This is a genomic window from Rhizobium sp. SEMIA4064 (assembly GCF_003025035.1).
Taxonomy (GTDB): Bacteria; Pseudomonadota; Alphaproteobacteria; order Rhizobiales; family Rhizobiaceae; genus Rhizobium; species Rhizobium paranaense.
The window spans coordinates 169,241-223,834 of the sequence record NZ_PYJN01000022.1; the positions used below are offsets into that span (position 1 = coordinate 169,241).

At 59.7% G+C, this 54,594-nt stretch carries 64 protein-coding genes and 1 tRNA gene (1 of these 65 running past the window's edge); 32 read left to right on the forward strand and 33 right to left on the reverse strand.

All coding sequences use genetic code 11. The features are described 5' to 3' along the window. The first annotated feature begins 160 nt into the window (after positions 1–160). The 6 genes from ffh to C9E91_RS18065 all read left to right on the forward strand — a co-directional run bounded on the left by ffh (position 161) and on the right by C9E91_RS18065 (position 4,770). A complete protein-coding gene (gene ffh / locus C9E91_RS18040; RefSeq protein WP_107109935.1) occupies positions 161–1,741 on the forward strand; it encodes a signal recognition particle protein in 1,581 nt (526 codons plus the stop codon). A gap of 17 nt (positions 1,742–1,758) precedes the next feature. Then, positions 1,759–2,061: a chorismate mutase gene (locus C9E91_RS18045; RefSeq protein ID WP_034481598.1), complete on the forward strand. Its 303-nt coding sequence runs from the start codon at positions 1,759–1,761 to the stop codon at positions 2,059–2,061. Between the two features lie 115 nt (positions 2,062–2,176). After that, a complete protein-coding gene (gene rpsP, locus C9E91_RS18050) occupies positions 2,177–2,536 on the forward strand; it encodes a 30S ribosomal protein S16 (protein ID WP_107109646.1) in 360 nt (119 codons plus the stop codon). A gap of 122 nt (positions 2,537–2,658) precedes the next feature. After that, on the forward strand, positions 2,659–3,231 hold the full coding sequence (gene rimM, locus C9E91_RS18055; protein ID WP_107109647.1) for a ribosome maturation factor RimM: 573 nt from the start codon (positions 2,659–2,661) through the stop codon (positions 3,229–3,231). A gap of 7 nt (positions 3,232–3,238) precedes the next feature. Next, a complete protein-coding gene (gene trmD / locus C9E91_RS18060) occupies positions 3,239–3,931 on the forward strand; it encodes a tRNA (guanosine(37)-N1)-methyltransferase TrmD (RefSeq protein ID WP_107109648.1) in 693 nt (230 codons plus the stop codon). 191 nt (positions 3,932–4,122) lie between these two features. Continuing rightward, positions 4,123–4,770: a VOC family protein gene (locus C9E91_RS18065; protein WP_107109649.1), complete on the forward strand. Its 648-nt coding sequence runs from the start codon at positions 4,123–4,125 to the stop codon at positions 4,768–4,770. Between the two features lie 95 nt (positions 4,771–4,865). Here C9E91_RS18065 and C9E91_RS18070 read toward each other — a convergent pair whose 3' ends face one another. Then, positions 4,866–6,320, reverse strand: a complete 1,455-nt coding sequence (locus C9E91_RS18070) for an NCS1 family nucleobase:cation symporter-1 (RefSeq protein WP_107109650.1) — start codon at positions 6,318–6,320, stop codon at positions 4,866–4,868. Between the two features lie 348 nt (positions 6,321–6,668). Between C9E91_RS18070 and rplS the strand changes: the two genes are divergently transcribed. The 5 genes from rplS to leuC all read left to right on the forward strand — a co-directional run bounded on the left by rplS (position 6,669) and on the right by leuC (position 10,760). After that, complete coding sequence (gene rplS, locus C9E91_RS18075) at positions 6,669–7,211, forward strand: 50S ribosomal protein L19 (RefSeq protein WP_107109651.1); 543 nt, start codon at positions 6,669–6,671, stop codon at positions 7,209–7,211. A gap of 200 nt (positions 7,212–7,411) precedes the next feature. Then, positions 7,412–8,209, forward strand: coding sequence for a basic amino acid ABC transporter substrate-binding protein (locus C9E91_RS18080; protein ID WP_107109652.1), 798 nt, complete (start codon positions 7,412–7,414; stop codon positions 8,207–8,209). A gap of 34 nt (positions 8,210–8,243) precedes the next feature. Further along, entirely contained in the window at positions 8,244–9,068 is an 825-nt protein-coding gene (locus tag C9E91_RS18085) for an amino acid ABC transporter permease (RefSeq protein ID WP_107109653.1), read from the forward strand. Positions 9,069–9,157: 89 nt separating this feature from the next. Beyond that, complete coding sequence (locus C9E91_RS20065; protein WP_280749438.1) at positions 9,158–9,280, forward strand: hypothetical protein; 123 nt, start codon at positions 9,158–9,160, stop codon at positions 9,278–9,280. 70 nt (positions 9,281–9,350) lie between these two features. Next, the gene (gene leuC / locus C9E91_RS18090; protein WP_107109654.1) at positions 9,351–10,760 is read left to right on the forward strand and encodes a 3-isopropylmalate dehydratase large subunit; all 1,410 of its coding nucleotides are present in this window, start codon (positions 9,351–9,353) and stop codon (positions 10,758–10,760) included. 96 nt (positions 10,761–10,856) lie between these two features. Here leuC and C9E91_RS18095 read toward each other — a convergent pair whose 3' ends face one another. Further along, on the reverse strand, positions 10,857–11,756 hold the full coding sequence (locus C9E91_RS18095; RefSeq protein ID WP_107109655.1) for an EamA family transporter: 900 nt from the start codon (positions 11,754–11,756) through the stop codon (positions 10,857–10,859). 81 nt (positions 11,757–11,837) lie between these two features. Between C9E91_RS18095 and C9E91_RS18100 the strand changes: the two genes are divergently transcribed. Next, a complete protein-coding gene (locus tag C9E91_RS18100) occupies positions 11,838–12,350 on the forward strand; it encodes a MarR family winged helix-turn-helix transcriptional regulator (protein ID WP_107109656.1) in 513 nt (170 codons plus the stop codon). A gap of 42 nt (positions 12,351–12,392) precedes the next feature. Here C9E91_RS18100 and C9E91_RS18105 read toward each other — a convergent pair whose 3' ends face one another. The 3 genes from C9E91_RS18105 to C9E91_RS18115 are packed head-to-tail and all read right to left on the reverse strand — an operon-like array spanning position 12,393 to position 14,555. Continuing rightward, positions 12,393–13,106, reverse strand: a complete 714-nt coding sequence (locus tag C9E91_RS18105; protein WP_245407523.1) for an SDR family oxidoreductase — start codon at positions 13,104–13,106, stop codon at positions 12,393–12,395. A gap of 50 nt (positions 13,107–13,156) precedes the next feature. Continuing rightward, positions 13,157–14,146 (reverse strand): aldo/keto reductase, encoded by a 990-nt coding sequence (locus tag C9E91_RS18110; RefSeq protein WP_107109658.1) that lies wholly within the window; start codon positions 14,144–14,146, stop codon positions 13,157–13,159. A gap of 13 nt (positions 14,147–14,159) precedes the next feature. Beyond that, positions 14,160–14,555: a (R)-mandelonitrile lyase gene (locus C9E91_RS18115; protein WP_107109659.1), complete on the reverse strand. Its 396-nt coding sequence runs from the start codon at positions 14,553–14,555 to the stop codon at positions 14,160–14,162. Between the two features lie 123 nt (positions 14,556–14,678). Between C9E91_RS18115 and C9E91_RS18120 the strand changes: the two genes are divergently transcribed. Next, positions 14,679–15,572 carry a LysR family transcriptional regulator gene (locus C9E91_RS18120; protein WP_107109660.1) on the forward strand — a complete coding sequence of 298 codons (894 nt, stop codon included), beginning with the start codon at positions 14,679–14,681 and terminating at the stop codon, positions 15,570–15,572. A 97-nt stretch (positions 15,573–15,669) separates the two neighbouring features. Here C9E91_RS18120 and C9E91_RS18125 read toward each other — a convergent pair whose 3' ends face one another. Then, on the reverse strand, positions 15,670–16,500 hold the full coding sequence (locus tag C9E91_RS18125) for an aldo/keto reductase (protein WP_107109661.1): 831 nt from the start codon (positions 16,498–16,500) through the stop codon (positions 15,670–15,672). A gap of 172 nt (positions 16,501–16,672) precedes the next feature. After that, complete coding sequence (locus C9E91_RS18130) at positions 16,673–17,221, reverse strand: L,D-transpeptidase family protein (RefSeq protein ID WP_107109662.1); 549 nt, start codon at positions 17,219–17,221, stop codon at positions 16,673–16,675. Between the two features lie 148 nt (positions 17,222–17,369). Between C9E91_RS18130 and C9E91_RS18135 the strand changes: the two genes are divergently transcribed. After that, positions 17,370–18,053 (forward strand): response regulator transcription factor, encoded by a 684-nt coding sequence (locus C9E91_RS18135; RefSeq protein WP_107109663.1) that lies wholly within the window; start codon positions 17,370–17,372, stop codon positions 18,051–18,053. A 9-nt stretch (positions 18,054–18,062) separates the two neighbouring features. Then, entirely contained in the window at positions 18,063–18,518 is a 456-nt protein-coding gene (locus tag C9E91_RS18140; RefSeq protein ID WP_107109664.1) for a cyclic nucleotide-binding domain-containing protein, read from the forward strand. 88 nt (positions 18,519–18,606) lie between these two features. Here the strand turns inward: C9E91_RS18140 and C9E91_RS18145 are convergent, their stop codons facing one another. The 6 genes from C9E91_RS18145 to tesB all read right to left on the reverse strand — a co-directional run bounded on the left by C9E91_RS18145 (position 18,607) and on the right by tesB (position 26,176). Continuing rightward, positions 18,607–19,410 carry an exodeoxyribonuclease III gene (locus C9E91_RS18145; protein ID WP_107109665.1) on the reverse strand — a complete coding sequence of 268 codons (804 nt, stop codon included), beginning with the start codon at positions 19,408–19,410 and terminating at the stop codon, positions 18,607–18,609. Between the two features lie 104 nt (positions 19,411–19,514). Further along, positions 19,515–20,174, reverse strand: coding sequence for an outer-membrane lipoprotein carrier protein LolA (locus C9E91_RS18150; protein WP_107109936.1), 660 nt, complete (start codon positions 20,172–20,174; stop codon positions 19,515–19,517). A 136-nt stretch (positions 20,175–20,310) separates the two neighbouring features. Beyond that, positions 20,311–22,977, reverse strand: coding sequence for an FtsK/SpoIIIE family DNA translocase (locus C9E91_RS18155; RefSeq protein ID WP_107109666.1), 2,667 nt, complete (start codon positions 22,975–22,977; stop codon positions 20,311–20,313). A 278-nt stretch (positions 22,978–23,255) separates the two neighbouring features. Beyond that, on the reverse strand, positions 23,256–24,698 hold the full coding sequence (locus C9E91_RS18160) for an ammonium transporter (protein WP_107109667.1): 1,443 nt from the start codon (positions 24,696–24,698) through the stop codon (positions 23,256–23,258). A 28-nt stretch (positions 24,699–24,726) separates the two neighbouring features. Beyond that, positions 24,727–25,077: a P-II family nitrogen regulator gene (locus tag C9E91_RS18165; protein ID WP_181316108.1), complete on the reverse strand. Its 351-nt coding sequence runs from the start codon at positions 25,075–25,077 to the stop codon at positions 24,727–24,729. A 214-nt stretch (positions 25,078–25,291) separates the two neighbouring features. Next, complete coding sequence (tesB, locus tag C9E91_RS18170; protein WP_107109668.1) at positions 25,292–26,176, reverse strand: acyl-CoA thioesterase II; 885 nt, start codon at positions 26,174–26,176, stop codon at positions 25,292–25,294. Between the two features lie 83 nt (positions 26,177–26,259). On the opposite strand from tesB, the gene C9E91_RS18175 reads away from it, so the two are divergent. Continuing rightward, positions 26,260–27,474 carry a ubiquinone biosynthesis hydroxylase gene (locus C9E91_RS18175; RefSeq protein WP_107109669.1) on the forward strand — a complete coding sequence of 405 codons (1,215 nt, stop codon included), beginning with the start codon at positions 26,260–26,262 and terminating at the stop codon, positions 27,472–27,474. Positions 27,475–27,504: 30 nt separating this feature from the next. Here the strand turns inward: C9E91_RS18175 and C9E91_RS18180 are convergent, their stop codons facing one another. The 4 genes from C9E91_RS18180 to C9E91_RS18195 all read right to left on the reverse strand — a co-directional run bounded on the left by C9E91_RS18180 (position 27,505) and on the right by C9E91_RS18195 (position 30,249). Beyond that, positions 27,505–27,693 carry a Trm112 family protein gene (locus C9E91_RS18180; RefSeq protein WP_107109670.1) on the reverse strand — a complete coding sequence of 63 codons (189 nt, stop codon included), beginning with the start codon at positions 27,691–27,693 and terminating at the stop codon, positions 27,505–27,507. 9 nt (positions 27,694–27,702) lie between these two features. Beyond that, positions 27,703–28,362: an LON peptidase substrate-binding domain-containing protein gene (locus C9E91_RS18185; protein ID WP_107109671.1), complete on the reverse strand. Its 660-nt coding sequence runs from the start codon at positions 28,360–28,362 to the stop codon at positions 27,703–27,705. 239 nt (positions 28,363–28,601) lie between these two features. Continuing rightward, positions 28,602–29,579 carry a thioredoxin gene (gene trxA / locus C9E91_RS18190; protein WP_107109672.1) on the reverse strand — a complete coding sequence of 326 codons (978 nt, stop codon included), beginning with the start codon at positions 29,577–29,579 and terminating at the stop codon, positions 28,602–28,604. Positions 29,580–29,739: 160 nt separating this feature from the next. Further along, complete coding sequence (locus C9E91_RS18195; protein WP_107109938.1) at positions 29,740–30,249, reverse strand: prolyl-tRNA synthetase associated domain-containing protein; 510 nt, start codon at positions 30,247–30,249, stop codon at positions 29,740–29,742. Between the two features lie 244 nt (positions 30,250–30,493). Between C9E91_RS18195 and C9E91_RS18200 the strand changes: the two genes are divergently transcribed. Further along, a tRNA-Gly gene (locus C9E91_RS18200) sits at positions 30,494–30,568 on the forward strand. Positions 30,569–30,673: 105 nt separating this feature from the next. Here the strand turns inward: C9E91_RS18200 and C9E91_RS18205 are convergent. From C9E91_RS18205 to C9E91_RS18215, 3 genes are all read right to left on the reverse strand, one after another. Beyond that, positions 30,674–30,958 (reverse strand): acylphosphatase, encoded by a 285-nt coding sequence (locus C9E91_RS18205; protein ID WP_107109939.1) that lies wholly within the window; start codon positions 30,956–30,958, stop codon positions 30,674–30,676. A 121-nt stretch (positions 30,959–31,079) separates the two neighbouring features. Beyond that, entirely contained in the window at positions 31,080–32,351 is a 1,272-nt protein-coding gene (locus C9E91_RS18210) for an MgtC/SapB family protein (protein WP_107109673.1), read from the reverse strand. Positions 32,352–32,535: 184 nt separating this feature from the next. Continuing rightward, positions 32,536–32,736, reverse strand: coding sequence for a hypothetical protein (locus C9E91_RS18215; protein WP_107109674.1), 201 nt, complete (start codon positions 32,734–32,736; stop codon positions 32,536–32,538). Between the two features lie 74 nt (positions 32,737–32,810). Here C9E91_RS18215 and C9E91_RS19895 point away from each other — a divergent pair, with 74 nt between their 5' ends. From C9E91_RS19895 to C9E91_RS18230, 3 genes are all read left to right on the forward strand, one after another. Then, positions 32,811–33,155 carry a hypothetical protein gene (locus C9E91_RS19895; RefSeq protein ID WP_146144006.1) on the forward strand — a complete coding sequence of 115 codons (345 nt, stop codon included), beginning with the start codon at positions 32,811–32,813 and terminating at the stop codon, positions 33,153–33,155. 222 nt (positions 33,156–33,377) lie between these two features. Further along, complete coding sequence (locus C9E91_RS18225; RefSeq protein ID WP_245407524.1) at positions 33,378–33,815, forward strand: hypothetical protein; 438 nt, start codon at positions 33,378–33,380, stop codon at positions 33,813–33,815. Positions 33,816–33,956: 141 nt separating this feature from the next. Beyond that, positions 33,957–34,598: a DUF1007 family protein gene (locus C9E91_RS18230; protein WP_107109676.1), complete on the forward strand. Its 642-nt coding sequence runs from the start codon at positions 33,957–33,959 to the stop codon at positions 34,596–34,598. A gap of 112 nt (positions 34,599–34,710) precedes the next feature. Here the strand turns inward: C9E91_RS18230 and C9E91_RS18235 are convergent, their stop codons facing one another. After that, a complete protein-coding gene (locus C9E91_RS18235; protein ID WP_107109677.1) occupies positions 34,711–34,968 on the reverse strand; it encodes a DUF1344 domain-containing protein in 258 nt (85 codons plus the stop codon). Positions 34,969–35,280: 312 nt separating this feature from the next. On the opposite strand from C9E91_RS18235, the gene C9E91_RS18240 reads away from it, so the two are divergent. The 5 genes from C9E91_RS18240 (at position 35,281) to C9E91_RS18260 (ending at position 39,553) form a co-directional block, all read left to right on the forward strand. Next, positions 35,281–35,541: a hypothetical protein gene (locus tag C9E91_RS18240; protein WP_107109678.1), complete on the forward strand. Its 261-nt coding sequence runs from the start codon at positions 35,281–35,283 to the stop codon at positions 35,539–35,541. A 24-nt stretch (positions 35,542–35,565) separates the two neighbouring features. Beyond that, positions 35,566–36,369 (forward strand): COG4705 family protein, encoded by an 804-nt coding sequence (locus tag C9E91_RS18245; protein ID WP_107109679.1) that lies wholly within the window; start codon positions 35,566–35,568, stop codon positions 36,367–36,369. Positions 36,370–36,508: 139 nt separating this feature from the next. After that, positions 36,509–37,186, forward strand: a complete 678-nt coding sequence (locus tag C9E91_RS18250; protein WP_107109680.1) for a winged helix-turn-helix domain-containing protein — start codon at positions 36,509–36,511, stop codon at positions 37,184–37,186. Continuing rightward, positions 37,173–38,534 (forward strand): sensor histidine kinase, encoded by a 1,362-nt coding sequence (locus tag C9E91_RS18255; protein WP_107109681.1) that lies wholly within the window; start codon positions 37,173–37,175, stop codon positions 38,532–38,534. Before C9E91_RS18250 ends, C9E91_RS18255 begins: the two co-directional genes overlap by 14 nt. A 227-nt stretch (positions 38,535–38,761) precedes the next feature. Next, positions 38,762–39,553, forward strand: a complete 792-nt coding sequence (locus C9E91_RS18260; RefSeq protein ID WP_107109682.1) for a MipA/OmpV family protein — start codon at positions 38,762–38,764, stop codon at positions 39,551–39,553. Here C9E91_RS18260 and C9E91_RS18265 read toward each other — a convergent pair. The 11 genes from C9E91_RS18265 to C9E91_RS18315 all read right to left on the reverse strand — a co-directional run bounded on the left by C9E91_RS18265 (position 39,494) and on the right by C9E91_RS18315 (position 49,702). Then, complete coding sequence (locus tag C9E91_RS18265; RefSeq protein ID WP_107109683.1) at positions 39,494–40,834, reverse strand: SAM-dependent methyltransferase; 1,341 nt, start codon at positions 40,832–40,834, stop codon at positions 39,494–39,496. The two genes, C9E91_RS18260 and C9E91_RS18265, sit on opposite strands and share 60 nt — an antisense overlap. Then, positions 40,834–41,259, reverse strand: a complete 426-nt coding sequence (locus tag C9E91_RS18270) for a DMT family transporter (RefSeq protein ID WP_181316109.1) — start codon at positions 41,257–41,259, stop codon at positions 40,834–40,836. Before C9E91_RS18270 ends, C9E91_RS18265 begins: the two co-directional genes overlap by 1 nt. Continuing rightward, complete coding sequence (locus C9E91_RS18275) at positions 41,260–42,408, reverse strand: GNAT family N-acetyltransferase (RefSeq protein WP_107109684.1); 1,149 nt, start codon at positions 42,406–42,408, stop codon at positions 41,260–41,262. Further along, positions 42,389–43,204: an alpha/beta hydrolase gene (locus C9E91_RS18280; protein WP_107109685.1), complete on the reverse strand. Its 816-nt coding sequence runs from the start codon at positions 43,202–43,204 to the stop codon at positions 42,389–42,391. The genes C9E91_RS18275 and C9E91_RS18280 overlap by 20 nt, the downstream gene beginning before the upstream one ends. Beyond that, entirely contained in the window at positions 43,194–44,069 is an 876-nt protein-coding gene (locus C9E91_RS18285; RefSeq protein ID WP_107109686.1) for a fatty acid desaturase family protein, read from the reverse strand. Before C9E91_RS18285 ends, C9E91_RS18280 begins: the two co-directional genes overlap by 11 nt. Further along, positions 44,066–44,419, reverse strand: coding sequence for a DMT family transporter (locus C9E91_RS18290; RefSeq protein WP_107109687.1), 354 nt, complete (start codon positions 44,417–44,419; stop codon positions 44,066–44,068). Before C9E91_RS18290 ends, C9E91_RS18285 begins: the two co-directional genes overlap by 4 nt. Next, the gene (locus C9E91_RS18295; RefSeq protein ID WP_107109688.1) at positions 44,416–45,369 is read right to left on the reverse strand and encodes an arginase family protein; all 954 of its coding nucleotides are present in this window, start codon (positions 45,367–45,369) and stop codon (positions 44,416–44,418) included. The genes C9E91_RS18290 and C9E91_RS18295 overlap by 4 nt, the downstream gene beginning before the upstream one ends. 4 nt (positions 45,370–45,373) lie before the next feature. Beyond that, on the reverse strand, positions 45,374–46,795 hold the full coding sequence (locus C9E91_RS18300; protein WP_028751404.1) for an aspartate aminotransferase family protein: 1,422 nt from the start codon (positions 46,793–46,795) through the stop codon (positions 45,374–45,376). Positions 46,796–46,815: 20 nt separating this feature from the next. Further along, positions 46,816–47,499 carry an MtnX-like HAD-IB family phosphatase gene (locus C9E91_RS18305; RefSeq protein ID WP_107109689.1) on the reverse strand — a complete coding sequence of 228 codons (684 nt, stop codon included), beginning with the start codon at positions 47,497–47,499 and terminating at the stop codon, positions 46,816–46,818. Positions 47,500–47,669: 170 nt separating this feature from the next. Further along, positions 47,670–49,049, reverse strand: a complete 1,380-nt coding sequence (locus C9E91_RS18310) for a sensor histidine kinase (RefSeq protein WP_107109690.1) — start codon at positions 49,047–49,049, stop codon at positions 47,670–47,672. Further along, positions 49,046–49,702, reverse strand: a complete 657-nt coding sequence (locus C9E91_RS18315; protein ID WP_107109942.1) for a response regulator transcription factor — start codon at positions 49,700–49,702, stop codon at positions 49,046–49,048. Before C9E91_RS18315 ends, C9E91_RS18310 begins: the two co-directional genes overlap by 4 nt. A gap of 239 nt (positions 49,703–49,941) precedes the next feature. Here C9E91_RS18315 and C9E91_RS18320 point away from each other — a divergent pair, with 239 nt between their 5' ends. Beyond that, positions 49,942–50,226, forward strand: a complete 285-nt coding sequence (locus C9E91_RS18320; RefSeq protein WP_107109691.1) for a hypothetical protein — start codon at positions 49,942–49,944, stop codon at positions 50,224–50,226. 63 nt (positions 50,227–50,289) lie between these two features. Here the strand turns inward: C9E91_RS18320 and C9E91_RS18325 are convergent, their stop codons facing one another. Next, positions 50,290–51,708, reverse strand: a complete 1,419-nt coding sequence (locus C9E91_RS18325; protein WP_107109692.1) for an aminotransferase-like domain-containing protein — start codon at positions 51,706–51,708, stop codon at positions 50,290–50,292. 106 nt (positions 51,709–51,814) lie between these two features. Between C9E91_RS18325 and C9E91_RS18330 the strand changes: the two genes are divergently transcribed. The 6 genes from C9E91_RS18330 to C9E91_RS18355 all read left to right on the forward strand — a co-directional run. Beyond that, a complete protein-coding gene (locus C9E91_RS18330) occupies positions 51,815–52,678 on the forward strand; it encodes a DMT family transporter (protein ID WP_107109693.1) in 864 nt (287 codons plus the stop codon). 82 nt (positions 52,679–52,760) lie between these two features. Further along, entirely contained in the window at positions 52,761–53,225 is a 465-nt protein-coding gene (locus tag C9E91_RS18335) for a nuclear transport factor 2 family protein (RefSeq protein WP_107109694.1), read from the forward strand. 10 nt (positions 53,226–53,235) lie between these two features. Next, positions 53,236–53,799, forward strand: a complete 564-nt coding sequence (locus tag C9E91_RS18340; protein ID WP_107109695.1) for a TetR/AcrR family transcriptional regulator — start codon at positions 53,236–53,238, stop codon at positions 53,797–53,799. Between the two features lie 131 nt (positions 53,800–53,930). Beyond that, positions 53,931–54,110: a type II toxin-antitoxin system HicA family toxin gene (locus tag C9E91_RS20015; protein WP_280951179.1), complete on the forward strand. Its 180-nt coding sequence runs from the start codon at positions 53,931–53,933 to the stop codon at positions 54,108–54,110. After that, positions 54,107–54,463: a type II toxin-antitoxin system HicB family antitoxin gene (locus C9E91_RS18350; protein ID WP_107109697.1), complete on the forward strand. Its 357-nt coding sequence runs from the start codon at positions 54,107–54,109 to the stop codon at positions 54,461–54,463. The genes C9E91_RS20015 and C9E91_RS18350 overlap by 4 nt, the downstream gene beginning before the upstream one ends. Positions 54,464–54,543: 80 nt before the next feature. Further along, on the forward strand, positions 54,544–54,594 hold the 5' end (the start) of the coding sequence (locus C9E91_RS18355; RefSeq protein ID WP_280951180.1) for a TetR-like C-terminal domain-containing protein. 261 nt of this gene lie beyond the right edge of the window; only the first 51 of its 312 coding nucleotides appear in the window; the start codon lies at positions 54,544–54,546; the stop codon falls past the right edge of the window.

The following is a 54,594-nucleotide window of genomic DNA, read 5'->3' on the forward strand; positions in this document are numbered from 1 at the left end:
TAAAGAGATCCCGGAGGTCAACACCCGACAGCGCGATGCGCCCTCGGGTGCTTTTTGGCTTTGCGTCTTGTTTTCGTCATGGAAAAGCACGACGTTTTCGGGCGAGGAACCGCGCAAGTTGCGCAAGTCCAAATCCCAAGCGATCGATAAGGAAGAACTGATGTTTGAAAACCTCCAGGACCGTCTTGGTTCCATTCTGAATGGACTGACTGGCCGCGGCGCGCTTTCGGAAGCCGATGTTTCCGCAGCACTTCGCGAGGTTCGCCGCGCGCTGTTGGAAGCCGACGTGGCGCTGGATGTCGTACGCTCCTTTACCGATCGCGTCCGTGAAAAGGCCGTAGGCGCCGAGATCCTGAAGTCGATCAAGCCCGGCCAGATGGTCGTCAAGATCGTCCATGACGAACTGATCGAAATGCTTGGCGGCGAAGGCGTCGGCATCGACCTCAACGCGCCGGCCCCGGTCGTCGTCATGATGGTCGGTCTGCAGGGCTCCGGTAAGACCACTACGACCGCCAAGATCGCCAGCCGCATGACGAGCCGCGACCGCAAGAAGGTCCTGATGGCCTCGCTCGACACGCGCCGTCCGGCCGCGCAGGAGCAGTTGCGCCAGCTCGGTGTTCAGACGCGCGTCGACACCCTGCCGATCATCGCCGGCCAGTCGCCGACCGATATCGCAGCGCGCGCCGTGCAGGCCGCCAAGCTCGGCGGTCATGACATCGTCATCCTCGACACCGCCGGCCGTACGCATATCGACGAGCCGCTCATGGTCGAGATGGCGGATATCAAGAAGAAGTCCAATCCGCACGAAATCCTCCTGGTCGCCGATAGCTTGACCGGTCAGGACGCTGTCAATCTCGCCCGCAATTTCGACGAGCGCGTCGGCATCACCGGCCTCGTGCTGACCCGTATGGACGGCGACGGCCGCGGCGGTGCCGCCCTTTCGATGCGCGCTGTCACCGGCAAACCGATCAAGCTGATCGGTGTCGGCGAAAAGATGGGCGAGCTGGAAGAATTCCATCCCCGCCGTATCGCCGACCGTATCCTCGGCATGGGCGACATCGTCTCGCTGGTCGAGAAGGCGGCGGAGAATATCGACGCCGAGAAGGCGGCCGCCATGGCCGCCAAGATGGCCAAGGGCAAGTTCGATCTGAACGACCTGGCCGACCAGCTCAGGCAGATGCAGAAGATGGGCGGCATGGGCGGCATTATGGGCATGATGCCCGGCATGGCCGGCATGAAGGACAAGATGGCCGCTGCAGGCCTCAACGACAAGCTCTTCGGCCGCCAGCTTGCCATCATCTCCTCGATGACCAAGGCCGAGCGCGCCAATCCGGACCTCTTGAAGCATTCCCGCAAGAAGCGCATCGCTAGCGGCTCCGGCACCGATGCCGCCGACATCAACAAGCTTCTGAAGATGCACCGCCAGATGGCGGACATGATGAAGATGATGGGCGGCAAGGGCAAAGGCGGCATGATGAAGCAGCTTATGGGCGGCCTTGCCGGCAAGATGGGCCTCGGCGGCGGCATGGGCGGCATGCCTGACCTGTCGAACATCGATCCCAAGCAGTTGGAAGCCCTGCAGAAGCAGGCGGAAGCCGCTGGTCTCGGACGTCCCGGCGGTATGCCGGGCGGATTGTCCGGTCTTGGCGGCGGTGGCGGTTTGCCGGGTCTCGGCGGCGCCAAGCTCCCCGGCCTCGGCGGTGGTTTGCCGGGACTGCCCGGTTTGCCGAAGAAGAAGTGAGAAGGATCGCAGACCCCATGATTGATCCAGACGTCAAAGCCCAACTGGGCAACTACCGCCAGTCGATCGACAATATCGATGCCGCACTGGTGCATATGCTGGCCGAACGCTTCCGCTGCACAAAGGAAGTCGGTGTGCTGAAGGCCAAATACAATCTGCCGCCGGCCGACCCGGCGCGCGAGGAATACCAGATCGAACGCCTGCGCCACCTGGCAAAGGACGCAAATCTGGACCCGGATTTCGCCGAGAAGTTCCTGAACTTCGTCATCAAGGAAGTCATCCGGCATCATGAACAGATCGCTGCTGATCTCAAAGCATGATCCCGAAAAGTGTGAAGCGGTTTTCGGAAGAGATCATGCGACACGCAAAACAGCAGCGCGAAGTAACCATACCGCCAAAACGAAGCGGTCAAGAAAAGCCTAAGGAGTAAAGAACATGGCACTGAAAATTCGTCTCGCCCGCGGTGGCTCCAAGAAGCGCCCGTATTACCACGTCGTCGTAGCCGACGCCCGTTCGCCCCGCGACGGCCGTTTCCTGGAGACCCTCGGCTCCTGGAACCCGATGCTTGCCAAGGACGACGCCAAGCGCGTTGAACTCAAGGCCGAGCGCATCAAGCATTGGCTCGACCACGGCGCCCAGCCGACCGACCGCGTTCTGCGCTTCCTCAACGAAGCCGGCATCGCAACGCGCGAAGCCAAGAACAACCCGGAAAAGGCAAAGCCGGGCAAGCGCGCTCAGGAACGCGCTGCTGAAAAGGCACAGAAGGCTGCCGACGCCGCCGCTGCTGCTGAATAATCAGCCGCAACGACCATTTGAAACGGGTGGCATGGCGACATGCCGCCCGTTTTTTGTTCCCATCGGCGAGCGTTCATCCTATGAGAGAACGCAATCGATCCTCTGGCAGTCGGCACAGGACCATGACGAAACTTGAAAATCCGGTATTGATGGCCACTATCGGCGCCGCACAGGGCCTGAGAGGCGAAGTGCGCGCCCGCGCATTTACCTCCGATCCCGCAGCACTGGGCGATTACGGCCATCTGCACAGCCTCGACGGCCGCAGCTTCGAGGTGTTGGAAATCCGCGAAGCCAAGAACGTGGTGATCGTCCGCTTTCGCGGCGTTAACGACCGCAATGCTGCCGAGGCGCTGAACGGGCTGGAACTCTATATCGAGCGCGACAACCTGCCCGACGACGAGCTGGAGGACGACGAATTCTTCTATGCCGATCTCGAAGGCCTGGAAGCGGTCGACGACAAGGGCACCGGCTACGGCACGGTCAGTGGCATCTATGATTTCGGCGCCGGCGATCTCCTGGAGCTGAAGGGGCCGGGTAAACGCCCGGTGCTCATCCCATTCTCTGAGGCTGCCGTGCTGGAAATCGACTTGGAAGGCGGCAAGATTCTCATCGATCCGATGGCTGCCGGCCTGATCGACAACCCCGATGATTTCACCGGCAAGCCACCGAAGCGGCCCGGTAAAGCAAAGAAGTGACCCGGCCATGAGTTTCCGGGCAACCATCCTGACCCTGTACCCCGAGATGTTTCCTGGCCATCTCGGCGCGTCCCTCGCCGGCAAGGCGATGGAGCGCGGGCAATGGTCGCTGGACACAGTGCAGATTCGCGATTTCGCCACCGACAAACACCGAACCGTCGATGACACGCCGGCTGGCGGTGGCGCCGGCATGGTGCTGAAGCCCGACGTTCTCGCCCGCGCCATCGACCATGCGAGCGAAAACGACGATCGCCCGCGCCTGCTGATGAGCCCCCGTGGAAAACCGCTGACGCAGAAGCGCGTTCGGGAACTTGCTGCCGGCGACGGCGTCATCATCGTCTGCGGCCGTTTCGAAGGCGTCGACCAGCGGGTGATCGACGGGCGCAATCTCGAAGAAGTCTCGATCGGCGATTACATCCTTTCCGGCGGCGAGCCGGCGGCGCTGATCCTGCTCGACGCCATCGTCCGCATTCTGCCCGGCGTCATGGGCAACGATCTTTCCGGCCTGCACGAAAGTTTTGAAGGCGGCCTGCTCGAACATCCGCAGTATACGCGGCCGCAGATCTGGGAAGGCCGCGAAATCCCCGCGGTACTCACATCAGGCAATCACGGCGCCATCGCCAAATGGCAGAGGCAAGAGGCGGAGAAGCTGACGAAAGAACGCCGGCCGGATTTGCTTGATCAAACGCCCAGGGAATAGCGGATCGAAGGCGATGGGGCGCTTGCCAAAACCTCATTGATCAATCGAAATTTTACACAATCCCGGGTAGCGCATTCTCCCGCTAATACCTCAGGGTAATTGATCTGGCTGCGTGCCATCCCTATTATCCGCCTGCTTGAATTTGAACATGTGTCATTCCTCTCAAGGCACCCAAACCTAAGGAGCTGAGCATGAGCAATTCCCTTGATATGAAATTCGAGATTGTCGTCATCCCAGTTTCGGATGTCGATCGCGCCAAGCGCTTTTACGATGGGCTGGGTTGGAGGCTCGACGCCGATTTCGCCTCTGACGATGGCGGCTACCGCGTCATCCAGTTTACGCCGCCGGGTTCCGGCTGCTCTGTTATCTTCGGCAAGAACGTCACTGGAGCAGCACCCGGCTCCGCAAAGGGCCTATACCTGATTGTCTCCGACATCGAAGCCGCCCGCAAGGAGCTGCGCAGCCGCGGCGCCGAGATCAGCGAGGTGTTCCACGACGCCAGCGGCGTTTACGCTGGCGCGGACGAACCCTACCTGTTCGGGCGTGTCCGGGTCAGCGGTCGAGATCCCGATCAACGCAGCTACCGCTCCTTCGCATCGTTCAACGATCCGGATGGCAACGGCTGGCTATTGCAGGAGATCACAGGAAGATTGCCCGGACGCGTGGACGCGAGCGCGACGACATTCACCTCGCCGACCGATCTCGCAAGCGCGCTCCGCCGTGCTGAGATGGCCCATGGCGAGCACGAGAAGCGGACCGGCCAGCGCGATGAGGAATGGCCGACGTGGTATGCCGAGTACATGGTCAGCGAGCAGGCGGGCAAACCGCTGCCGTTATAAACTGCACGGCTGGATTTGCTTGATCCGCCACTTCAGAAGTGGCGGATCAAAGCTTCTTGGCAGAAAGGCCCGACCGAAGAAGCCGGGCTCAGATGTTACTTCTGCAAAGCGGCAGCGGCCGGCGCGGCGCGCATCCTGAGCACGTAATAGACCCCGCCGCCGATGGCGACGCCGAAGAACCAGCCGTAGGTTCCCCACCAATCCGGCAGGATGCTGGTGAAGGTCGGCAGGATCGACGAGAACAGGCCGCCAATGACGAAGGCGATCAAAGCGTTGAGGTGCCAACCGCTCTGGAATTCGAACTCGCCGTTCTCATGATAAAGCCCCTCGACGTTTAGCTGACCTTTTCGGATCAGATAGTAGTCGACCATCATGATACCGAAGATCGGACCCATGGTGGAACCGATGAAGTTGACGAAATGCGCGGCACCCGTCTCCCATGGCGCAAAGGGATAAAGCACCAGCGCAATCAACGCCGCGATCAAGCCACCGCGCTTGAAGCTGATATGCTTCGGGAAGACATTGGCGAAGTCGAAGGCCGGCGAGACGAAATTCGCCACGACGTTGATACCGAGCGTCGCCACCGCGAAGGTGAGCGCCGCCAGCAAGGCCAGGAACCAACTGTCGAATTTTGCCGAGATCGCTTCCGGATGCAGCAGCACTTCGCCATAGACGGCATATGCCGCCGTCGTCGTCACGCCCGCAACGAGGCAGAACGCCAGAAGATTGATCGGCAGACCCCAGAGATTGCCCTTGCGCAGGGTTTTCGTGTCCGTGGCGTAGCGCGAGAAATCGCAGAAGTTCAGATAGAGCGCTGCGAAATAGGTGATCCAGGTGGCGGCGACTGCGGCAAGCGCGGCAAAGCTGCCGGGTTCACCCGGCACGCCGGCATCCTTGGTCTTTTCGAGCAGCACGTCCCGCGGAATTTCGGAACCGAAGGAGAAGGTGCCGGACTTCACAATCAGATAGACCGCGAGGAAAAGCATCATCACCCAGACCGCAGGACCGGCCAAATCCTGGAACTTGCGCACCGTCTCCATGCCATGCTGAATGATCAGCAACTGCAGGCCCCATACGACGACGTAGCAAATGACTTCCAGGGTGGAATGGCCGAGCAAATGGCTATTCTGATGGAAGGCAAGAAGACTGTCGTTGCGGATCAGCAGCGCGACGATCGCGCCCGAGGCGGCGGCCGTCTGCGCGCCATACCAGAAGCAGGCAACGACGGCGCGCACCAGCGCCGGCAGATTGGCGCCGAACGTGCCGAACGAAGCACGCGCCAGCACCGGGAAGGGCACGCCGGTCTTTACGCCGGCATTGCCCACGAGGCTCATGAAAAAGAAAATCACCAGCGAGCCGATGCCGATGGCGATGACGAAATTGATGAAACTGCCGCAGAGCAGAAAAAGGCTCGCGGCCAGATAATAGCCCCACAGGCTGTGGACGTCTGAGGTCCAGACGTTGAAAATGCTGAAAGCCCCCCACTTTCGTTCTTCGGCTGGCGCCAGATCCACGTTATAAAGCGAGGGCGATGGATTATTCACTGTCATAGCTGCCTCTTTTTTAGTTCCCCTGACGATTAAGTGTGCAGCACGACTTGAGTTTTGACAATTATTTAAACGCTTCCGATATCGGCTTATTTTTTAGCCAGTAAAAGGAGCGAGTCCTCGCAAAAGCGGACGTTTCGCGCATGAAATTGCCTCGCAAGGGGTGACAAAGCCGCGACAATAGGATATGTGCGCGCCCGGCATGGGAAATTTCCCATCAACCACCAAAGAAAAGCAGACGTATTCGCTCCTGCCTTTGCGGGCATATATCCAAGGCGAGACTTCAGGGTCCGACCAAAGATAGATTGTTCAGGGCGCTCTGGCTGTTGAACCAACAAAGAGGTTGATAACATGAACATCATTCAGCAGTTGGAAGCCGAACAGGCCGCCAAGATCGAAGCCAAGCGTACCCTTCCCGAGTTCTCGGCCGGCGACACCGTCCGCGTCAACGTGAAGGTCACGGAAGGCAACCGTACCCGCGTTCAGGCCTATGAAGGCGTCTGCATCGCTCGCTCCGGCGGCGGTCTGCAGGAAAACTTCACGGTCCGCAAGATCTCCTACGGCGAAGGCGTCGAGCGCGTATTCCCGGTTTACTCCCCGATGATCGAAAGCGTCGAAGTCGTTCGCCGCGGTAAGGTCCGTCGCGCCAAGCTCTACTACCTGCGCGATCTGCGCGGCAAGGCTGCCCGTATCGTTGAAAACACCGGCACGCGCGCCCGCAAGCTCAACGATTCCGAGCGCCAGGCCATTGCCGAGGAAAAGGCTCGCGTCGAGGCTGAAAAGGTTGCCGCAGCTCAGGCTCTCGCAGCCGAAAAGGCAGCAGCGGAAGCCGCCGAAGCAAAGGCAGCAGCAGAAGCCGCTGCAGCCGCCGCCGCGGAACCGGCAGCAGAATAAGCTTTCCCCTGGGATTGCAGAGATCAAGGCGGCCTTCGGGTCGCCTTTTTTGTTGCGAGGAAAAAGACGAAGGAAAATTCTCCACAGACCACAAGCTTTGGAGCGGCTTTTCTGTTTTTATCATCGCCATCATGGCAATAGCCTTGCCATCCGCTTTCTAAATATGACAATTTTCCATCACGCTATCCGGGGAGATTTCCATGGCATTCCGTCGTTCGTTCCTTGTGGGCCTCACCGCCCTCGTGCTTGCACCCTTTGCCTCCTTCGCCGCCGACCTGCCGAATCTGAACGGCAAGACTGTGGTCGTCGTCACCGAGAATGCCTATCCGCCCCTGCAATTCGTAGACCCCAAGTCCGGCAAGGCGATCGGTTGGGAATATGACGCGATGAACGAGATCGCCAAGCGGCTGAACTTCAAGGTCGAGTACCAGAACACGAGCTGGGACGCGATGATCCAGGCCGTCTCCGAAAACCAATACAACATCGGCATGACCGGCATCACGATCAAGGAAGATCGCAAGCAGAAGGTCGACTTCTCCGATCCATATATGCGCTCGCAGCAGTTCATGCTGGTGCGTAGCGATGAAAAGCGTTTTACCGACGCCAAGAGCTTCGCCTCCTTCAAGGAAGGCCTGGTCGGCGCGCAGCCGGGCACGACGCCCTTCTACACCGCCGTCTATGAAGTGCTCGACGGCAATGAGCAGAACCCGCGCATCAAGCTGTTCGAGACCTTCGGCGCGACCGTGCAGGCTCTGAAGACAGGCGATGTCGACGTGGTTCTGACCGACGGCACCGCCGGCAAGGGTTATGTCGACGCTTCGAACGGCGCACTGAAGCTGACCGGCGATCCGCTCGGCACCGAGGATTTCGGCTTCATCTTCCCGAAGGGCTCCGATCTCGTTGCTCCGGTCAACGCCGCCATCGCCAGCCTGAAGGCGGACGGCACCTTCGACGCCCTGAACAAGAAGTGGTTCCTCGATTACAAGATGGGCCAGTAAGCCGCATGCTGACTAAAGCTGGAAGCCCGCTCTGATGGTGCAGCAAGCAGGCCCGGGCGGGCACCATAGCAAGGACGACTTTCCCTGGTGGCTGGTCGTCCTTGTTCTTATCGGCATAGTCATTGCAATCGCCATCGTCACCAGCGATCTCTACGCGCAGGTCTTCACGACCGTCGTCCGAGGCATCGGTACGACGATCTTCGTCACGATCGTCGCCTTCACGTTGGCGATGGCGCTCGGCCTCGGCGTCGCGCTGCTCGGTCTTACGGACAGCCTGATCCTGCGCCAGACCTCCCGCTTCTATGTCGAAGTCATTCGCGGCATCCCGATCCTGGTGCTGCTGTCCTATATTGCCTTCGTCGGCGCGCCGGCCTTCGTCGCGCTCTACAATACGGTCACATCGCCGCTTGCCGCAGCCGGCTGGACCGAGCCGCTTCTGGTGCGCGACGTGCCGTTGATGTGGCGAGCGATCGTCGCCTTGATGATCGCCTATGCCGCCTTCATCGCCGAAGTCTTCCGTGCCGGCATCCAGGCCGTCGATAACGGTCAGATCGAGGCGGCGAAGGCACTTGGCCTGTCGCGCTACCGGCGTTTCCGCCATGTCGTCGCGCCGCAGGCCTTTCGCGTCATTTTCCCGCCGCTCTCCAACGATTTCATTGCGATGGTGAAGGACAGCTCGCTGGTTTCCGTACTCGGCGTCGCCGACATCACCCAGCTTGCCAAGATCTACTCCTCCGGTTCCTTTCGCTATTTTGAAAGCTACTCGATCCTCGCCTATATCTACCTGATCCTGACGGTCGGCCTGTCGCTGGTGCTGCGCAGGTTCGAGAAACGGATGCGCGAACGGCATAGACGGTGACGTTGGATCGACTTCGCGGTTTTGTGCGACAGAATGCTGTCACATCGCCACCATTGCCGAAGGTTTTGAAAATTGGTATGAGCATCGGCATGAATAAGATCATGAGCAAAGACGGACAAGTCGTCACGGCTTTCGTGCTGCAGGACCACAAGCGCCTGCCGGCCCGATTCTTTGCGATGATTTCGGGCGCGCTCAACAGCCGACTTCGCTGATCACTCCCGAGGCCGACGGTCCTGATCCGTCACCCCCCATTTTCGACAATGCCAATATGGATTTGTAGCCATGAGCGCTCCACGCACCCTTTACGACAAAATCTGGGATGACCATCTCGTTGACGCCCAAGACGATGGCACCTGTCTTCTCTACATCGACCGTCACCTCGTTCACGAAGTGACGTCGCCGCAAGCCTTCGAAGGCCTGCGCATGACTGGCCGCAAGGTCCGCGCGCCGGAAAAGACGCTCGCCGTCGTCGACCATAACGTCCCCACCTCGCCCGATCGCCATCTCGGCATCAAGAACGAGGAAAGCCGCATCCAGGTCGAGGCGCTCGCCAAGAACGCCGCCGAATTCGGTGTCGAATACTACTCCGAGAACGACAAGCGCCAGGGTATCGTCCACATCATCGGCCCCGAGCAGGGCTTCACCCTGCCCGGCATGACCATCGTCTGCGGCGACAGCCACACCTCGACCCACGGCGCCTTCGGCTCGCTGGCGCACGGCATCGGCACGTCCGAAGTGGAGCATGTTCTGGCGACCCAGACGCTGATCCAGAAGAAGGCGAAGAACATGCTGGTGCAGGTCGACGGTCAGCTTCCGCCCGGCGTCACCGCCAAGGACATCATCCTCGCCATCATCGGCGAGATCGGCACCGCCGGCGGTACCGGCTACGTCATCGAATATGCCGGCGAAGCCATTCGCGCGCTGTCGATGGAAGGCCGCATGACCATCTGCAACATGTCGATCGAAGGCGGCGCCCGCGCCGGCCTGATCGCGCCGGATGAGACCACCTTCGAATACATCAAGGGCAAGCCGCGCGCGCCGAAGGGCGAAGCACTGGAACAGGCAGTCGCCTACTGGAAGACGCTGAAGTCGGACGAAGGCGCGCATTACGACCGCGTCGTCAAGCTCGATGCCGCAAGCCTGCCGCCGATCGTCTCCTGGGGCTCTTCGCCGGAAGACGTCGTCTCCGTGCAGGGCATCGTTCCGAACCCAGACGAGATCCAGGACGAGACCAAACGTGCCTCCAAGTGGCGTGCGCTCGACTATATGGGCCTGAAGCCGGGCACGCCGATGACCGAGATCAATATCGACCGCGTCTTCATCGGCTCCTGCACCAACGGCCGCATCGAAGACCTGCGCGCTGTCGCCAAGGTCGTCGAAGGCAAGACGGTGGCCTCGACCGTCAACGCCATGATCGTTCCGGGCTCCGGCCTGGTGAAGGAACAGGCGGAAGCCGAAGGCCTCGACAAGATCTTCAAGGCTGCCGGTTTCGACTGGCGCGAGCCGGGCTGTTCCATGTGCCTCGCCATGAACGACGACCGCCTGAAGCCGGGTGAGCGCTGCGCTTCGACCTCGAACCGCAACTTCGAAGGCCGCCAGGGCTTCAAAGGCCGCACGCATCTGGTGTCGCCCGCCATGGCCGCAGCCGCCGCGATCGCCGGCCACTTCGTCGATATCCGCGAATGGAACTGATCGGTTTTAGATAACCAATGGAAAAGGCGGCTTTCGGGCCGCCTTTTTTGTTTGGCTCAATGGAGAGAGCACTGATCAGCTCCCCACCTCGCTACTCTATCGTTCCGACGCGATTGCCGGATCGGCGGGCGCTGATTTCCTGACGGAAGGAAGCTGCTGCGCGCGTTGACTGAGCCAGACACTGCCGAGCACGATGGCAATGCCCAGGATCTGAATCGGGCTGAGTTGCTGGTCCAGCACCCACCAGCCGAGGATCACCGCGGTCATCGGACTGAGAAAGCCGAGCGGCGAGACGACGGATGGCTCCAGCCGCGACAGGCCGCGAAACCAGAGAATATAGGTGAGCGCCGCTCCAATGAGGCCGAGATAGGCAAAACCCAAGATATTGGCGGCAGTTGGAAAGGGAAGCGGCGGTTCCATCATCAGGGCGAAAGGCAGCAACAGCAAGCCGCCTGACGTCAATTGCCAAGCGGTGAAGGTGAGTGGCGAGACATCCGGCCGCCAGCGCCGGCTGAGCACAGTGCCGGTCGCCATGGAGACGGCACCGCCAACCCCAGCCGCAATGCCGAGAGGATCGAGCGCCGCCCGCGGCGTAAGGATCAGGAAGGCGACGCCGACAATGCCTGCAAGGGCCGCCACAATGGAAAGGCCGCGGATCGGCGAGCCGAGCAAGAGCCGCGCGAGCACGATGACGATCAACGGCTGTATGGCGCCGACGGTCGCCGCCACTCCGCCCGGCAACCGATAGGCCGAGATAAACAGCATCCACCAGAAGACGGAGAAATTCAGCGCCCCGAGGGCGAGCGACCTCGCCCACCAGATGCCATGCGGCAATCGCCGGACAATGGCGAGCAGAAGCAGCCCGGCGGGCAACGCACGCAACAAGGCGACCGTCAGTGGATAGCCGGCCGGCAGAAGTTCCGTCGTTACCAGATAGGTGCTGCCCCATATTGCCGGCGAGACGGCGGTCAGTAACAGGTCGGAATTGCGCGTCATGTCATACGTCCGAATTTATCTTGACCTCAAGGTAATTCAAAATATCTTGACGTCAAGATTTTTCCATGGCGATGTCTCGGCATGGATCGCATCGACAAGATTCTTGCCCAATGGAAAAGGGAACGGCCCGATCTCGACACCACTCCGATGGGATTGATCGGCCGCCTCGGAAACGTCGCCCACCATCTCGGCCGCGAGATGGAGAGGACTTTCGCGCAATTCGACTTGAATCGCGCAACCTTCGACGTGCTGGCGACCTTGCGCCGCTCGGGAGCGCCCTATGCTCTCTCACCCAGCGATCTCATGGCCGCCATGATGGTTACCTCCGGCACCATGACCAACCGCATTGATCAACTGGAAAAAGCAGGTCTCGTTGCCCGTAGTACGAACCCCGAAGACGGCCGCAGCTTTCTGGTATCGCTGACCGAAAAAGGATTTGCGCTGATCGACAGCGCAGTGGCGGCCCATGTCGAGACACAGGCCCGTCTTGTCGCAGGTCTGTCAGAGGAAGAGAGAGCAGCGCTGAACGCTTTGCTCGGCAAATATTTGGCCGACCTCGAAACCCCTGCGCTGGAGAACTCCGCCGCAAACTGAACCTCCGAAAAGTGGCCCGCAGATCACGGGCCACTTTCACGCTCAATATTCTTGTCGGGTCGGCCTGAACAGGATCTCGTTGATGTCAACGTCTTCCGGCTGGCTCATGGCAAACGCAACCATGCTCGCAAAGGAATCGGCGGGAATAGCAAGTTCATAGACCTTCCGGACACGCTCGGCGACGTCGGCTTCGGTGATGCTGTCGGGAAGTTCGGTTGCGACCGCACCGGGCGAGATAATGGTTGTCCGGATGTTGTAAGGTTTGACCTCCTGCCGCAGCCCCTCGGAGATCACCCGCACACCATGCTTCGTTGCGGCATAGACCGCTCCTCCCGGATTGACCTTGTGGCCGGCCACCGAGGACACGTTGATGATGTGACCGCTCTTCTGCGCCTTCATGTGGGGCAGCGCCGCGCCGATGCCGTAAAGTACGCCCTTGAGATTCACATCGATCATGCGATCCCAATCCTCAATCCTGCAGCGCTCCAGAGGGGAGTGCGGCATCAGCCCGGCATTGTTGATGATGACGTCGATGCGGCCGTGGAGCTTCACTGCATGATCGACGAGACGCTTGACCTGCTCGAACTGCGTCACATCAGTCTGCAGAACGGCTTGAGGATCCAGCGAAAGCTCTTCGGCAAGAGTCTTCAAGCGATCGAGACGACGAGCGCCGAGCGCCAGTTTCGCTCCGTCTTTCGCCAGACGGCGGGCAGCCGCCTCGCCGAGGCCACTGCTTGCTCCGGTGATGACAACCACCTTGTCCGTGATGCCTTTGTCATGGCTTTTCCTTTCCGGGCGGCTTGCCCTTAGCGGTTGACCCTTGCTTGCAGATGCGGAGGATAACGGTCCCCCTGCACAGCGATCTGCGAAAGGGCATTTTCGATATTGCGGAGATCGTCGGTGGTAAGCGTGACATCAGCCGCTCCGATGTTCTCCTCAAGCCTGTGCATCTTGGTGGTGCCGGGGATCGGAACGATCCAGGGCTTTTGCGCGAGCAGCCAGGCAAGGGCGATCTGAGCCGATGTTGCCCGCTTCTGCACCGCGATCGTGCCAAGCAGATCGACAAGGGCTTGGTTGGCTTTTCGGGCTTCCGGCGTGAAGCGCGGCACGATGTTGCGGAAGTCCTTGCTGTCGAATGTGGTGTTTTCGCTGATCGCGCCAGTGAGGAAGCCTTTCCCCAACGGGCTGAAGGGAACGAAGCCGATGCCAAGTTCTTCGAGTGTCGGCAGAACCTCTTGTTCCGGCTCTCTCCACCAGAGCGAATATTCGCTCTGAAGGGCTGCGACCGGTTGGACCGCGTGAGCACGCCGGATCGTCTGCGCGCCGGCCTCCGACAATCCGAAATGCTTGACCTTGCCTTCCCGGAACAGATCCCTCACCGCACCGGCGACATCCTCGATCGGGACATTCGGATCGACGCGATGTTGATAGAACAGGTCGATGACGTCGGTCTTCAGGCGTTTCAGGGCGGCTTCGGCAACGCTGCGGATGTGTTCCGGCCGGCTGTTCATGCCGCTCTGGCCGCCATTCGCATCGAATTCGAAACCAAACTTCGTTGCGATCACGACCTTTTCCCGAATGGGCGCCAAGGCTTCGCCCAGAAGCTCCTCATTCTTGTAGGGGCCGTAGGCTTCGGCGGTGTCGAAGAAGGTGACGCCGCGTTCGAAGGCCGAGCGGATCAGCTTGATTGCCTCCTGCGTGTCCGTTGCCGGGCCATAGCCATAGCTCAAGCCCATGCAGCCGAGACCGAGGGCTGAGACTTCGAGACCGTTGTTTCCAAGTTTGCGCATCTGCATGGCTTCTTCTCCCTCAGGCTTGATATTGCTCGTCGCTGACATGCTCCATCCACTCGACGACCTTGCCGTCGCGGTGTTCCTGGATGGCGATATGAGTCATGGCCGTGGTGGAAGAAGCGCCGTGCCAATGCTTCTCGCCCGGAGCGAACCAGACAATATCCCCTGGCCGTATCTCTTCGATCGGGCCACCCTCGCGCTGCACCCGGCCGAGCCCGGCCGTCACGATCAGGGTTTGGCCGACGGGGTGGGTATGCCATGCCGTGCGAGCGCCCGGCTCGAATGTGACGCTGGCAGCGGCCGCACGCGTGGAATCATGGGGTTGGAACAGCGGATCTATACGCACCGTTCCCGTGAACCAGTCGGCCGGTCCCTTGCCCGATGGCTGCGAACCGTTTCGTTTGATGTCCATGATCTTTGTCCTTTATCGAAAGGCAGCACGATGAAGTCGGCTGCTGATGCTCGGAATTTAGGACGTGCGATTAGTCTCGATTAGATGGTAGAAGTGGCAAAGGCTTATGAGAAAGATTCATGAATGCCGCGTCAGCCCATCAATGACCTGATTGCGTTCCTCGCCGTGGCGCGGGAACAGAGTTTCACCAAAGCAGCCGCAAAACTCGGGGTTTCGCAATCGGCGCTCAGCCATACCATCCGGGGACTTGAGGCTCGTCTGGGGCTGAGGCTGCTAACGCGCACCACCCGCAGCGTCTCGCCGACCGAAGCAGGCGAGCGATTGCTGGTGACCATAGGTCCCCGCTTCGACGAGATCGAAAATGAACTGGCCGCCCTCAGCGAATTTCGCGAAAAGCCGGCGGGCACCATTCGCATCACCGCCGGCGAGCACGCGGCCGAAACCATCCTTTGGCCGGCCCTGGAACCATTGCTGCCGCAATACCCTGATGTCCATGTGGAGATTATCGTCGACTATGGCCTGACCGATATCGTCGCCGAACGGTATGATGCCGGCGTTCGGCTGGGCGAACAGGTGGCGAGAGACATGATCGCGGTTCGCATCGGCCCGGACATGCGCATGGCCGCCGTCGGCGCTCCCGCATATTTTGAGAACAGGCCGAAACCCCTGACACCGCAGGATCTGACCGGTCACAATTGCATCAATCTGCGCCTGCCGACCTATGGCGGCATCTACGCTTGGGAATTCGAGAAGGAAGGACGGGAGTTGAAGGTGCGGGTCGAAGGCCAGCTCGTGTTCAACAATATCGCGCTCCGCCTGAATGCGGCCTTGGCAGGTTTGGGGTTGGCATATCTTCCAGAGGATGTCGTGCAGCCCTATCTTCACGACGGGCGGCTCGTCAGGGTTCTCGAGGATTGGTGCCCGCCATTTACCGGATACCACCTCTACTATCCAAGCAGGCGGCAGGCCTCACCGGCCTTCGCCCTGGTGGTCAATGCACTCCGCCGCCGCATTTGAAGAGGTCGCGACTGCAAAGACGCAGAGCGGCCCGGAGTATTCGCTCCGGGCCTCCGAATATCAGGCGAAGAGGTAATCCCTCCACGAACTCCGACGATCAGAACGCTGCCTTCATCGGGTCCGGCCCGATGCGTCCGCCAGCCGAATCCAGCTTGGCGATTTCGGCGAGATCATCCGCATCAAGCTTGAAGTCGAACACCTTGAGGTTTTCTTCGATGCGGCTCGGTGTCACCGATTTCGGGATGACGATCAGCCCGTTGTCTATGTGCCATCGGATGATGATCTGAGCCGGCGTGCGGCCATGCTTGGCGGCGACCTTGCCGATGACGGCATTGCCGAGAAGCTGGCCCTGGCCGAGCGGGCTCCAGGACTCCGTCTTGATGCCGAGCTTGTCGTGCACCTCGCGCAGGGCTTTCTGCTGGAAGGTCGGATGTAGCTCGATCTGGTTCAACACCGGGGTGACGCCGGTCTCGCCGATGATGCGGTCCAGATGTTCCTTGCCGAAATTGGAAACGCCGATCGAGCGGGCACGGCCTTCTTCCTTGATGCGCAGGAAAGCCTTCCAGCTATCGAGATAGCGACCACGATGCGGCGACGGCCAATGGATGAGATAGAGATCGACATAGTCGGTGCCGAGGCGCTTCAGGCTTTCATCGAATGCCCTCAGGGTCGAGTCGAAACCCTGGGCTTCGTTCCAGAGCTTGGTGGTCAGGAAGATATCCTTGCGGGCAACGCCGGACTGGCGCATGCCTTCGCCGACGCCATCTTCATTGGCATAGATGGCAGCCGTGTCGACATGGCGATAGCCGGCCTTCAGGGCCGTGCTGACAGCCATGGGCGCTACGTTTTCCGGCGTCTGCCAGACGCCAAGGCCGACCTGCGGAATGGCATTGCCGTCATTGAACGTGATTGTCGGTTGCGTGGTCACGATAAGTCTCCAAGGAATGAGAGGTGGGTGGAGTGAAGGCGTGATTTAAATTCGCAAAGAAAAGGTTCCGGCCTCAGCCCGCGCGGGCGCACCGGTCGCAAACCTATATAGTGGGGAATGTCGGTATTTTAACCCCAGCCCACTACCCAGAATTTTAATCCCAGCCCACCGCTCAGAGAACCCGGATGATCGTCCCCTTGCGAAGCAGCGGAAGGATTCGCTGCATGTCGCGAAGATTGACTGCGACGCAGCCCGCCGTCGGCTCGTAGCCAGGCCTGATCAGATGAAAGAAGATTGCCGAGCCGCGATGGCGCCGGCGCGAGCGGATGTTCCAATCGAGCACGACGCAAATGTCGTAGAGCCCGTCACGCCGCAGCATCTCTTCATGGCTTGGCTTGAACGGCGCTTTGACGAGCCGGTTATAATTGGCGTCCTCTGGTTGGTCGCACCAGAGCATGTCCTTGCGAATACGCCGCATCTGCAAAGGCGTCTGAAGGAAGGGGATATGGTCGCCACGAATAAAGCCATAAAGCAGCTTCATCGCCGCAATCGGCGTTGCGCCATCCCCTTCCCGCTTAAGCACGCTGCGCCCCGATCGGCCGATCGCCGCCGGCACCGTCAGCGGCCCGATCTGCACCAAAGCGCGCGTGGGTTTCCCCGGCGCCGGACGGACGACGATTGTGGAAACGGCCCGCCTGCCGCCCGCCCTTGCTTTTTGCATTTTCCTCACATGTTTTTGCTTTGCGTGTGATTTCGTTTGAAATCATAGCAGTTTCAATTGGACGACCAAGCCTGGGCTGCCTCACGACTTGCTAAAAATGCAATTTGGCGTAGGACTTAAGAGGCAATAGAACGAGGACCGCAACCGCATGACCGCACGCACCATTCTGCTGGTGGATGATGACAACGACCTGCGTGAAATGCTGGTCGAGCAACTGTCCCTTTATGAGGAGTTCACGGTTCTGCAGGAGGCGACCGCCGGAAAGGGCGTCCAGGCCGCCCGTGGCGCTCCCGTCGATCTGTTGATCATGGATGTCGGCCTGCCCGATATGGATGGCCGCGAAGCTGTGAAGCTGCTGCGCAAGAACGGCTTCAAGGCTCCGATTATCATGCTCACGGGCCACGACACCGATTCCGACACCATTCTCGGCCTTGAAGCCGGCGCCAACGACTATGTCACCAAGCCCTTCCGTTTCGCCGTGCTGCTCGCCCGCATCCGCGCGCAACTGCGCCAGCACGAGCAGAGCGAGGACGCGACTTTCACGGTCGGCCGCTATCTCTTCAAGCCGAGCCAGAAGCTGCTGACCACGGAAGACGGCCAGAAGATCCGCCTGACGGAGAAGGAAGCGGCGATCATCCGCTATCTCTACCGCGCCGACCAGAAGGTCGTCACCCGCGACATCCTTCTCGAGGAGGTCTGGGGCTACAATTCCGGCGTCACCACCCACACGCTGGAAACCCATGTCTATCGCCTGCGCCAGAAGATCGAGCGCGATCCCTCCAACGCCGAAATCCTGGTGACGGAAAACGGCGGCTACAAGATCATTCCGTAGGCGATAGAGATGGCGCTCAACGACGATATCCGTCTGCTGTCGCAATTGCCGCTGTTCCACGGCATGGGCGATGAGCCATTGCGGTTGATCGCCTTCGGCGCCGACCGCCGTCATGTCACGACCGGGCTTACTCTGTTCCGCGAAAAATCGCCGGCCGAATGCGCCTATGTCATCGCCCACGGCAGTTTCGAGCTGAGCACCCTTGATGCTGACGGGCAACCGCATGTCGAGGCCACCGTGCACGCCGGTGCCATGCTCTCCGAGCTGGCGCTGGTGACGCTGGTGGAGCGCAAATATACCGCCGTGGCGCTGGAGGACTCCGATGTCATCCGCATCACACGCGCGCTGTTTCACCGGCTGATCGAGGAATATCCCGACGCCGGTCTGCTCATCCAAAACCGCGTCCGCGAAAATTTCGCCGTTCTCGCCAAGCAGGCCGCGGCGTTACTGCATCGCTTTTCCTGAGACTCCGGCCTCGGCGATTGCGGAACCGGAGGCCGACCCTCGTGGTTCGAGACTCCGGCCTTTGGCCTGGCAGCTCTTGAATTCAGTCTCAGAGATTGAAATGCGCGGTCACCGGCACATGGTCGGACGGGCGGTCCCAGCCGCGCGCCGCTTTCAGGATTTCGATGCGCTGCAGATGCGGGCCGAGATCGGATGACGACCAGATGTGGTCGAGACGGCGACCGCGATCGGCCGCTTCCCAATCCTTGGCGCGGTAGCTCCACCACGTATAGAGCTTCTCGTGCTCCGGTACCTGCTGGCGCATCAGATCGAGCCAGGCGCCGCGCTTCATCACCTCGATCAACCCGTCGGTTTCAACCGGCGTATGGCTGACGATCTTCAGCAATTGCTTGTGCGACCAGACGTCGTGTTCGAGCGGCGCAATGTTGAGATCGCCGACAAGGATCGCGGAGGTGTTTGGCTCGGCATTGGCATGCAGCCGCTTCATCTCCTCGATGAAGTCGAGCTTATGGCCGAATTTCGGATTGATCGTCCGATCCGGCTCGTCGCCGCCGGCCGGAACGTAGAAATTATGCAGCCGGATACGCCGGCCGCCGCGTTCGAAGATCGCTGAGATATGTCTGCTATCGCCGACATTGCAATAATCCTGCCGATGATCCTCGGTCAGCGGGAAGCGTGAGGCGATGGCGACGCCGTGATAGCCCTTCTGGCCATGGACGATGATATGCTCATAGCCGAGCGCCCGCAGAGGCGACAGCGGGAAGAGCTCGTTCGGAACCTTCGTTTCCTGCAGGCAGAGAATATCGGGGCGGGTCTGCATCACGAACTGCTCGACGATCGGCATGCGCAGCCGCACCGAGTTGATGTTCCAAGTCGCAATCGAAAATCCCATGCCCAAACCCTTATCTCTAATCAGGCTAGGGATTTAGACCGGCAGGGAGAGAAAAGGAAGATCATTCAATCTCTTCTCCCCGCCCCATCATGGATGGCAGGACATCACCGGTTCGCGCCGGAATAATCGATCCGGAAAACGCTGTCGTCGAAGGACAGATTGGTCTTCACATTGTTGATGATGACATCGGTCGTCTTGCCTTGGGGGTCGATGACGGTCCATTGGCGCAGGTCGTAGGTCTTGGAATCGAAGATCATGGCGATGGTCGAATCACCGAAGACGGTGCGATTGCCGAGCGTGATCTTGGTCAGGTCCGGCTGCGCGTCGACATTGCGCACCATGTCGGCGGAAAGGTCGATCTTGTTGGCGAGCAGCAGGCTCAGCGGCGTCTTCGAGAGCTGATACATGTTGTTCGTGTGCGTCTGGTCGTTGATGACCTGCACGTTGTTGCCGTCGCAGATAACGCGCATGCGGGACGGCGGGTCATAGTTGAAGCGCATCTTGCCGGGGCGCTGAATGAAAAAGGAGCCGCTCAACTGGTCGCCACGCGGCCCGATCTGCAGGAAGCCGCCCTTCATCGTCTTAATGGACGAGAAATGATCGGCGATCGCCTGTGCAATGCCGGGATTGAGACCTGCAGCCTGCGCCTGCGCAAAGGCCGCAACGGGTGCCGCGCCTGCCGCACCCGCCGCCAGCACAGCGCCGAGGAAGTGACGGCGGGTGAGGTTCAGGCGGGTCGAGGGCTGTGCATCGGTCTTTTTCATCGAATTCTCCTTCAATGCTTTGTCCATGGCGCGCAAAATCGGCGTCTTCATGGCGCTGCGGCCCATGCTCGATCACGAGCCGCGATCAAATCTCCGAAAGCATATTCGGGATATGTGACATGGGGCTCGCGAACCCTTAGCGATCGAGAACATCCGCTTCGGTCGGCACGAGAATCTCGCGCTTGCCGGCGTGGTTGGCCGGGCCGATCAGGCCTTCCTGCTCCATGCGCTCGATCAGCGAAGCGGCACGGTTATAACCGATGCCGAGGCGGCGCTGGATGTAGGAGGTGGATGCCTTGCCATCGCGCAGCACGATCGCCACGGCCTGGTCATAGGGATCCTCCGAGTCGGAAAGGTTGGCCGTACCCGCCGGACCGTGACCATCGTCGTCGTCATCGTCGTCGGCAGTGATCGCATCGAGATATTGGGGAGAGCCCTGCGTTTTCAAGTAGGAGACGATGTCTTCCACTTCGCCATCGGCGACGAACGGACCGTGGACACGCTGGATGCGTCCACCGCCGGCCATATAGAGCATGTCGCCCATGCCGAGGAGCTGTTCGGCGCCCTGTTCGCCGAGAATCGTACGGCTGTCGATCTTCGAGGTCACTTGGAAAGAGATGCGGGTCGGGAAGTTCGCCTTGATCGTTCCGGTGATGACGTCGACGGACGGACGCTGCGTCGCCATGATGACATGGATGCCGGCGGCGCGGGCCATCTGTGCCAGACGCTGCACGGCGCCTTCGATATCCTTGCCGGCGACCATCATCAGGTCGGCCATCTCGTCGATGATGACGACGATGTACGGCATCGGCTTCAGATCGAATTCCTCGGTCTCGTAGATCGCCTCGCCGGTCTGGCGGTCAAAGCCGGTCTGCACGGTCCGGCTGATTGCCTCGCCCTTCGCAACGGCCTGCTCGACGCGAGTGTTGAAGCCGTCGATGTTGCGCACGCCGATCTTCGACATCTTCTTGTAGCGCTCTTCCATCTCACGGACGGTCCATTTGAGAGCGACTACGGCCTTCTTTGGATCGGTAACGACGGGCGAGAGCAGATGCGGGATGCCGTCATAGACGGAGAGTTCGAGCATCTTCGGATCAATCATGATCAGGCGGCATTGCTCTGGCGTCATCCGATAGAGCAGCGACAGGATCATGGTGTTGATGGCGACGGATTTACCCGAACCGGTGGTGCCGGCAACGAGCAGATGCGGCATCTTGGCGAGATCGGCGATGACGGGCTCGCCGCCGATCGTCTTGCCGAGCGCCATGGCAAGCTTGGCCTTCGAGCTTTCAAAATCGCGGCTGGCGATGAGTTCGCGCAGGTAGACGGTCTCGCGCGTGGAATTTGGCAGTTCGATGCCGATGGCATTGCGGCCGGGGACGACGGCGACGCGAGCGGCAATCGCGCTCATCGAGCGAGCGATATCGTCGGCAAGACCGATGACGCGCGAAGACTTGATGCCTGGTGCAGGCTCGAGTTCATAAAGCGTCACGACCGGGCCGGGACGGACGTGGATGATCTCGCCCTTGACGCCGAAGTCTTCGAGCACGCCTTCGAGCATGCGGGCATTCTGCTCCAGAGCATCGGAAGACAGCGTTGCGTCCCGCACGATCGTCTTCGGCTCGGCGAGCAGATGCACGGCCGGAAGCTGGAAACCGTATTGGCGGATGAAGGAGGTCTGCGCCTCGCGCTCGGCGCGGATGCCGGGTTTCGGGCGGGCGGCGGCAGGAACGACGCGGTGGCCGGCATGGCCGCCGGGAACTTTCGGCGAAGCGGCACGCAGCGCCCACTCGTCCTCCTCATCATCCGGCAGAATGCCGGCCGGGCGTGGCAGCTCGCGCTCGTAGGACGGATCATCGTCCTCATCCTCGTCATCGTCGATGCTCATCGATGGCGGAGAAACGACGCGGCGCGGCGCCGGACCGTCCATCGAAGGTTCGACGCGTTCGCCGCGGACAACAGGCGCCTTGGCGCGCACCGGCTCGTTCAGCGTGCCGAACTCGTCGTCGTTGAAGTCGTAAGGCGCATCGAAGGCGTGGTCGCGGCGCTTGCGCGGACCCATGCCGAACAGGCGACGAAGACGCGCCTGCGTATTGTACCAGGCATGCATGAGAGCGCCGAAGGCCAGGAAGCCGCCGCGATCGTCGTCTTCATCGTCATCACCGACGTTGCGCGCACGGCTCTGCGTGTTTTCATATTCCTCTTCATCCTCCTCGTCTTCCGGCAGGCTGCGGCCGAGAACGCCGGCAGCAAACAGCATGAGCCAGGCGGCCGGAATCGCGAGAATGGAGCCGAAGACGGTGGCGAAGACGCCGCTTGGATAGGTGCCGATGAAAAGAGCAGGGAAGCGCAGAAGGATGTCGCCGATGACGCCGCCGATACCGTTCGGGATCGGCCACGTCGGAGGCGCCGGGAAGCAGGCGATGGAACCGGCGGCAACGATAGCCCCGCCGACCCAGGCGCCGAGACGAGCCGGTACGCGATGGATTCGCCGGTTGGAAATCAACGCGAAAGCCCAGGCGACGACCGGCAGCAGCGCGACGACGGAGGCAAGCCCGAGCGCCTGCATCATGATGTCGGCAAAGGCAGCTCCGGAAAAACCCAGTATGTTCGTCGGCGTATTGCTCGTGGCATAGGAATAGCTGGGGTCCATGACGTTCCATGTCGCCAGTGCCGCAACGGCAAGCGCCAGCAGGAACAGCAGCGCGAAGCCGCTGAGGCCCCTCACCTGCCGCCAAACCACTCCCGAAAGCGAGAGACGGCCGGAAGGACCGCCCAACGCTGCCGAATTGCTTCTGCCCATATTATCCAGCCCGTTCTTTGTCGAAAGCACCCGCGAATCGGCCTCATGGCCGTTCACAAAATACGTCAGCTCTAGCTAATCAGAGGAGGGTTAATGCCATGTTAACCATGCGCGTGCGGCGGGCGAATCAATGAAATATGGGCGCGTGGCAGGCGATCGCGCGAACAAAAAAAGCCCGAACCGAGGTCCGGGCCAAGAGCGGCTCATCCTTGATAAATGAACCGCGACGGGATGTTCAGCGGCGCCGGAAACTTTGTTCCGGCGCCGCAAGCTCCAAATTAGGAATTGTGATAAGCGGCTTCGCCGTGGGAGGCGAGGTCGAGACCTTCGCGCTCGGCTTCCGGCGACACGCGCAGGCCGACGATCATATCGACGATCTTGTAGAGGATCGCAGAGCCGACGCCTGACCAGACCAGCGTGGTGAGAACGCCCTTCAACTGAGCGAGCAACTGGGTTGCGGTGCCCGGATAGGAGGCTGCGAAGTCGGCCGTCGAATAGTCGACGATGCCCGCACCACCAAGAGCCGGGTTAACCAGGATACCGGTTGCCAAAGCGCCGAAAATACCACCAACGCAGTGGACACCGAAGACGTCAAGGCTGTCGTCGTAGTTGAACTTGTTCTTCACGACATCGACGAAGAAGTAGCAGATCGGCGAAACCAGCAGGCCGAGGACGATGGAGCCCATCGGGCCGGCAAAGCCGGCAGCCGGCGTGACGGCGACGAGACCAGCGACGGCACCCGAAGCTGCACCGAGCATCGAAGCCTTGCCGCGGGTGAAGGTTTCAACGACGCACCACGAAAGAGCGGCGGCAGCGGTGGCGACGAAGGTGTTGATCATCGCAAGCGAAGCATAAGCGTTGGCTTCGAGGTTCGAGCCGGCGTTGAAGCCGAACCAGCCGACCCACAGCAGCGAAGCGCCGACCATGGTGAGCGTCATCGAATGCGGAGCCATAATCTCCTTCTTGTAGCCGGTGCGCTTGCCAAGCATGATCGCGCCAACCAGACCGGCGATACCGGCGTTGATGTGAACGACCGTACCGCCAGCGAAATCGATCGCGCCGAAGCCGAAGACCATGCCCGTCGGAGCCGTGTAAGAGCTCGGACCGCCCCAGAACCAGACCATATGAGCGATCGGGAAGTAGATGACGGTAACCCACAGGAAGACGAAGAGCATGACGGCCGAGAACTTGATGCGCTCGGCAAAGGCGCCGACGATCAGGGCCGGCGTGATGCAGGCAAAGGTCATCTGGAAGCAGACATAGGTGAGCTCAGGAATACCGACGCCCTTGGTGAAGGTTTCGACGAGATCCTTCGGATCGGTGCTGACGCCGGCAAGGAAAGCCTTGGAGAAGCCGCCAACGAAGCTGTTCAGCGAACCGCCGTCGGTGAAGGCGAGCGAGTAGCCGTAGACGCACCAGATGATCATGACCATCGCGGTGATCATGAAGACCTGCATCAGGACGGACAGCATGTTCTTGGCGCGGACGAGACCGCCGTAGAACAGCGCCAGGCCGGGAATGGTCATCAGGAGAACGAGAACCGTGGAAACCAGCATCCAGGTGTTGTCACCCTTGTCCATGGTCATTGCCGGCGCTGCGGCAGCGGCGGCCGGGGCTGCGGCCGTCGTGGCTTGCTGCGCAAAGGCAACTGCCGGCGCGAGCAAAGCCGCAGAAAGCGCGCCTACCCGTGCGAGAGTGGAGGAAAGCTTTGTAGATGTCATTGCAAATAACTCCCTGATCGGCCGTTTCTTACAGCGCTTCTGAATCGGTTTCGCCCGTACGGATGCGCACGGCATGGTCAATCGAGTAGACAAAAATCTTGCCGTCGCCGATCTGTCCGGTCTTGGCGGACGCGGCGATGGCTTCCACTGCCTTGTCGACGATTTCAGTTGCGACCGCGACTTCGATCTTCAGCTTCGGCAGGAAGCTGACGGCATATTCCGTGCCACGATAGATTTCGGTATGTCCCTTCTGACGCCCGTAACCCTTCACTTCGGTCACAGTCAGGCCTTGGATGCCGACAGCCGTGAGAGCCTCACGGACCTCATCGAGCTTGAACGGCTTGATAATGGCCATCACAATTTTCATCTGGTTTCCCATCCTTTGTTTACCCTCGGCACGGAGCCGATTCTCCTTGCCGCTGACGACTGTTTCAGCAGCGACCGAAGGTACACATTCAAGGGACGTGCCAGATTCGTGACACTATTGTAATTTATTGAAATTTAAGGTGTTTTCGTAAGACACCTAATAAAGCGGCAGATCGCGGCAAAGCTCACGCACAAATAATATGCAAATTTGTAAAATTGCCCATCAATTAATCATTTGCCTTTTTACGAATCAACCCTTCCTGGGCCACCGACGCAACCAGGACACCAGACCGCGTAAAAAGACTACCACGGGCCAAGCCGCGCCCGCCCGAAGCACTCGGGCTGTCCTGAGTGTAAAGCAACCAGTCATCAAGCTGGAACGGCCGGTGAAACCACATGGCATGATCGAGGCTCGCGACCTGCAGGCCCTGATCGAAAACCGAGGTGCCATGCGCATGCAGCGCTGCGTCGATGAGCGTCATGTCCGAGAGATAGGCAAGCACGGCATTCCGATAGAGCCGGTCATCCGGCACCGGTCCGGTCAGGCGAACCCAAATATCCTGCCGCTGACTGGGCTCGGTACGGGAGAAATAATGATCGAGTGATACCGGCCGGATTTCGATCGCGCGTTTCCGCTCCCAATAGCGGCGCACATTCTCCGGTGCGTTGGCGATATAGCGTTCCTTGATCTGTTGTTCGTCCATAAGCTCTTCCGGAGCCGGCACCTGCGGCATCTCGCTTTGATGCTCGAAACCGGGCTCGTCGACCTGGAAGGACGCCGTCATCGCGAAGATCGCCTTGCCGTGCTGGATCGCCAGCACGCGGCGCGTATTGAAACTCGAGCCGTCCCGCAGCCGGTCAACCTGGTAGAGGATCGGGACGGCGGGATCGCCGGGGAGCATGAAATAGGCATGTAGCGAATGCACGAAGCGCTCGCCCGCCACCGTCCGCTGTGCTGCCATCAAGGCTTGGCCGATCACCTGCCCGCCGAAGACGCGCTGCCACCCGACCTGCGGACTGTTGCCGCGAAACAGGTTCATCTCGATCGTTTCCAGATCGAGCGTCGCGAGCACGACTTCCATGGCGGTCTGTTTCTCGTTCTCGCGCGACATTTTGATTGAACTCCGACGGTAGGAACCACGAATGGGATGCTCTATATAGAACAGGAAATGACAGTAGGACACGGGGAAGCGCTATGTTGGACATGCTGGTAGTGGGTGGCGGTTATGTGGGTCTCGCCGCCGCAGTCGCCGTCAAGCAGGCAGCGCCCCATCTTGACGTCATGGTCATAGAGGCCGCCCCGGAAACCGCCTGGAAGAAGGACATGCGCGCTTCGGCGATCATCGCCGCCGCCTCGAAGATGCTGGAGGTTTTCGGCATCTGGGACGAGATCAAGCCGGAAGCGGAACCGATCACCCGCATGATCGTCACCGATTCGCGCACCGGCGATCCCGTGCGCCCGGTCTTTCTCACCTTCGACGGGGAAGTGGCGGAAGGGCAGCCCTTCGCGCATATGGTCCCGAACCTCGCCATGGTCGGCGCGCTGCGTGGCGCCTGCGAACGCCTGGGGATTACGATTCGCCACGGCGTCAGCGCCACGGACTTCAAGACCGGCGACGCAAGCGTTACGCTGACGCTCTCGGACGGCAGCACACTGGAAGCAAAGCTGCTGGTCGCCTGCGACGGCGTGCGCTCCAAACTTCGCGACATGGCTGGAATCAAGACCGTAAACTGGGACTATGGCCAGTCCGGCATCGTCGTGACCGTCGAGCACGAGCGGCCGCACAATGGCTGTGCCGAGGAGCATTTCCTGCCTTCCGGCCCCTTCGCCATCCTGCCGCTGAAGAACAATCGCGCCTCGCTCGTCTGGACCGAGCGCACATCCGACGCCGACCGGCTGGTCGCCGCCGACGATCTGGTGTTCGAGGAGGAGTTGGAGCGCCGTTTCGGCCACAAGCTCGGCGCACTGCACACCGTCGGTGACCGCCGCGCCTTCCCGCTTGGCCTGACGCTCGCCCGCGCCTTCGTCGCGCCGCGCTTTGCGCTCGCCGGCGATGCCGCCCACGGCATCCACCCGATCTCCGGCCAGGGCCTCAATCTCGGCTTCAAGGATGTTGCGGCATTGGCGGAAACCGTCGTCGAAGCAGACCGCCTTGGCCTTGATATCGGCTCGATCAACATTCTCGAACGCTACCAGACCTGGCGGCGCTTCGACACCTTCCGCATGGGGGTGACCACCGACGTGCTGAACCGACTATTCTCCAACGACATCACGCCATTGCGCGTCGCCCGCGATTTCGGCCTCGGCCTCGTCGACCGGCTGCCGCAACTCAAATCCTTCTTTATCGGCCAAGCCGCCGGCACCGTTGCCAGGGATAATCCGCGGCTGCTGGCGGGCGAGGCTATCTGAGGTCCTTTTACCTTTGCCGGTAACGCCGCCTCAATCCTCTAAGCGCCGCGCCTCCGAGATCAGCATGATCGGAATGCCGTCACGGATGGGATAGGCGAGCCGTGCCTTTTCCGACACCAGCTCGTTCTTTTCGCGATCGTAGCTCAGCCGTCCCTTGGTAAGGGGGCAGACGAGGAGATCGAGCAGTTTTGGGTCCACTTTGCTGACGGTGATGTCCATCGCACCCCCTTACTGCATGACCGAATCGGTATCGCCGAAGCGGGCGAGGACGATTTCGATGATGGCGATGAAAGTTTCCGCCCGCGTCTTCAGGTCGGGCGCCTCCAGCAGCGCCTGCTTCTCGGCGGGATCGAAGGGCGCCATCATCGCCAGCGAATTCACCAGCGTCATATTGCTGGCGCGCTCCACGCTCTCCCAATCCGCCTCCAGCTTGTTGGCATCGAGATAAGCCCGGAAGGCCGACAGCAGCGACGACCGATCGACGCTGTCCTCTTCGTCGCGCGACTTGAGGTCGGAAATGAAGGGGGTGATGCGGAAGCTGCGGTATGGATGGTGGCCGGTGATCTCGTCCATCAGCCGGAAACGGCAGATGCCGGTCAGCGAGGTGATATAGCGGCCATCGCCCGTCTCGGCGAAGGATGTGATGCGCCCAAGGCAGCCGACATGCGAAAGATGCGGCGTTTCCGGCGGCTCACCGAGCGCCGGCTGCACGACGCCGACCAGCCGGTTGCCGGCCATCGCGGCATCGAACATCGAAAGATAGCGCGGCTCGAAGATATTGAGCGGCAATTGCCCGGTCGGCAGAAGTAGAGCGCCGGACAGAGGAAAGACAACCACCGATTCCGGCAGATCGCTTGGCTTCAAATATCTGGCATTGCCGACTTGCATGATTTTCGTCCCGCTACTCACTACGCCGCTCGTTTTGAGATGCGTAAGAACGATACCCAACGGACATTGTTCCGTCACACGCCACGCCACAGGACAATGTGAGCCCCTCTCCCGAAAACACAAGAGGATTTCCGGGCAAAACGCCGAAGCATTCCGCTTTCCTGTTCAAGCGAGGCAGGCGCTGCGCACCGGATAGAGCACCCGGTTTTCTCCCGGACACTCCCTCGAACGCACAACGCTTAGGAAAACAGGATCGACGAAAGCTTGCGGCGCGCGGCAATGGTCGCCGGGTCCTTCGGACCCCAAACTTCGAAGAACTGCAGCAACTGACGGCGCGCGCCATCGTCGTCAAAAGCTCGGTCGCGGCGCATGATCGTCAGCAGATGCTCGGCGGCCTCATCACGCTTGCCCTCGACATTGCGGATCTTGGCGAGTTTGACCCGCTGCTCGTGATTGTCGGGATTGAGCACCAATTCCTGCTCGAGCGTCACGGGATCGCCGAGCTTGCGGGCTTCCTCGATCTGATCGAGCTTCTTCACCACGGCCTGGATGCCGGCATCGTTGGCAAGCGTTTCCGGCAGATCGGTCAGCGCTTCGCGCGCCCTTTGGCTCTGGCCGGCGGCAATCATGCACTCGGCCATGCCGGCCAGCGCCTTGGCATTTTCCGGATCGGCCTGCAGCACCGCGCCGAACAGCTCGGCGGCGCCATTGATATCGCCGCCAGCGAGAAGGCCGGCCGCCTCTTCCAGAATCGCTTCGATCTCCGCCGCCTGATCGCCGGCGCCGTCAGCCGGACCGCCGAGGCGATCGATGAACTGGCGAACCTGGCTTTCGGGGACAGCGCCCATGAAACCGTCGGCCGGGCGGCCGTTGACGAAGGCGATGACCGCCGGGATCGACTGGATGCCGAGCTGACCGGGAATGGCCGGATGATCGTCGATGTTCATCTTGACCAGCTTGACGCGGCCCTTGCCCTCGTTGACGACCTTTTCCAGAACCGGCGTGAGCTGCTTGCACGGGCCGCACCAGGGCGCCCAGAAATCCACCAGAACCGGCTGGTTGCGCGATTCCTCGATAACGTCCCGCGCGAAATTCGCCGTCGTGGTGTCCTTGATGGGCGAAGCGCCGCCGGATGCGACAGGTGCGGCACCATAGGACGCCGAAGCCGACATCTGGCCGCCGAAGGAAGCGTTATAGGGATTGTTTGAACCGCTCATGAGTGTCTCCCGCCTGCCGGTATCCTGGACCTTTTAAAGCATGATTCCAAAAGGAAAGAAGAAGCTTTCGGATAAAATCACGCCCAATGGAATAGCCTGAGCGACAGGACAATTCGAAGATTAAGTCATCTCGCTCTAATCGTAGCGCTAAAATCGTATGTCAGCCCGTCACTTTCAAGACTAGCGGCGTATGACCCGTCGCTTCCATGAAGCGCACGAGATCGCCGCTGCCAAGCGAGGTCGTCGCATCGTTCGACAACGGATGGCAATTGATGATGTCATGTTCCATCAATTCGGCATCGATCACAAAGGTGACGTTGTTGCCCGTATCGTTGATCGCCCCGAAGGCCGTCACCGCGCCGGGAATGACGCCCAGATATTCTAACAGCTTTTCCGGTTTACCGAAGGAGACTTTGCTGGCCGCACCGATCAGCGTGTGCACCGTCTTCAAATCGACGTTCGCATTCTCCTCGACCGTCAGCAGGAAGAAATTGTCCTTCTTGTCCTTTACGAACAGGTTCTTCGTATGCCCGCCGGGGATTTCGTCGCGCAGCGACACCGATTCGGCAACGGTGTACACCGGCGGATGATCCTTGGTGCTATGGGCAATGCCGAGGCCATCCAGGAAACGGAGAAGATCGTCGCGGGTTTTCGGGCTGTTGTCGGTCATGGGGGGTCTCGCAATAAAAATGACCCGCCCCTGATACGTCGCCCGCAAATCCATTGCAATCTTCCAGACGACAAAGCCAGGCGTTCCGGGGCTTTCCGGCAGGCGACGAAAAAAATACAGATTTTTCTTCGCGACCTCGTCATTTCCCTGTTGCATTTGAAAAATGGTTAGGCCATATAGCGCCCGTCGCCGCAAGACGACGCCCAGCGGTCCAACACACTACCCCGGACGGTTGCGGATATGAGCGGGTGTAGCTCAGGGGTAGAGCACAACCTTGCCAAGGTTGGGGTCGAGGGTTCGAATCCCTTCGCCCGCTCCAGTTTTACAAAAAATCGGTTAGTTTGGAATGGCCTTTTGGGGCCATTTGGCGTTTGCCGCGAGGCTGGTCGCTTTTCGGCAAGCGGCTTGCAGGCTGCGAATTCATTCAGCCGGTGATGCGAAACCCTGTTGGCATCTCCGCGAGCGTAGTCGGTTGTTTCTCCACGCTAGAAACCGATGCGCCGGGAGGTCCATGCCAGAAATGCTCCATCATGGTCGAAATCGCGGCATCAGGTCCGGCAATCAAAGCGGCGACGGACCCGTCCGATTCGTTGCGGACCCAGCCTGCCAAACCGAGCCTCAACGCCTCGTTTCGCGTCCAAACACGGAAACTGACGCCCTGTACCCGACCGGTTATCCGCACCAGGGCAGTCTCATAATCATCGGACATAGCGACACCCATCTGGCAACAGCATTAGAATGCCAATCCGCGAAGCAGTGCGCAAGAGATGTCCAATGCCCACGAAAGCCGTCTCCGGCCGATGTCGGCGGGCCTCCTGATGGTCATCGCATCAATCGGGTATGAAACTGCGCAGCGCGAAATAAGCGACTGCTCCGGTGACGATCGCAATCGCCGACGCCTGCGCCAAGGCCATGCCGTATTCCCGCGTGCCGGATGAGAAGGCCAGCGCCGCCTTCGTCACCACATTGATGACGACGGCAATGAGGATGACGTCGGCAGCTGTCTTGACGTCGATCGCCGAACCCGCAAGCCGCGCGGTTGAAAGCGTGATCGCGTCCACATCCACCAGCCCGGAGATTGCCGCCACCACGAAAAGTGCCGATGTGCCGATATAGGCAATCGTCATTTTCGATATGAGGCTGATCAGCCCGAGCAATGCGGCGAATGAAAACACCATGCTCAATTCGAACGGGTTCTTCAGCGTAATTTCCGGCACATCCGTTGCAGCGCTGGAACGCCAGACCCAGAGGAAACCGGCAATCAGGAAGCCGATAATCGCCGGCACCAAGCCGGATGCCAGTGGCACGAGCAGGTTGAAGGAAAGGGCACTGCCGACGACCAAAACGCGGGCGAAGGACAAGGCGCCGGCAATGGCCGCCCCAGCGGCCAGATGTGCCGAGCCCTGCGGTGCCTCCTTAGAATGGCGAGCGAAGGAAAGCGTCAGCGCCGTCGAGGAGACCATTCCTCCGGCAGCACCGGCCAGCAACACGCCGCGGCTCGTGCCCGTCACCTTGATGGCAACGTAGCCAGCAAAGGAGAGGGCGGCGATGGTAATGGTCAGCAGCCATAGAGAGAACGGGTTGAGCGCTCCCCAAGGATCAAGCGCCCTGTCCGGCAGCAACGGCAGCGCAATCACAGTCATCGCCAGCAGCACCAGCGCCGAACGCAGTTCCGGCCAGGTCAGCCCTTTAAGAAAGCCATGTAGGCTATAGCGTGCGGCAAGAATTACCGTCGTAGCGACGCCGCCGGCTGCCGCAGTCACGATGTCGCCAACGGCAGCCAGAACCCCCAGACCGAAAACGACGAGCGCGGCAACGACCGAGGTGATGCTGTAATCCTCATCCTCCTTCGTTTCCTGCCACTTGCCGGCGATGTAGATGAGGCCGAGCAGGACGGCGATCGTGGCCGGCAGCAATGGGCCAATCATGGACTGCAATATGCCGGCTATTCCGCCAAGAAAGCCGGTGAGGCCGAACGTGCGGATGCCGGCCGTTCTGCCGCCTGCCCGAACGTCACGCTCCTGCCAGCCTCGCTCGACGCCGACGAGCAGGCCAATCGCAAGCGCTACGCCCAGGCGTTGGAAGATTTCGGTGTGTTCCATGGCATAACGATAGGCCAGTTACGCCCGCGCGCAATCCATCTTTGAAGAGACAACCTCGGCATAGCCATCGCCGCCCGGCGGCTAAGCATGTCGCGCAAAAGTGCGCAGCGGTTTTGCGATAACGACATGCGCAAAATCAAAGACCTAAAGCGCAAGGAGCGAATCCTAGAGATCGCGATGCGCTTTAGAAAAACAGCCGTTTCAAACTCGCTTCGTTTTTCACGCCGTGTTGATAGAAATCGATGATGGATGCGGCAAGCTCCTCGCACCGTTCGTCATCCTTGATGCCCTTTTCAACGCAGATCTGGTCGAACACGCGCTGGCAGATTTCGATATCGTCATTCTGCAACGGGATCTTACTTGCCAACACCAAACCGCGGATCATGAACTGCCCCTTAGTCGTCATAACCAAAAAGCGCCCCGCCTGAGGAGCCTCTGGCAGGGCAATGAAGGAAATGCATGAGACTTGTTGAGTTTAGCGCAGACATGATGCGAATCAAGAAAACCGCGCGTTTAGCTTCGCAGTCGCGACAATGTGAAGAGCCGGGGTTTCGACGAACCCCGGATGTCGATCCTGCTCAAATCATGGATATGCGTCAGATTTCATGCAACGCGCGGGTCAAATGGCTGCGGCAATCCGACAATTTATGTGCCTTGAGGGAATCCGTTGCCAGCGTCAATTGTCTCAATGCGATTTTCTTATGGGCCGCATCGGGGATCGCGTCGGCCTTCGTCTGCGTGTCCGCGATCGTGGCCGCATTGCATTCAGCCCCTGGCTTGCTCATGGGCGAACTCGCAGCATAGAGCGGTGCAACGCTTGCTGCGAGGAAGAGGGCTGTGGCTAAAGCTGGTTTCAGCATTTTGCTATCCTCAGGGACGGAATGTCCCGGCGACAAACGTGGCTGGCCGGTCGGTGTTCCAATGCAACGATGCGTAAAAACATCGCACCGTTCCTCGGTGGGGCGCTCCGAAGCGGGCTCCGGTGCGACAAAGTCCGGCTGCATTTTTGGGCCATGGAAACAAATGATGAAACCCAGGGAAACCAAGCGCGTTGTTTTCGATACCATCTACACGCAAAGGGCAGCGACGGACCCGGTCATGAATTCTTGGGCGAAACCTCTTCTCCTCTTCGAAGTCACGCTCTTTGCCGCCGCCTCGCTTGTCCACTCCGGCGTGCTCCTTGGCAGCTATTATGCCCACACACGGGCGGCGACAGCCGAAGGGGTGATTGCGGTAGTTCTGTTTTGCGGGGTATTCGCGTGCCTTTTCCAACCGGCATGGACCCGCTCCGTGGCTCTCGCGGTCCAGAGTTTTGCCCTTTTCGCAACGCTGATCGGCGCGTTCACCATCGCCATCGGCATCGGCCCACAGACAACGGCAGACCGTGTCTTCCACCTGCTCCTGCTGCTGGTACTGATCTCAGGCTTTGTCGCCACCTTCCGATGGAACAGTCCGGTAGAATGAATGCAACCAGGGCAGCGAATCTCGGTTCGACTTCGCCCGCATCAGCCACCGCGATCGCAACCCTCCAGGGTCTCAAATCAGTCTCAATTGAAGTTCAGGCCTCGACATCAGAGCCCCAGACGGATCACGGACAGAGCCTGAATGAAACGATTGATGATTTTGCCGATCGCGATGCTGTCGCTTCTGCCTGTCCCGGCTCTTGCCCACCCGCATATATTCATCGACGCCAAGTTCGAGGTGGTTGCAGCACCGGACGGCTCGATCGCCGAGCTTCGCAATGTCTGGCGTTTCGACGAGGTGTTTTCCTCGTCAGTGCTGCTGGATTTCGACAAGAACGGCAACATGACGCTGGATACCGGTGAGCTGAAGGCCGTGGGCAAGACGGTCAGGAATTCGCTTGCGCAGTACAACTACTACACAAACGTCACCAGCAACGGCAAAGCGGTCGCGATGGCGAAGCCCGAGACGATACAGGCGGACTATAAGGACAACGCCCTGATACTGACCTTTTCACTGAAACCAGAGCAGAAGACCTTCCTCAAGGGAACCACGATTTTCGGCATTTACGACACGACGCTTTATACGGCGGTCGATTTCGCCACCGATAGCGACATGGCTACCTCCGGCGAGGCATTTGCCCGCTGCAAGCGCAAAGTGGTGCGGCCCAACCCGAAAGAGATCATCGCCCAGAACCAGGCCACACTCACCAGCATGTTTTTCAACGACCCGATGGGAACGAATTATTCACAGCTCGTGGCGACGAGGCTGGAAGTCCAGTGCTGAGATTGCCGCTGGCCTGAGGAACCGTCCCTTTCGCCGGACTGCGTGTGCCGAAACACAATCCCCTGACCCTGTTTCGGGCTAAGGGATCATGCGCTATCACACTGCCAATGTCCTACATAACGGGACGGACGCTTGATACCGTTGTCTTGCCGGCTTTTGTCGTGGAATAGTTGACCCGGACCTTCTCGCCGGCCTTGAAGCGTTCCACTTCAATCTTCTCCGGCAGCCTCACGACCTTTCCGCTCATCAGCGTAATCGAGTCGCCTTTTTTGTCGACGCTCTTGATCGTATCGGTAATTCCCTTTGCAAAGGCTCCCGTCGACGACGCGACCGCAAATATTGCCGCTGCGATGATGACTGATCTTTTCATCTTCCTGATCCTTTTCGAGTTGATTCATTGTTTTGACTCAACGAGTCATTCGCGCCGTGAGAGGCGACAAATCCAACGTGAACTCGCAATTTTGCAGCGAGATTGCCTGGAACATACGGATGCGTAACCTCGCGGGCAGAGACCGCTTGGCGAGACCGAAATGACCGGCGACCGCGCCAACCTTACGAAACCGTATCCTGGCGGCAAAGCCGCCGTAGAGGCACCGCGCTAGATCGCTTGCTCACCGGCTGAGAACATTTCGCCGGTCGATCAATTTGGGCCTGCCGGCCCGCAGGAGCAAAGGAATCTTCCATGAAAAAGATCATCGCCGCCGCCATTCTCACCGTCATTGCAAGCATCGGCTTCGTCGTATCCGGAGCTCACGCCGCCGCCACACCCTGCGAAGAGATGTTGAAGGATATGCGCACAGCCAAGGCAACGGCCAAGCTCAGCGATGCCGATATGACAAAGGTCAACGACCTCGAAGCCAAGGCTATCGAGCGCTGCAATGCCGACGACGACACCCGCTCCGACAAGTTTCTGGCCGACGCCATGAAGATCATGGGCAAATAAGCCGCAAACACCTGGAGAAATCCGATGACACATACTCACACGGCGCCGGTTCAGCAGAACCGGGTTCCCGAGGTCACTATCGATTTCTGGCTGATCAAGCTGATGGCCGTGACCATGGGCGAGACGGCTGCCGACTATCTTGCCGTTAATCTCGGCCTCGGCCTCACCGTCACTTCCCTATTGATGACCGCAGTACTGATTGTCGCCCTGGTGTTTCAGTTTGCACAAAGGCACTACGTTCCGCCCTTCTATTGGGCAGCCGTCGTTCTCATCAGCATCGTTGGCACGCTCGTTTCCGACAATCTCGTCGACAATTTCGGGGTCGCACTTCAGACCACGGCCATCGCATTCACGATCGCGCTCGCTGTGACCTTTGCGGTCTGGTATGCGGTCGAGAGGACATTGTCGATCCACTCCATCTTCACGACGCGCCGGGAAGCCTTCTACTGGCTCGCCATCCTGTTCACCTTCTCTCTCGGAACGGCCGTGGGCGATTTGGTGGCCGAAGTCTTCGCGCTTGGCTATCTCACCACCGGCATTCTCTTCGGAGGCATCATCGCGGCGATTGCGGTTGCCTATTTTGTCTTCAGAATGAACACCATCCTGGCCTTCTGGCTTGCCTATATTCTGACGCGGCCGCTCGGAGCCTCGTTCGGCGATCTGCTGTCGCAGCCGCAGGAATATGGCGGCCTGGGTTTCGGCACGATCGTCACCAGCCTGCTGTTCCTCGCCGTGATCGCCTGCCTGGTGATCTACATGACCATTGCCCAAAAACCTACGGATCAGGAGCCTATGGAGGCGGAGCTCGGAGAGTCCCGGGAGATATGACCTGCTGCGCTTCAGGTTGGTGAAATGAGTTTGCAGTAATCGATATATTCGCACTCGCCAGTCGCCATGAGACGCCGGCGGACGGCGGACAAACCCGCTTTCAAACGGCGCCATTGCCGAAATAGGAACAGATCGTTTCATGCGCATATTGCTCATAGAAGACGACATCAAAATCGGGGAATTCGTCTCGCGCGGGCTGCGGGAAGCAGGGCACGTATGCGACATGCTGTCGGATGGGCAGGATGGACTTTTCCATGCCATTCGCGAGACCTATGACATCTTTATCATCGACCGCATGTTGCCCGGTCTCGATGGCCTGTCAATCATGCGGTCGATGCGCGCCGCCGGCGTCAAGACGCCTGCGCTTTTTCTAACCGCGATCGCAGGCATTGATGACCGGGTGGAAGGTCTCGAGGCCGGCGCCGATGATTACCTCGTCAAACCCTTCGCGTTTTCCGAACTTCTGGCGCGGGTCAACGCGCTCGCCCGCCGTCCGCCCACCGTTTCCGAAAAGACCATGCTGCAGGTTGCCGACCTGACGATGGACGTGATGAAACGCCGTGTCACCAGGGCCGGGGTCGAGATCGAACTGCAGCCGCGGGAATTCACGCTTCTGGAGGTGCTCGCCCGCAACGAAGGCAGGGTTCTCACCCGAACGATGCTCCTTGAACGTGTATGGGATTTCCACTTCGATCCGAAGACCAGCGTGGTCGAAACGCATATCAGCAGGCTGCGCGGCAAGATCGACAAGCCGTTCGACGTACCGCTCCTTCATACGATCAGAAACACTGGTTATTCGTTGCATGCGCCGCGATAGCATTCTGCGCAGCACATCGTTTCGTCTGGCGCTGATCTTTTCGCTGATGTTCATCAGTGCTTTCATAGTGACAGGCTTGATCGTCTATCAGCTTGTCAAATGGGAACTTCAGCAGCGTCAGGACCAGACGATACAGGAGACCTTTGCCGTGATTGCCGCAGCCTACGGCGATCAGGACATCCAGGACCTGCTGGATACGGTTGAGACCTACGCCAAGGCAAGCGACGACCGCCAGCGCGTATTTTCGCTCGTCGATCCCTCGGGAAAGATTCTTGCCGGCAATATCCCCGACCTCAAATTTCCGGAGGGCTGGAGCGACGTTGACGGCGACAAGATGCAATTACAAGGGGACCAGCAATACCGGATCTTCTCCGGCACAGTCGACGAAAATCGCCTGACCGTGGGCCTCAGTCAGAGGGAAACCAAAAACATTGAAGCAATCATGCTGCAAAGCTTCGGCTGGGCCTCGATCATCGTCCTGCTACTTGCAATTTTCGGCGGCGGATTGATTGCTCTGCGCGTGCAAAGGCGTTTTGGCGCCGTTCGAAGCACGATGGAACATGTGGCGCGTGGAAACCTGGATGCGCGCGTTCCAATCGTCGGACGCGGCGATGACGTCGATCTGCTGTCCTATGACATCAACGACGCCCTTGCCCGCCTTGCGGCGACCGTCGATGGAATGCGCCAGGTCAGCACCGATATAGCCCATGACCTGAAATCCCCGCTCAACCGCCTCAAGATGACCGTCGACGAAGCCCTCGCGAAACAGGAAACGGGCATGATGGTGGTTCAGGAACTTGAGGCCGCGAGTTCGGAAGCCGACCGCATCAACGAAACTTTCGAGGCATTGCTGCGGATCGCACAGATCGAAGCGGGAGCCCGAAAGTCCAGATTCGGCAAGGTCGATCTCGGCGATATGCTGCAATCGCTCGATGATATTTATTCCAGCGTCGCCGAGGACAATGGTCAAAGGCTCAGAACCAGCCTTGACCAGCCGCACGAGGTCATTTGGGGCGATCGGGAGCTCCTGACCCAGATGTATGCCAATCTCATCGAGAACGCCATTCGCCATTGTCCGGTCGGGACCGATATCGTGGTCCGGAGTGAAGCAGATGCCAAAACGATCATCACGAGTGTCGAAGACAACGGCCCCGGCATTCCCGAACACGAGCACGACAACGTCTTCCGCCGCCTCTACAGGCTGGAAAAAAGCCGTACATCCAAAGGAAGCGGGCTTGGTCTCAGCCTGGTAAAAGCCATCGCTGACCTCCATGGCGCCGGGATCCTGGTGGAGAACTGCAGACCTGGGCTGCGAATAAAAATCGTTTTTCCGAGGATCGGTCCATGAAGCCTCAAAGAGGTTACAACACGTTTCCCGCAAATTGTACAAGCCGTTCCAACCGCCAAATGGATGCAGCCATCGTCGCTCAAGTTTTTTCTATTTGTATAACATCAGGTTGTGTTAGTAATGCCGCCGGGGCAATCCGCCTGCAAATTGGGCGATTACGAACGGGTGTCGGCAGGGTGTTCAGCGTCAACACATCTTTGTTCAACAGGTTCTCGGCGTTTGCCGGGATGGCTTTGCTGGCGACATCCGCAGCCGGCGCGCTTCCGGCACTGGCGCAGGAAGCGGCGAAGTCTGATTCAACCACCTGGGTCGTGACGCTCGGCGGCACGGTGGAATACGGACCTTCCTACGAAGGATCTAAGCATCTTTCTTTCAGCGGCATGCCATCTTTCGACGTCCATCGCCTTGGTGAAACACAGGACTACAGCGCCCCGGACGACAACATCGACTATAGCCTGTTCGAGGTCGGCGGCATCGAAGTCGGCCCGGTCGTCGGCCTGAGAAGCGGGCGCTCGGCATTCGACGATTCTCATCTGGACGGGCTGCGCAGGGTTCGCTGGAATTTCGATGCAGGCGCGTTCGCGCAATATTGGCCGATGGAAAATCAGTTGCGGGTGCGGGCCGAGACGCGCCAGGCGCTCTGGGGCGGCGATGGTCTCGTTGCCGATCTGTCGCTCGACTGGTTCCAGCCCGTCGGAGACAGTTGGCTTCTCTCCGTAGGCCCGCGCATGTCGCTGGCGAACTCCACCTACATGAGCAACAATTTCGGAATCTCCGAAAGCGAGGCGGCGAAAAACGGTCATATCAACGCCTTTGACGCCGGCGGTGGCCTGAAATCCGTCGGCTTTACGGTCGCGGCGACCTATACGTTCTCGCCCGCCTGGAGCGTGCAGGTCTATAACAAATACAGCCGTTTGGTGGGCGATGCCGCCGACAGCCCGATCACCTCGCAGATCGGTTCACCCAACCAGAACGTTATCGGCTTTACGCTCAACAGAACGTTCGACGTTCGATTTTGAAGCTTGCTCCACTTCGCTGCGGGCGATGTAGTCCCGCGTGACGGGGACAATGTCGTTGCGCTTGCTGATCTGGATCTGGAAGACGACGAGATCTTCGTAGCGGAACGCAGCCTCTGCGGTCGAAAGATAATATTCCCACATCCGACAGAAGCGCTCGTCATAGAGTTTCGTCACCTCGGCCCAACGCGCCATGAAGCGCTCGCGCCAGTTGGCGAGCGTCCAGGCATAGTGCAGGCGCAGCACCTCGACATCGGTGATCGTCAATCCCGCTGCCTCGACTTCCGGTACGATCTCCGAAAGTGCTGGAATATAACCGCCGGGGAAGATGTATTTGTCGAGCCAGGGCGTGGTGAAGCCGGGCGTCGCCGAACAGCCGATGGTGTGCAGCACCATGATGCCATCATCCTCCAGCAACTCGGCGCATTTGCGAAAGAAGGTCCGATAGGATGCCAGGCCGACATGCTCGAACATGCCGACCGAAACGATCCTGTCGAAATGGCCGGTCAGGCTGCGATAGTCCCTGAGCGCGAACTGAACTTCCGCCAGCGATCCGTCCATCGCGCCCGGCACCCGTTTCGAAGCATACTCGTGCTGCTCTTCGGACAGGGTAACGCCGAGGACATAGCCGCCCGGCGCCTGCTCGGCTAGGTGCCGGGCAAGACCGCCCCAGCCACAGCCGATGTCGAGAATGCTGTTGTCCGGCTCGATCGACAGCTTGGCGGCCAGATGCCTTTTCTTCGCCAGTTGCGCCTCTTCCAGCGATTGGTCGGGATGCTCGAAATAGGCGCAGGAATATTGCCGATCCGGATCCAGGAAAAGCTCGTAGAGCCGGCCGTCGAGATCGTAGTGATGCGCGACGTTTGTCTTGGAACGCCCCGGCAGATTGCGGTGACGGAAAATCCGCAGCCTCGTGCGGATATGATCTATGACGCGAGCAATGAGCGGATGCGTGCTATTCTGCGCCTCCCGCAGCATCATCGCGACGAAATCGTAGAGCGAGCCCTGTTCGACGAGGAAACGGCCATCCATGTAGAGCTCGCCGAGCCGCAGGTCGGCATCGACAAGGAAAGCCCACTCAGCGCGGGTATCCGCGAAGCGGACATGGACCGGCTGACCGGCGCCGTCGCCAAACGTCAGGACGCGGCCAGCGGCCGTCGTCACCGTCAGAGATCCCCTTGTCACGATATGCGACAGCGCGCGTTTCAGGCTCCAGTCCGCAAGGCCGGACAAGATGCCGACGCCCTTGTTTTGGCGATGGTCTTCAGCTTGCAATCGGGACATCACTTATCCTTACCCGTGTCGGTACTGAGCGAACCGTGCTTTGAACCCCAGTCATTTTGCTCGGACGGTTCACCCGCGGCGCTTGCGATCAGCCAGACGCCCGTCAGGATCAACCCGCTGCCGATGACCTGCAGGCCCACCACCGGTTCGCCGAAGACGAACCAGCCGGTGGCGATGATCAAGACGTAGCTGATGCCGGAAAGGGGGAAGGCCCGGCTGAGATCAAGCTCGGAAAGCACATTCATCCAGATGAAGAAGCAGAGGATTTCCGCAGCGATCGCCGCCAGGATCCAATGCGACGCCAGCGCCTGCCACAGCCAATCCGCTCCGGCAGCAGCGTCCAATTGCGCGGCCCCGTGCTTGATGAAGAATTGGTACAGCGTGTTCAACACCGGCACAGCCAGCCAGGATAAGCGCATCGACATCTACTCAACCACCTCATCTGTCGAAAACAGCGGAGACACCAGCCGCAATATTTTCTGAAGAACGGGATTGCGATGGCGAAAGAACATCGCATTGGCGGTGAGAGTGCTGCCGAGCCGCACCTTGTTCTCATAATAGGCCTGGCCGCTCTGGTAACGGCCTATGCCGTGTTCCAGGCAATAACGCAGATTGGTGAACCAGCTCAGGAAATAGAGATTGTAGGGTCGGCCCTCTTCGCCATCCATGCAGAAGAATTTATCGATGGCGACGCGCCCGTCATGGACGATCAGGTTGGCGGCAAGGAGCCTGTCCTCGACGAAATAGAAGGCGCAGAAGGAACGACCTTCCATGCGCGAGAGAATTCCCTCGAAATAGCCGGCCGTCAGCTCCTCGAACTGCCATTCGCTGCGATTACGGGTATCGTGGTAGAGCCTCATGACCTCAGGCAGGAAATCGCCGAAATCCGTGCGGATCTCGACCCTGACCTCCCCAAAGGATTTCAACTTGCGGCGCATGTCCTTGCGCGTGCCCGAGGAGAGCCGGGCGAGATATTCGTCGATCGTCTTGAAATCGATATCAAGCCAGGCGGTCGGCAGGCCGCCGATCATGGCGTAACGGCGGGCGGAGAGTGGGCCATCGAGCGCGGGGACAATCGGCTGGGGAATATCCTTCAGGCCCATCAGCGCGCAGTCTTCCGTCGCCGCAAGCTGTTCGAAGAACGACAGCAGCTCCGCAAACAACGCTTCGCGGCGTTCCAGCGCCACATCAGGATGAAAGCCGACCGCGCCCGTTTCCGTGCAGGGCGAGCCGAGACAGGCAAGGCGCAGCGTCAGGAAGCCCGGGAAGCGTTGCCGCACGCGACGTACCATCCTGCGCAGCGCGCCCTCTTCCAGAGTCGTGTCCAGCGCATAGGGGCAGAGGAAAGCCGGCATGGCGGCGCTGACCCGCCCGTCTTCGACGATCGTGATATAGCGCCATTCGAAGCCCTCGATGCCGGCCTCCTCGATGGCCAGCAGGCAATCATAGTCCTCGACCTGATCTTGAAAGCACGCGTTCCAGGCATCGCGGCCGATGGCGCGAATGCTGAAATGCACCTCGGCGACGGGATCGCGGACCGGTGCCGGCGAAAGGCTAGGCAAGGGCTGTGACATGGCTCGTCTCGAAGAAATCTGCGGTGAAGTCGGCTACCTGCCGATGCTGACGGTCGACATGGATCATATGGTAACTATCCTTGATCCATCTGAGTTGGTGCGGACCGCCGATATGGTCGGAAATATAGCGGGCATGCCGGGGATTGCTGAGGTCGTCGTCCTCGGCGTGCAGGATCAGCGTCGGCGTCTTGATCTCCGGCAGTCTGCCCCTGAGGGCCTTGCCCAGCCGATGCATCTCGACGAGCCCCCTGCCGGGGAATTTCTCAAGAACACCCTCACCCCCCATGGCTTCGATCAGCTTGCGCATCCGCTCGTCCTTGATCCCGAGAGATGCGGTCTCGCGAAAATTGAGGCGGTCGAGAAAAGGAATGCGGGATAGCCAGCCGATTTGCGACGACAGCAGCGGATAATAGAAAGGAACGTCCCACCCGTCATAATGAAAGCACGGGGAATAGATGGCCACGGCGCGGATCGTATCGGGGCGGCTTTCGGCCGCCAGCATCGAAAGCTTGCCACCGACGCAGATACCGGCGGCAAAGACCTGCTGCGTTCTCTGCGCGAGCAATTCCGACGCCTGCACGACGCTCTCCAGCCAATCCTCCCATCGCGTGCGCCGCAACGTACCAGCGTCGACGCCATGGCCGGCCAGCAGCGGCGCATAGACGCTATAGCCCTTGCGATGGAGATGGCGGGCGACCAGCTTCATTTCCGCCGGAGCCCCCGTCAGTCCGTGAACAAGCAGCACGCCTTTGTCATTCGAGCCTTCGAGAAAAAAGCTCAGTCCATCAGCCTTCATGATGCGAAAGCTCCGCCTGCCGATTTTCCTTGGCCATGAAGCCAAGCGCGTGGCAGGTGCTGATGACGTGCGTGCCGGCCTTTTCCTGCTCTTCCCTGATCTGCTCGTGCAGCGTGCGCAGTTTCGTCCAATGGGTCCGCGGCCGGTAATGGTGCTCGGCGTGATAGCCGTTGCCGAACCACAGCCAATTGTAGAACGACTTGTGGCTGCTGACGCCCCAGGCGATCGGCTCGTCCGGATCGCCATGCAGATGCTCATAATAGCCGTTGAGCGACGACAGGCAGTTGCCGAAATAATAGAAGGGCACGAAGAACAGCACGGCCTTCCAGTCGTAGATCAGTGCAATCGCAGCAAGGCCAAGGAAGAAGAAGAGCTCGAAACGGCCCCAATTCGCATCGAACGGACGGTTGCGAGCGATGGCCTTATGGATATCGCCGAGGCTGTCACGGAAGAAGCTCAGAAGCGTGTAGGACCACACATTCTCCGGCTCGCCGTTGCGACCGTGGCGATAGATCGACAGCAGATCGATCGTATCGCCCTTTTCATCCGGCCGGTCGCTGTTGCCGGAGTGATGGCGCATATGCACCCAATGATAATAGGTCTGCGAGAAGCCGATCGCGACCGATTCCAGCAGGCTGAACGCATAGTTCATCCAGCGCGGCTTGAAATAGGGCGTGTGGATGAAATTATGGGATATGCTGTTGATATTCCACGAGATCGACACGGCATACAGGCAGCCGAGGACAGCCGAAAGCCACAATGGCCGGCTTTCGAAACCGACGATCAGGTAGATGTCGAAGACGAGATGCGCCGCAGCGGCCAGAACCGGCACGACGTCCCATCTCGAGTGCGCGAAGATTTTCATAGTCCGGTTACTCCCACACAAGCCACGCCGGCGGTCACGAGGAACACACCCGTCGCGTGGCGGAGGTTGATATTTTCTTTGAAGACCAAGGCTCCGGCGAAGACGATGACGACATAGCTCAGCGCCATCAGCGGAAAGGCGATGGATAGGGGGACGTGCTCAAGCACCGCGGTCCAGGCCAACAGCTCCACCGCCCAAAAGAAGATGCCGAGCCATGTCACGGGCTTGGCCAACGCCGAAAGCAAGGTGTTTTGGCTTGCGGACTGCTTGAAGCAGACCTCGCGCGCCGTTTCCGCCAGCACGCAGAAAAGGATCAGGCCAAGCATGGGAAGGGTCAGGCTGCCGCTCATGCCATGTACTCCGCCAAGACCTCCAGCAGCGCGTGGTTGGCGGCACTGTTGATGTTTCTGATCGCGTCGGCCTTCGGCCGGATATGCGGCTGATCGATAAAAATCTCGGCCCTTTTCAAAAGCCTGGTTTGCAAGCTGCCGGCATAGTTCGGGGCGGAGTAGTCGCCGATGACGTCTGCGCCGATAATGCGATGGCGGTTGCCGATTTCGCTGATCAGCGCCAGGAGATAGGGCAACCGCATGCGCCCCTGGTCCCAGTTCGTCACGGCGTCGTCCGCGGCCAGCACGTCCTTGTCGATCGTCAGATAGACGGCTTCGGTACGAATCCGGCTCAGCATCCGGTCGATGAAATTTTCCTCGCCGATCTCGGAGATGGATTTCCAGTGCAAGGCGCCCTTTTCCTGCCGATAGCTGGCGCCGCTGCCGTAATCGGCCAAGACCCGGCTCGGCGGATGTTCATAGGGATAAAGTTCGAGCTTGCCTTCGCCGAGCCAGTGCAGGTTGGCACCCTTGCGCTCCGGGCTGCGAAGGTCGTGGCTGCAAACACCGATGGTAATGACCTTCTGGATATTGCGGTTGGCAAGCGCACTGTTGACCCAGGATCCGCAATGCATGCCACCATTGAAGGTCACCCAGTCCGGGTGGTTGTCAAAATGAATGAGCGTCGCCGACACGGATTGCCGCTCCAGCGCCCCGTCAAGAAGCAGCGCCGTTATGTGATGAAAGTCGCCCGAGCCCATGAAGCAGAGCTGCGGATCCTTGCCGACTGCCGGCGTGTTCCGCACGATATTGCGGCTGAGTTCGGAAAGCGCCGTCTGCTTGCTCCAGAGACGGACCGCCTTGCCGCTTGCTTTATCGACATATTGGCACGCGCCCGCAAACTTGCAGGCGCGCACGAAATCTGGTTGCAACTCCAACGCATCATCGAGATGAAGAAGAAGGAGTTGCACCGACTTACCTCCGGGCCGCGCGCGTGAGAAGCTGATCGAGCAGTGCAATCGCCAGATCGATCTCCTCGCGGGTGATGAGCAGGTTCGGCGCAAAGGTGATGACGTTCTTGTGGTAGCCGCCGACGTCGAGCACGAGGCCGTACATCTTGGAACCGACCTGAATGTCGCCCTTCATGCCCTCGTCGCAGAGCCAGTCCATCGTCGCCTTGTCCGGCGTGTAGCTGTCGTCCTTGCAGATCTCCATCCGCAAGGCCAAGCCGAGACCGTCGACTTCGCCGACAATGGCATGGCGCTTCTGCAACTGTTTCAGCCCATCGAGGAAATAGGCGCCCTTGGCCATGATGGCCGCGCCGAAATCCTCCTCTTCCAACATCTTCATGGTTTCGAGAGCCACGGCGGTCCCCATCGGGTTGCTGGCGAAGGTGGAATGTGTCGAACCGGGCGGGAAGATCTCTGGATTGATCATCTCTTCCCTTGCCCAGACGCCTGAAAGCGGGTTGAGCCCGTTGGTGATCGCCTTGCCGAAGACGAGAGCATCGGGCGAAACGCCGAAATGCTCGATCGACCAGAGCTTGCCGGTGCGGTAGACGCCCATCTGAATTTCGTCGACGACGAGCAGGATGCCGTGATCGTCCAGCACCTTCTTCAGTTCGACGAAGAAGTTCATGGGCGGAATGACGTAGCCGCCTGTGCCCTGGATCGGCTCGATGTAGAAGGCGGCATATTCGGACTTGCCGGCCTTCGGGTCCCAGACGCCGTTGTATTCGCTCTCGAACAAGCGGGCGAACTTCTGGACGCAGTGATGCCCGTATTCTTCCTTCGACATGCCCTTCGGGCCGCGGAAATGATAGGGGAATTCAACAAACTGCGCGCGGTCGCCGAAATGGCCGTAGCGGCGGCGGTAGCGGTAGCTGGAGGTGATCGCCGAAGCGCCGAGGGTACGGCCGTGATAACCGCCTTCGAAGGCGAACATCAGGCTCTTGCCGCCGGTGTAGTTGCGCACCAGCTTCAGCGAATCCTCGACGGCCTGCGAGCCACCGACGTTGAAATGGACGCGGCCCTTGTGGCCGAATTTGCTCTCGGCATCCTGGGCGATCATCGCCGCAAGCTCCACCTTTTCACGGTGCAGATATTGCGAAGCGACCTGCGGCAGCCGGTCGAGCTGACGGTGTGCGGCGGCGTTCAGGCGTTCGTTGCGGTAGCCGAAATTGACGGCGGAATACCACATCTGCAGATCGAGGAACGGCGTCCCGGCCTTGTCGTAGACATAAGAGCCTTCGCACTCCTCGAAGAATTTCGGCTTTGCTGTGTAGTGGACCGTATCGCCATGGGAGCAATAGGTCTCTTCAAGGACACGCAACTCCGCCTCAGATTTGACGTGCGACTCCATCTCGCCACTGAAGGCTTCGACTACATTGGTTTTCATTAAATGCCTCTTGATCTAGTTCATGCGATCTTGGATTGCAGCAGCGCGCGGGGTCCCCGGGCGACGCTCGGAAGAATGGCTTTCATCTTTGGAAGCAGGTCGACGAAGCTTTCGAAGCCGACATAGGGAATGCCCTGGTCCTCGCAATAATCGGCGAGCTTGGCTTTTGCGAAGACAAGGTCGACCTTATCGGAAACACAGAAATCGCTTCGCCCATCGCCGATGTAGATCTGCAGTTCGGTGCCTTTGACAACCCGGCATTTGCAGACGCCTGAACCGGACATGCATCCGGCTGCCGTAAGCGACGGAGAAAGAGAATACAATTCTCGGCCATGAGCGAAGCGATAGGTGAGGACGTTGGCGATTATCCGCAGGTCGTCGATGCCGTGACGCGCCAGGATGTGGCGAATGAAATAGTCGACACCGTCGCTGACGATCGTCACCGGCAAATCACTGCGGTTGCAGTATGAGAGAAAGTCCTCAAAGCCGGGGTCGATGGACACCTCGTCCAGGAGAGCATTGAGATCTTTCCGGCTTGCCTGCACGAGGGCAATCTGCCGGCGCATGCACTCGGCCGACCCGATCAGCCCGCGTTTCCACTGCTGTTCTATATCTTCCCATTCGGAGCCGGCGAAACGGGATAACACCATATCCGTCGCGTCTTCGATGGATATGGTTCCATCAAAATCGCAAAACACCTGCATGAAAATATCCCTTCGCCTTATCCTGAAGTTGCGTTTAACAACGACGGATGAGCCAGGCATGAGGGCAGGATGATGCGAAAATGAAAAATGGAGCGGCTCAAGATTCCGTGAAAAGCTGAACCCGTCCAGCTATGAGAATCGCATATTCAAGGGAAGGTGCAGAGGGCGCTTTATGGGTTTTTGGGCAGCCGCAGGTCGACCCGCAGGCCCGTGCCCCAACGCGGCGTCGATAGCTGGATGGATGCAGCAAGTCGGTCAGCCGTATCGGCGACGATCGCAAGACCGAGGCCAGACCCTTCGGTGTGGAGCGTATTAAGCCGGTAGAATCGCTGGAAGACCGCCGCCCGCTCATCGGGTGGAATGCCGGGTCCGCTATCGCTGATCGATATCCGCCAGAGTGCGCTTTCGGAGGAGATCACCACTTCGATCTTGCCGCCGACGGGCGTATATTTGATGGCATTGTCCAAAAGGTTGCCGATCATCATGCGCAGCAGCGATTCATCTGTTTTGACCTGCGCCGTCTCGTCGCCATCAAGCAAGACATCGAGCTGCCGGCTGGTGATGATATTGCCGAATTCCGCCAGAACCGACGCCACAATATGATAGAGCGTGACGGACGTCGGATTGAGGGGATGGTGGCTTACCCTGGCAAGCCGCAGCAATTGCTCAATCAGATGTATGGCGCGATTGTTGCTGGCCACGAGATCGGCGATGATCGTCTGCCTCTCCTGCTCGCTGTCGCTGTTGCCCAGCATCTGCAGCAACAGCTTCACGCTGGCCTGCGGAGTGCGCAATTGATGTGCCGCAAGGTCAGAGAAGCGCCGCTCGAGTGTCAATGAATGACCGAGTTTTTCGAGAAGCTGGTTGATTGAGCGGCCGAGCGGCAACAGGTCGCGCGGCAGATCTTTGACAGGGATGGCGGAGAGATCGTCGGGCGACCGGGTGCGGATCTGGCGTACCAGCCCATGGATCGTGCGCAAGCCGCTGTTGATGCCGAGCCAGATGAGAAAGCCGATGACCGGCACGAGAACAAGCAGCGGAAAGAAGAGATTGAGCAGGATGTTGGAGACAAGCGTTTCCCGCAGGGCAATCTTTTCGCCGATCTCCATGACGATGGTCGTGTTCGGTATCGGCAGCGAATAGACGCGCCACTCCTCTCCACGGTAGGTAATGGTGGTGAAGCCGACCTTCTGCTGCGGCACGTCGGACATGAAGGCCGTGCTGCTGTAAAAGCGGATGCGGCCATCCACCCAGGCGCGAAACATGTGAGCGTCGGCATAATCGTCAGCGTCCTCGTTGAAGGCTAGCTGATTGTCCATGTTGAAGTCGATATCGTCGATCTTCTTCGGAGAGCGGTCGGGCGATAGTTCCAGAGGGCGGCGCAGCAAGCTCCAGATAACGTTCGCATCGTCGATGAGCTGGGCATCGTAGATATTGTTGATCTCGCGCGTCGCACTGTTGAACGCGAAAGCGCCGATCACCACGATCGTCACCACCACGACCGGCGCGATCCTGAAGAAGAGTTTGCGGGTTAGTGTGGAGGTGCTCATCGCTCGATCATGTAGCCGACGCCGCGGATCGATTTGATGAAATCGGTGCCGAGTTTCTTGCGCAGATTATAGATCGTCACCTCGATGGCGTTGCTTTCGACGGTGTTCTCGGCATCGTAGAGCGCATATTCGATATCATTCTTGGTCACGTATCGGCCGCTGCGCTCCATCAGCAGCTTCAGCAGATGGAATTCCTTGGCGGTGGTATGGACCTGCGCATTGCCCTTGCGGGCGACCATCGCCGATGGGTCGACCTCGACATCGCCGCATCGAATGAGGCTTTCGGTCCGCCCGTCGCGGCGGCGGATCAGCGCGCGCAGGCGGGCAAGCAGCTCGTCAAGATCGAACGGCTTGACCAGGTAATCGTCGGCGCCCTCATCAAGCCCTTCGACTTTCTGCCGTACCGCATCCAGCGCTGTCAGCAGCAGAACCGGCACCGCATTGCCCCGCTGCCGAATGCCTCTCAGCACCTCCATGCCATTGAGCTGCGGCAGGTTGATATCGAGAATGACCGCCGCAAAATGCGAATGCTGTGCGGCTTCGAGACCGGACTCGCCATCGCGCATCCAATCGACGCCGTAGGCATGCTTCTCCAAAGCCTTCTTGAGGGATGATCCAAGAATATTGTCGTCTTCAACAAGCAGAACACGCACGGTCGATCTCGTCTGGTCAACGGGGATTATGAAGCCGATGTGAACCGCAATTGAAGCGGCCTTGTGGCAGAGGTATAATGTGATGCTTGAGTTCAGCAAGACCTGCAAGAGCCTATCCGAGCTGCTTCCTAGTGTCCGATTGTCTTTCCCATCTCTTCCCCGGCGTCAGGCCATACCCAGAGACGCTTGCTTTTTATGTCCTGTCCGTAGATCGCGGACGGAGCTGAGGATGCCGGGATATGAAAACGCTCGCTCTTGTCATTCCGTCGCTCATCTCCGTCACCTTCGCCCTTGCCTTCACCGTCTTGGGCGCCAACGCCGCAACCACGGGAAACAACAATTCCGCCCCATGCGCGAAAATGGTGGACAGCATCAATGAGGGCTTGAAGACATCGACGGTTAGCCCCGCCGACAGAAAGCGGGCACGCGAACTGGTGGCCGAAGGTCTCAAGCGCTGCAAGGCCGACGACTATTCCGGCGCCGACAGCTATTTTCTCGAAGCTTTGAAGATGCTGCACAAGTAACACATCCGGCAGTCTCGCCGGCCGGATCGTCATCGCCCGGGACCTGAGCAGCTACGCCGCCGATCATCCAGACCCCAATCTCCGCATCGACGCCGCCAGCACGTCGAAAATGCGGGCATCCGTCGATTGCGCGACATTGAAGCGGAGGAAATTGCTTGCCGTATCCCTCTGGCTGAAGGCGTTGCCGGGCGCCAGGATGATGCCTTCGGCAAGGCAGGCGCGGGCGATGCCAGTGGCATTCAGGCCCTCCGGCAGCCGGCACCAAAGGAACATGCCGGCCTGCGGCTTCAGCCAAGGCGTGATGCCGATTGCCTCCAATCGGGAGATGGTTTCGCTCATGGCCTTGGCAAGCCGGACCCGCAGCGCCTCGATATGCTTGCGATAGCCTCCGTCCTTCAGGGCCGCAAACAGCAGCTCAGCCCCCAATTGGCCGCCGCTGAAGTTGGTGGCGATCTTCAGATCGACAAGGCTGTCGATCCAATCCTGCCGGGCCGCGATGAAGCCGCACCGGACCGAGGCCGACAGCGTCTTTGAAAAACTGCCGATATGGATCACCCGATCGAGCCCGTCATAGGCGGCAAGCCGTGGCGCTGGCATGTGCTCGAAATCGGCGAAAATATCGTCTTCGATAATGATCAGGTTGGAAGCGTCCGCCAGCTTCAACAGGCGATGCGCCGTCACCGGCGACAATGCGGCACCGGTCGGGTTGTGAACGGCAGAATTGGTGATGTAGAGGCGCGGCTTATATCTTTCGAGCGCCTGAGCGAACAGCTCGATATCCGGCCCCGTCGGCGTGAAGGGCACGCCGACGATATTGGTCCTATGCGCCCGCAAGAGGGCGTGGAAATTGAAATAGCAGGGATCGTCGACCAGCACGGTATCGCCGGGTTCGAGCAGGAACCGGCAGAGAAGATCGATGGCCTGTGTGCCGGATTCCATGAGCATGACCTGATCGGGCGACGCGGTGATACCGTGCTCACCCATGCGCCGAGCCAGAAGCTGCCGCAAAGGCGGCAGACCGAGCGGCGTCCCATAGTTGGTGAGAATGCCGCTGCCGCCGTTTCGCGCCAGGCTTCGCATCGCGCGACGCAACGCCTCCTCCGGCATCCAGGAGGGCGGAAGCCAGCCGCAGCCGGGCTTCAGAACACCGTCGTCCACCTCGAGCGATTGCCGCGAAATCCAGAGCGGATCGACATCGCGTTCGAGCCGGGGAGCGATCTCCGACAGAGAAAGCGGCGCAAGCGGCCCGCAGACGTAGAAACCCGAACCGGGCCGCGAGCGGATGACGCCCTCGGCCGCCAGCCGTTCATAGGCTTCGACCACGGTGGAAACAGACACCTGCATCGTCTTGGCGAAGCTGCGCACCGAAGGAAGCCGCGCACCCGGCGCCAGGCTGCGCGCGGCGATACGATCCGCAATCGCCGCCATCACACCCTGGATACGCGTGCCGCTGGCCGCTTTCATGACGATGACATCGTTCATCCGTACTGCACCTCATACCATAACAGTTTGCGGAAATTGTACTGCACCGTCTCTGGAATGACCAGCCGACTTCGTCGATACCGGCTAGCAAACTTGGAGCATCGCAATGGACAAGACGACAAGCGGCTGGATCTACGGAATGACGGGCGTGCTGATTTTCAGCGGCTCATTGCCGGCAACACGGGTGGCGGTCATGGATTTCGATCCCGTCTTCCTGACGGTCGCCCGCGCCGCAATCGCCGGCATTCTGGCGCTGTGCCTGCTGCTTGCCTTTCGGGAGAAACGGCCCGTTCGCAGCGATATCATCCCCCTTGCCGTCGTGGCATTGGGCTGCGTCGTCGGCTTTCCGCTGCTGACGGCGCTGGCGCTCAAGCATGTCACTTCGGCGCATTCGATCGTCTTCATCGGATTGCTGCCGCTGGCCACGGCCATATTCGGCGTATTGCGCGGCGGCGAACGGCCGCGGCCGGCCTTCTGGCTATTTTCCGCCATCGGCAGCGCCATCGTCTGCGGCTATGCGCTCGCCCAGGGTATCTCCGCCTCGCCGGTCGGCGATCTGCTGATGCTGGCGGCAATCCTCGTCTGCGGGCTCGGCTATGCCGAGGGTGCGGTGCTGTCACGCCGGCTGGGAGGTTGGCAGGTTATTTCCTGGGCATTGGTCCTGTCGCTGCCGGTCATGATCGCGCTTTGCCTGTTCACCATGCCGCAGGCGATCGGTGGCATCGGCGAGCCAGCCTGGATCGGCCTGATCTATGTCTCGCTCTTCAGCATGCTGATCGGCTTCGTCTTCTGGTATCGCGGACTGGCACAGGGCGGCATTGCTGCCGTCGGGCAATTGCAGTTGCTGCAGCCCTTCTTCGGCTTGGCGCTCGCCGCCACGCTGCTGAAGGAAAGCGTCAGTTGGTCAATGCTTGCGGTGACCCTTGGCGTTGTCTGCTGCGTCGTCGGTGCAAAGAAATTCGCGCGATAGCCTCTTGAAGGCGCTGAACTCACTCTTGCTCTTATAAACCGATCGGTCTAGTGTGGCTACATCGGTCTAAAAGGAGCAAGCCATGGCCACCCCACTCGTGCCGCCGTTCACCCGCGAAACCGCGATCGCCAAGGTCCGCCTAGCTGAAGACGGTTGGAACAGCCGCGATCCTGAACGTGTCTCGAAGGTCTATACCGAAGACAGCCAGTGGCGGAACCGCGCCGAATTTCCGCGCGGCCGCAAGGAAATCATCGAATTCCTCACCCGCAAATGGGCCAGGGAGTTGGATTACCGGCTGATCAAGGAGCTATGGGCCTTCGACGGCAATCGCATCGCCGTGCGTTTCGCTTATGAATGGCACGACGACAGCGGTCACTGGTTTCGCTCCTATGGCAACGAGAATTGGGAATTCGACGCTGACGGCCTGATGCAGCGCCGTTTCGCCTCGATCAACGACATGCCGATCAAGGAAGAAGATCGGAAATTCCATTGGCCGCTCGGTCGCCGCCCGGACGATCATCCGGGACTGTCCGATCTCGGGCTCTAAGACGAAGGCGATGACACGCACCATCTTCGAAAAATCGGATGCCATAACCCTCGTCGCCGAAGTCTTTCGCGAACTCGGCTACGAGGGCGCATCGATGAGCAACATCACGGCGCGCACCAGATTGTCGAAAGGCAGCCTCTATCATTTCTTCCCCGGCGGAAAGGAGGAGATGGCGGCGGAGATCATGGCCAACATCGACGCCTGGTTCGTCAACGAGATGTTCAAGCCGCTCGAAGAGGACGACCCGCGCGCCGCCATCGCCCGCATGTGGGAGACGACAGACACGTATTTCCGCTCCGGCCGCCGCATCTGCCTCATCGGCGCCTTCGCACTCGACGAAACACGCGACCGTTTCGCAGGCGCGATCCAGGCCTATTTCTACCGTTGGATCGAAGCGCTTGCCGGCGCTTTGATGAGAGCATGCGTCACGACGGCGGAAGCAAATGCGCTCGCCGAAGAAGCGGTTGTCGGCATCCAAGGCGCGCTGACACTCGCGAGAGCGCTCGGGGACGATGGGATTTTCGGGCGGACGCTTCAAAGGCTGAGGGAGCGGGTGGAGGCTAGGTTGACCTGAGCTATGCACTCAACCTACCGCTTGCATATTCTGCTAGCATCCTCTATATTGCTAGCATAAATAGCAAGCAGATCAGAACTTTTGCCGCGGTTTTCAGAAACCCGATATCTGGCACGATTGATTGGGCCGATATCGAAAGTCTTCTCATCGCAACAGGCGCAAATGTCATCGAAGGAAGTGGCTCGCGCGTGAAGTTCGAAAAAGATGGCGCGGTTGCGAGCTTTCATCGCCCCCATCCGGACAAGGAAGCCAAGCGATATCAAGTTCGTGATGCCAGAGAATTTCTGATCCAAATCGGAGTAAGGCCGTGAACACCATGAGTTACAAGGGCTATCACGCCCGCATCGAATATGACGATGAAGATGAAATCTTTTTCGGCAAGATCGCCGGCATTTCCGACGTTATCGGCTTTCATGCCGAAAGCGTCACCGAACTTAAGAGAGCCTTTCACGAGGCAGTCGATGATTATGTCGCTACGTGTCATCAGATTGGTAAGGAGCCGCAAAAGCCCTATTCCGGCAAGATGATGTTCAGAGTTGACCCGGAAGTTCATCGTCGTGCCGCCATGGCTGCCGAGCTTTCCGGCAAGAGCCTGAATCAGTGGGCGGAAGAAACCCTTGAAAAAGCCGCCGAGCAGGCAGGTCAGACTCGACGGGCCGGATAAGTTTCCAGAACCAAACTCGGCTTCCCGCTAAGCCAAACAACAGGATGTCTCATGCTCGGTAAGACGAAAAGCGCGCGAGCATTTACTGTCCCGCCAATTGCCGCCGCACGCGCTGCGGATACCACCCCGTA

Coding starts and splice junctions, on each gene's coding strand:
- ffh (WP_107109935.1), top strand. CDS start 161: ATGTTTGAAAACCTCCAGGACCGTCTTGGTTCCATTCTGAATGGACTG.
- C9E91_RS18045 (WP_034481598.1), top strand. CDS start 1,759: ATGATTGATCCAGACGTCAAAGCCCAACTGGGCAACTACCGCCAGTCG.
- rpsP (WP_107109646.1), top strand. CDS start 2,177: ATGGCACTGAAAATTCGTCTCGCCCGCGGTGGCTCCAAGAAGCGCCCG.
- rimM (WP_107109647.1), top strand. CDS start 2,659: ATGACGAAACTTGAAAATCCGGTATTGATGGCCACTATCGGCGCCGCA.
- trmD (WP_107109648.1), top strand. CDS start 3,239: ATGAGTTTCCGGGCAACCATCCTGACCCTGTACCCCGAGATGTTTCCT.
- C9E91_RS18065 (WP_107109649.1), top strand. CDS start 4,123: ATGAGCAATTCCCTTGATATGAAATTCGAGATTGTCGTCATCCCAGTT.
- C9E91_RS18070 (WP_107109650.1), bottom strand. CDS start 6,320: ATGACAGTGAATAATCCATCGCCCTCGCTTTATAACGTGGATCTGGCG.
- rplS (WP_107109651.1), top strand. CDS start 6,669: ATGAACATCATTCAGCAGTTGGAAGCCGAACAGGCCGCCAAGATCGAA.
- C9E91_RS18080 (WP_107109652.1), top strand. CDS start 7,412: ATGGCATTCCGTCGTTCGTTCCTTGTGGGCCTCACCGCCCTCGTGCTT.
- C9E91_RS18085 (WP_107109653.1), top strand. CDS start 8,244: ATGGTGCAGCAAGCAGGCCCGGGCGGGCACCATAGCAAGGACGACTTT.
- C9E91_RS20065 (WP_280749438.1), top strand. CDS start 9,158: ATGAATAAGATCATGAGCAAAGACGGACAAGTCGTCACGGCTTTCGTG.
- leuC (WP_107109654.1), top strand. CDS start 9,351: ATGAGCGCTCCACGCACCCTTTACGACAAAATCTGGGATGACCATCTC.
- C9E91_RS18095 (WP_107109655.1), bottom strand. CDS start 11,756: ATGACGCGCAATTCCGACCTGTTACTGACCGCCGTCTCGCCGGCAATA.
- C9E91_RS18100 (WP_107109656.1), top strand. CDS start 11,838: ATGGATCGCATCGACAAGATTCTTGCCCAATGGAAAAGGGAACGGCCC.
- C9E91_RS18110 (WP_107109658.1), bottom strand. CDS start 14,146: ATGCAGATGCGCAAACTTGGAAACAACGGTCTCGAAGTCTCAGCCCTC.
- C9E91_RS18115 (WP_107109659.1), bottom strand. CDS start 14,555: ATGGACATCAAACGAAACGGTTCGCAGCCATCGGGCAAGGGACCGGCC.
- C9E91_RS18120 (WP_107109660.1), top strand. CDS start 14,679: ATGCCGCGTCAGCCCATCAATGACCTGATTGCGTTCCTCGCCGTGGCG.
- C9E91_RS18130 (WP_107109662.1), bottom strand. CDS start 17,221: ATGCAAAAAGCAAGGGCGGGCGGCAGGCGGGCCGTTTCCACAATCGTC.
- C9E91_RS18135 (WP_107109663.1), top strand. CDS start 17,370: ATGACCGCACGCACCATTCTGCTGGTGGATGATGACAACGACCTGCGT.
- C9E91_RS18140 (WP_107109664.1), top strand. CDS start 18,063: ATGGCGCTCAACGACGATATCCGTCTGCTGTCGCAATTGCCGCTGTTC.
- C9E91_RS18145 (WP_107109665.1), bottom strand. CDS start 19,410: ATGGGATTTTCGATTGCGACTTGGAACATCAACTCGGTGCGGCTGCGC.
- C9E91_RS18150 (WP_107109936.1), bottom strand. CDS start 20,174: ATGAAAAAGACCGATGCACAGCCCTCGACCCGCCTGAACCTCACCCGC.
- C9E91_RS18155 (WP_107109666.1), bottom strand. CDS start 22,977: ATGGGCAGAAGCAATTCGGCAGCGTTGGGCGGTCCTTCCGGCCGTCTC.
- C9E91_RS18160 (WP_107109667.1), bottom strand. CDS start 24,698: ATGACATCTACAAAGCTTTCCTCCACTCTCGCACGGGTAGGCGCGCTT.
- C9E91_RS18165 (WP_181316108.1), bottom strand. CDS start 25,077: ATGGGAAACCAGATGAAAATTGTGATGGCCATTATCAAGCCGTTCAAG.
- tesB (WP_107109668.1), bottom strand. CDS start 26,176: ATGTCGCGCGAGAACGAGAAACAGACCGCCATGGAAGTCGTGCTCGCG.
- C9E91_RS18175 (WP_107109669.1), top strand. CDS start 26,260: ATGTTGGACATGCTGGTAGTGGGTGGCGGTTATGTGGGTCTCGCCGCC.
- C9E91_RS18180 (WP_107109670.1), bottom strand. CDS start 27,693: ATGGACATCACCGTCAGCAAAGTGGACCCAAAACTGCTCGATCTCCTC.
- C9E91_RS18185 (WP_107109671.1), bottom strand. CDS start 28,362: ATGCAAGTCGGCAATGCCAGATATTTGAAGCCAAGCGATCTGCCGGAA.
- trxA (WP_107109672.1), bottom strand. CDS start 29,579: ATGAGCGGTTCAAACAATCCCTATAACGCTTCCTTCGGCGGCCAGATG.
- C9E91_RS18195 (WP_107109938.1), bottom strand. CDS start 30,249: ATGACCGACAACAGCCCGAAAACCCGCGACGATCTTCTCCGTTTCCTG.
- C9E91_RS18205 (WP_107109939.1), bottom strand. CDS start 30,958: ATGTCCGATGATTATGAGACTGCCCTGGTGCGGATAACCGGTCGGGTA.
- C9E91_RS18210 (WP_107109673.1), bottom strand. CDS start 32,351: ATGGAACACACCGAAATCTTCCAACGCCTGGGCGTAGCGCTTGCGATT.
- C9E91_RS18215 (WP_107109674.1), bottom strand. CDS start 32,736: ATGATCCGCGGTTTGGTGTTGGCAAGTAAGATCCCGTTGCAGAATGAC.
- C9E91_RS19895 (WP_146144006.1), top strand. CDS start 32,811: ATGAGACTTGTTGAGTTTAGCGCAGACATGATGCGAATCAAGAAAACC.
- C9E91_RS18225 (WP_245407524.1), top strand. CDS start 33,378: ATGAAACCCAGGGAAACCAAGCGCGTTGTTTTCGATACCATCTACACG.
- C9E91_RS18230 (WP_107109676.1), top strand. CDS start 33,957: ATGAAACGATTGATGATTTTGCCGATCGCGATGCTGTCGCTTCTGCCT.
- C9E91_RS18235 (WP_107109677.1), bottom strand. CDS start 34,968: ATGAAAAGATCAGTCATCATCGCAGCGGCAATATTTGCGGTCGCGTCG.
- C9E91_RS18240 (WP_107109678.1), top strand. CDS start 35,281: ATGAAAAAGATCATCGCCGCCGCCATTCTCACCGTCATTGCAAGCATC.
- C9E91_RS18245 (WP_107109679.1), top strand. CDS start 35,566: ATGACACATACTCACACGGCGCCGGTTCAGCAGAACCGGGTTCCCGAG.
- C9E91_RS18250 (WP_107109680.1), top strand. CDS start 36,509: ATGCGCATATTGCTCATAGAAGACGACATCAAAATCGGGGAATTCGTC.
- C9E91_RS18255 (WP_107109681.1), top strand. CDS start 37,173: ATGCGCCGCGATAGCATTCTGCGCAGCACATCGTTTCGTCTGGCGCTG.
- C9E91_RS18260 (WP_107109682.1), top strand. CDS start 38,762: ATGGCTTTGCTGGCGACATCCGCAGCCGGCGCGCTTCCGGCACTGGCG.
- C9E91_RS18265 (WP_107109683.1), bottom strand. CDS start 40,834: ATGTCCCGATTGCAAGCTGAAGACCATCGCCAAAACAAGGGCGTCGGC.
- C9E91_RS18270 (WP_181316109.1), bottom strand. CDS start 41,259: ATGTCGATGCGCTTATCCTGGCTGGCTGTGCCGGTGTTGAACACGCTG.
- C9E91_RS18275 (WP_107109684.1), bottom strand. CDS start 42,408: ATGTCACAGCCCTTGCCTAGCCTTTCGCCGGCACCGGTCCGCGATCCC.
- C9E91_RS18280 (WP_107109685.1), bottom strand. CDS start 43,204: ATGAAGGCTGATGGACTGAGCTTTTTTCTCGAAGGCTCGAATGACAAA.
- C9E91_RS18285 (WP_107109686.1), bottom strand. CDS start 44,069: ATGAAAATCTTCGCGCACTCGAGATGGGACGTCGTGCCGGTTCTGGCC.
- C9E91_RS18290 (WP_107109687.1), bottom strand. CDS start 44,419: ATGAGCGGCAGCCTGACCCTTCCCATGCTTGGCCTGATCCTTTTCTGC.
- C9E91_RS18300 (WP_028751404.1), bottom strand. CDS start 46,795: ATGAAAACCAATGTAGTCGAAGCCTTCAGTGGCGAGATGGAGTCGCAC.
- C9E91_RS18305 (WP_107109689.1), bottom strand. CDS start 47,499: ATGCAGGTGTTTTGCGATTTTGATGGAACCATATCCATCGAAGACGCG.
- C9E91_RS18310 (WP_107109690.1), bottom strand. CDS start 49,049: ATGAGCACCTCCACACTAACCCGCAAACTCTTCTTCAGGATCGCGCCG.
- C9E91_RS18320 (WP_107109691.1), top strand. CDS start 49,942: ATGAAAACGCTCGCTCTTGTCATTCCGTCGCTCATCTCCGTCACCTTC.
- C9E91_RS18325 (WP_107109692.1), bottom strand. CDS start 51,708: ATGAACGATGTCATCGTCATGAAAGCGGCCAGCGGCACGCGTATCCAG.
- C9E91_RS18330 (WP_107109693.1), top strand. CDS start 51,815: ATGGACAAGACGACAAGCGGCTGGATCTACGGAATGACGGGCGTGCTG.
- C9E91_RS18335 (WP_107109694.1), top strand. CDS start 52,761: ATGGCCACCCCACTCGTGCCGCCGTTCACCCGCGAAACCGCGATCGCC.
- C9E91_RS18340 (WP_107109695.1), top strand. CDS start 53,236: ATGACACGCACCATCTTCGAAAAATCGGATGCCATAACCCTCGTCGCC.